56 protein-coding genes, 1 other RNA gene, 3 pseudogenes and 1 riboswitch (1 of these 61 cut by a window edge) are annotated in these 55,426 nt (G+C 65.4%); of the genes and pseudogenes, 25 read left to right on the top strand and 35 right to left on the bottom strand.

The annotated features are described in order from the left end of the window. The 5 genes from tpiA to rlmE form a co-directional block, all read right to left on the bottom strand. Positions 1–98: the start of a triose-phosphate isomerase gene (gene tpiA, locus DK254_RS16175; RefSeq protein WP_109934566.1), read on the bottom strand. Its footprint begins 658 nt before the window's first position; only the first 98 of its 756 coding nucleotides appear in the window; its start codon is at positions 96–98; the stop codon falls past the left edge of the window. 65 nt (positions 99–163) lie between these two features. Then, positions 164–1,504 (bottom strand): phosphoglucosamine mutase, encoded by a 1,341-nt coding sequence (gene glmM / locus DK254_RS16170; RefSeq protein ID WP_109934565.1) that lies wholly within the window; start codon positions 1,502–1,504, stop codon positions 164–166. Beyond that, positions 1,501–2,370 carry a dihydropteroate synthase gene (folP, locus tag DK254_RS16165; protein WP_109934564.1) on the bottom strand — a complete coding sequence of 290 codons (870 nt, stop codon included), beginning with the start codon at positions 2,368–2,370 and terminating at the stop codon, positions 1,501–1,503. The genes glmM and folP overlap by 4 nt, the downstream gene beginning before the upstream one ends. Positions 2,371–2,379: 9 nt before the next feature. Further along, positions 2,380–4,299, bottom strand: a complete 1,920-nt coding sequence (gene ftsH, locus DK254_RS16160; protein ID WP_109934563.1) for an ATP-dependent zinc metalloprotease FtsH — start codon at positions 4,297–4,299, stop codon at positions 2,380–2,382. Between the two features lie 198 nt (positions 4,300–4,497). After that, positions 4,498–5,121 carry a 23S rRNA (uridine(2552)-2'-O)-methyltransferase RlmE gene (gene rlmE / locus DK254_RS16155; RefSeq protein WP_089390230.1) on the bottom strand — a complete coding sequence of 208 codons (624 nt, stop codon included), beginning with the start codon at positions 5,119–5,121 and terminating at the stop codon, positions 4,498–4,500. A 79-nt stretch (positions 5,122–5,200) separates the two neighbouring features. On the opposite strand from rlmE, the gene DK254_RS16150 reads away from it, so the two are divergent. Then, on the top strand, positions 5,201–5,515 hold the full coding sequence (locus DK254_RS16150; RefSeq protein ID WP_109934562.1) for a YhbY family RNA-binding protein: 315 nt from the start codon (positions 5,201–5,203) through the stop codon (positions 5,513–5,515). 52 nt (positions 5,516–5,567) lie between these two features. Here DK254_RS16150 and DK254_RS16145 read toward each other — a convergent pair whose 3' ends face one another. The 9 genes from DK254_RS16145 to grpE form a co-directional block, all read right to left on the bottom strand. After that, on the bottom strand, positions 5,568–5,972 hold the full coding sequence (locus DK254_RS16145) for a DUF4149 domain-containing protein (protein WP_109934692.1): 405 nt from the start codon (positions 5,970–5,972) through the stop codon (positions 5,568–5,570). A gap of 10 nt (positions 5,973–5,982) precedes the next feature. Next, positions 5,983–6,459 carry a transcription elongation factor GreA gene (gene greA / locus DK254_RS16140; RefSeq protein ID WP_089390228.1) on the bottom strand — a complete coding sequence of 159 codons (477 nt, stop codon included), beginning with the start codon at positions 6,457–6,459 and terminating at the stop codon, positions 5,983–5,985. Further along, on the bottom strand, positions 6,456–9,677 hold the full coding sequence (gene carB / locus DK254_RS16135) for a carbamoyl-phosphate synthase large subunit (protein ID WP_109934561.1): 3,222 nt from the start codon (positions 9,675–9,677) through the stop codon (positions 6,456–6,458). Before carB ends, greA begins: the two co-directional genes overlap by 4 nt. A 19-nt stretch (positions 9,678–9,696) precedes the next feature. Further along, a complete protein-coding gene (gene leuE, locus DK254_RS16130; RefSeq protein WP_109934691.1) occupies positions 9,697–10,347 on the bottom strand; it encodes a leucine efflux protein LeuE in 651 nt (216 codons plus the stop codon). Positions 10,348–10,373: 26 nt separating this feature from the next. After that, positions 10,374–11,510 carry a glutamine-hydrolyzing carbamoyl-phosphate synthase small subunit gene (gene carA / locus DK254_RS16125; RefSeq protein WP_109934560.1) on the bottom strand — a complete coding sequence of 379 codons (1,137 nt, stop codon included), beginning with the start codon at positions 11,508–11,510 and terminating at the stop codon, positions 10,374–10,376. 243 nt (positions 11,511–11,753) lie between these two features. Then, positions 11,754–12,560, bottom strand: a complete 807-nt coding sequence (gene dapB, locus DK254_RS16120; RefSeq protein ID WP_009613065.1) for a 4-hydroxy-tetrahydrodipicolinate reductase — start codon at positions 12,558–12,560, stop codon at positions 11,754–11,756. An 80-nt stretch (positions 12,561–12,640) separates the two neighbouring features. Further along, the gene (gene dnaJ, locus DK254_RS16115) at positions 12,641–13,774 is read right to left on the bottom strand and encodes a molecular chaperone DnaJ (RefSeq protein WP_089390224.1); all 1,134 of its coding nucleotides are present in this window, start codon (positions 13,772–13,774) and stop codon (positions 12,641–12,643) included. 122 nt (positions 13,775–13,896) lie between these two features. Beyond that, positions 13,897–15,813: a molecular chaperone DnaK gene (dnaK, locus tag DK254_RS16110; protein WP_109934559.1), complete on the bottom strand. Its 1,917-nt coding sequence runs from the start codon at positions 15,811–15,813 to the stop codon at positions 13,897–13,899. An 89-nt stretch (positions 15,814–15,902) separates the two neighbouring features. Further along, complete coding sequence (gene grpE, locus DK254_RS16105) at positions 15,903–16,466, bottom strand: nucleotide exchange factor GrpE (RefSeq protein WP_109934558.1); 564 nt, start codon at positions 16,464–16,466, stop codon at positions 15,903–15,905. 169 nt (positions 16,467–16,635) lie between these two features. Between grpE and recN the strand changes: the two genes are divergently transcribed. Then, positions 16,636–18,312, top strand: coding sequence for a DNA repair protein RecN (recN, locus tag DK254_RS16095; RefSeq protein WP_109934557.1), 1,677 nt, complete (start codon positions 16,636–16,638; stop codon positions 18,310–18,312). Positions 18,313–18,691: 379 nt separating this feature from the next. Here recN and fur read toward each other — a convergent pair whose 3' ends face one another. Continuing rightward, entirely contained in the window at positions 18,692–19,096 is a 405-nt protein-coding gene (gene fur / locus DK254_RS16090) for a ferric iron uptake transcriptional regulator (protein ID WP_015478949.1), read from the bottom strand. A gap of 96 nt (positions 19,097–19,192) precedes the next feature. Here fur and DK254_RS16085 point away from each other — a divergent pair, with 96 nt between their 5' ends. Next, positions 19,193–19,726, top strand: coding sequence for an outer membrane protein assembly factor BamE (locus tag DK254_RS16085; protein WP_109934556.1), 534 nt, complete (start codon positions 19,193–19,195; stop codon positions 19,724–19,726). A 61-nt stretch (positions 19,727–19,787) separates the two neighbouring features. On the opposite strand, the gene DK254_RS16080 is transcribed toward DK254_RS16085, so the two are convergent. Both DK254_RS16080 and DK254_RS16075 read right to left on the bottom strand, forming a co-directional pair. After that, positions 19,788–20,096 carry an RnfH family protein gene (locus DK254_RS16080; RefSeq protein WP_109934555.1) on the bottom strand — a complete coding sequence of 103 codons (309 nt, stop codon included), beginning with the start codon at positions 20,094–20,096 and terminating at the stop codon, positions 19,788–19,790. Further along, positions 20,089–20,523 carry a type II toxin-antitoxin system RatA family toxin gene (locus tag DK254_RS16075; RefSeq protein ID WP_109934554.1) on the bottom strand — a complete coding sequence of 145 codons (435 nt, stop codon included), beginning with the start codon at positions 20,521–20,523 and terminating at the stop codon, positions 20,089–20,091. Before DK254_RS16075 ends, DK254_RS16080 begins: the two co-directional genes overlap by 8 nt. A gap of 232 nt (positions 20,524–20,755) precedes the next feature. Between DK254_RS16075 and smpB the strand changes: the two genes are divergently transcribed. Further along, positions 20,756–21,235, top strand: a complete 480-nt coding sequence (gene smpB, locus DK254_RS16070; protein ID WP_089390218.1) for an SsrA-binding protein SmpB — start codon at positions 20,756–20,758, stop codon at positions 21,233–21,235. Positions 21,236–21,311: 76 nt separating this feature from the next. Here the strand turns inward: smpB and DK254_RS16065 are convergent, their stop codons facing one another. After that, complete coding sequence (locus DK254_RS16065; RefSeq protein ID WP_109934553.1) at positions 21,312–22,076, bottom strand: FCD domain-containing protein; 765 nt, start codon at positions 22,074–22,076, stop codon at positions 21,312–21,314. Between the two features lie 317 nt (positions 22,077–22,393). On the opposite strand from DK254_RS16065, the gene DK254_RS16060 reads away from it, so the two are divergent. The 12 genes from DK254_RS16060 (at position 22,394) to DK254_RS33835 (ending at position 38,815) form a co-directional block, all read left to right on the top strand. After that, a complete protein-coding gene (locus DK254_RS16060; RefSeq protein WP_109934552.1) occupies positions 22,394–24,073 on the top strand; it encodes a lactate permease LctP family transporter in 1,680 nt (559 codons plus the stop codon). Between the two features lie 69 nt (positions 24,074–24,142). After that, positions 24,143–25,288, top strand: coding sequence for an FMN-dependent L-lactate dehydrogenase LldD (lldD, locus tag DK254_RS16055; RefSeq protein WP_089390215.1), 1,146 nt, complete (start codon positions 24,143–24,145; stop codon positions 25,286–25,288). Between the two features lie 146 nt (positions 25,289–25,434). Then, a complete protein-coding gene (locus tag DK254_RS16050; protein ID WP_109934551.1) occupies positions 25,435–28,260 on the top strand; it encodes an FAD-binding and (Fe-S)-binding domain-containing protein in 2,826 nt (941 codons plus the stop codon). Between the two features lie 534 nt (positions 28,261–28,794). Then, positions 28,795–29,469 carry a response regulator gene (locus DK254_RS16045; protein WP_089390213.1) on the top strand — a complete coding sequence of 225 codons (675 nt, stop codon included), beginning with the start codon at positions 28,795–28,797 and terminating at the stop codon, positions 29,467–29,469. After that, on the top strand, positions 29,466–30,851 hold the full coding sequence (locus DK254_RS16040; protein WP_109934550.1) for a HAMP domain-containing sensor histidine kinase: 1,386 nt from the start codon (positions 29,466–29,468) through the stop codon (positions 30,849–30,851). Before DK254_RS16045 ends, DK254_RS16040 begins: the two co-directional genes overlap by 4 nt. Positions 30,852–30,943: 92 nt before the next feature. Further along, a complete protein-coding gene (locus DK254_RS16035) occupies positions 30,944–31,195 on the top strand; it encodes a hypothetical protein (protein ID WP_009613086.1) in 252 nt (83 codons plus the stop codon). A 139-nt stretch (positions 31,196–31,334) separates the two neighbouring features. Continuing rightward, positions 31,335–34,610, top strand: a complete 3,276-nt coding sequence (locus DK254_RS16030; protein ID WP_109934549.1) for a carboxyl transferase domain-containing protein — start codon at positions 31,335–31,337, stop codon at positions 34,608–34,610. 38 nt (positions 34,611–34,648) lie between these two features. Continuing rightward, positions 34,649–34,819: riboswitch (yybP-ykoY riboswitch) on the top strand. Positions 34,820–34,882: 63 nt separating this feature from the next. Beyond that, entirely contained in the window at positions 34,883–35,893 is a 1,011-nt protein-coding gene (locus tag DK254_RS16025; RefSeq protein ID WP_109934548.1) for a sodium:calcium antiporter, read from the top strand. A gap of 105 nt (positions 35,894–35,998) precedes the next feature. Further along, entirely contained in the window at positions 35,999–36,676 is a 678-nt protein-coding gene (locus tag DK254_RS16020; protein ID WP_109934547.1) for a type 1 glutamine amidotransferase domain-containing protein, read from the top strand. Positions 36,677–36,749: 73 nt separating this feature from the next. Continuing rightward, positions 36,750–37,105: a transfer-messenger RNA gene (gene ssrA, locus DK254_RS16015) on the top strand. A gap of 207 nt (positions 37,106–37,312) precedes the next feature. Continuing rightward, positions 37,313–37,879 (top strand): hypothetical protein, encoded by a 567-nt coding sequence (locus DK254_RS33840; RefSeq protein ID WP_146219604.1) that lies wholly within the window; start codon positions 37,313–37,315, stop codon positions 37,877–37,879. Beyond that, on the top strand, positions 37,880–38,815 hold the full coding sequence (locus DK254_RS33835; protein WP_146219603.1) for a hypothetical protein: 936 nt from the start codon (positions 37,880–37,882) through the stop codon (positions 38,813–38,815). A gap of 25 nt (positions 38,816–38,840) precedes the next feature. Here the strand turns inward: DK254_RS33835 and DK254_RS34800 are convergent. Both DK254_RS34800 and DK254_RS16000 read right to left on the bottom strand, forming a co-directional pair. After that, positions 38,841–39,829 (bottom strand): annotated as a pseudogene (locus DK254_RS34800) (tyrosine-type recombinase/integrase). Then, positions 39,829–40,233: pseudogene (locus DK254_RS16000) on the bottom strand (hypothetical protein); the annotation flags it as partial. The pseudogenes DK254_RS34800 and DK254_RS16000, both read right to left, overlap by 1 nt. Before the next feature lie 240 nt (positions 40,234–40,473). On the opposite strand from DK254_RS16000, the gene DK254_RS15995 reads away from it, so the two are divergent. Together DK254_RS15995 and DK254_RS15990 are read left to right on the top strand one after the other, a co-directional pair. Continuing rightward, complete coding sequence (locus DK254_RS15995; RefSeq protein WP_158546421.1) at positions 40,474–41,367, top strand: RES family NAD+ phosphorylase; 894 nt, start codon at positions 40,474–40,476, stop codon at positions 41,365–41,367. Between the two features lie 391 nt (positions 41,368–41,758). Further along, entirely contained in the window at positions 41,759–42,043 is a 285-nt protein-coding gene (locus tag DK254_RS15990) for a hypothetical protein (RefSeq protein ID WP_146219602.1), read from the top strand. Between the two features lies 1 nt (position 42,044). On the opposite strand, the gene DK254_RS15985 is transcribed toward DK254_RS15990, so the two are convergent. From DK254_RS15985 to DK254_RS34385, 5 genes are all read right to left on the bottom strand, one after another. Further along, positions 42,045–42,368, bottom strand: coding sequence for a hypothetical protein (locus DK254_RS15985; protein ID WP_256595879.1), 324 nt, complete (start codon positions 42,366–42,368; stop codon positions 42,045–42,047). Positions 42,369–42,442: 74 nt separating this feature from the next. Beyond that, positions 42,443–42,697, bottom strand: coding sequence for a hypothetical protein (locus DK254_RS15980; RefSeq protein WP_371921141.1), 255 nt, complete (start codon positions 42,695–42,697; stop codon positions 42,443–42,445). A gap of 9 nt (positions 42,698–42,706) precedes the next feature. Next, complete coding sequence (locus tag DK254_RS15975) at positions 42,707–43,045, bottom strand: cell wall hydrolase (protein ID WP_371921140.1); 339 nt, start codon at positions 43,043–43,045, stop codon at positions 42,707–42,709. Between the two features lie 114 nt (positions 43,046–43,159). Continuing rightward, positions 43,160–43,693, bottom strand: a complete 534-nt coding sequence (locus DK254_RS34390; protein ID WP_177412068.1) for a hypothetical protein — start codon at positions 43,691–43,693, stop codon at positions 43,160–43,162. Further along, on the bottom strand, positions 43,693–44,199 hold the full coding sequence (locus DK254_RS34385; RefSeq protein WP_256595891.1) for a hypothetical protein: 507 nt from the start codon (positions 44,197–44,199) through the stop codon (positions 43,693–43,695). The genes DK254_RS34390 and DK254_RS34385 overlap by 1 nt, the downstream gene beginning before the upstream one ends. On the opposite strand from DK254_RS34385, the pseudogene DK254_RS34795 reads away from it, so the two are divergent. Both DK254_RS34795 and DK254_RS15955 read left to right on the top strand, forming a co-directional pair. Then, positions 44,164–44,400 (top strand): annotated as a pseudogene (locus DK254_RS34795) (site-specific integrase); the annotation flags it as partial. The gene DK254_RS34385 and the pseudogene DK254_RS34795 overlap by 36 nt on opposite strands. A 450-nt stretch (positions 44,401–44,850) precedes the next feature. Continuing rightward, positions 44,851–45,834, top strand: a complete 984-nt coding sequence (locus tag DK254_RS15955; protein ID WP_109934543.1) for a hypothetical protein — start codon at positions 44,851–44,853, stop codon at positions 45,832–45,834. Between the two features lie 92 nt (positions 45,835–45,926). Here the strand turns inward: DK254_RS15955 and DK254_RS34165 are convergent, their stop codons facing one another. Both DK254_RS34165 and DK254_RS15950 read right to left on the bottom strand, forming a co-directional pair. After that, on the bottom strand, positions 45,927–46,091 hold the full coding sequence (locus DK254_RS34165) for a hypothetical protein (RefSeq protein WP_158546420.1): 165 nt from the start codon (positions 46,089–46,091) through the stop codon (positions 45,927–45,929). A 51-nt stretch (positions 46,092–46,142) separates the two neighbouring features. Next, the gene (locus DK254_RS15950; RefSeq protein ID WP_109934542.1) at positions 46,143–46,352 is read right to left on the bottom strand and encodes a hypothetical protein; all 210 of its coding nucleotides are present in this window, start codon (positions 46,350–46,352) and stop codon (positions 46,143–46,145) included. A gap of 153 nt (positions 46,353–46,505) precedes the next feature. On the opposite strand from DK254_RS15950, the gene DK254_RS15945 reads away from it, so the two are divergent. The 5 genes from DK254_RS15945 (at position 46,506) to DK254_RS15925 (ending at position 48,947) form a co-directional block, all read left to right on the top strand. Continuing rightward, complete coding sequence (locus DK254_RS15945; RefSeq protein ID WP_009613099.1) at positions 46,506–46,754, top strand: hypothetical protein; 249 nt, start codon at positions 46,506–46,508, stop codon at positions 46,752–46,754. Positions 46,755–46,805: 51 nt separating this feature from the next. Further along, positions 46,806–47,318: a hypothetical protein gene (locus DK254_RS15940; RefSeq protein WP_109934541.1), complete on the top strand. Its 513-nt coding sequence runs from the start codon at positions 46,806–46,808 to the stop codon at positions 47,316–47,318. A gap of 178 nt (positions 47,319–47,496) precedes the next feature. After that, on the top strand, positions 47,497–47,979 hold the full coding sequence (locus tag DK254_RS33830) for a hypothetical protein (protein ID WP_146219601.1): 483 nt from the start codon (positions 47,497–47,499) through the stop codon (positions 47,977–47,979). An 84-nt stretch (positions 47,980–48,063) separates the two neighbouring features. Further along, positions 48,064–48,408, top strand: a complete 345-nt coding sequence (locus DK254_RS15930; protein WP_109934539.1) for a hypothetical protein — start codon at positions 48,064–48,066, stop codon at positions 48,406–48,408. A 107-nt stretch (positions 48,409–48,515) separates the two neighbouring features. Next, on the top strand, positions 48,516–48,947 hold the full coding sequence (locus DK254_RS15925; RefSeq protein ID WP_109934538.1) for an HMA2 domain-containing protein: 432 nt from the start codon (positions 48,516–48,518) through the stop codon (positions 48,945–48,947). Here the strand turns inward: DK254_RS15925 and DK254_RS15920 are convergent. Genes DK254_RS15920 through DK254_RS15885 form a run of 8 tightly spaced genes read right to left on the bottom strand, consistent with a single transcriptional unit; the run spans position 48,944 to position 55,410 of the window. Then, positions 48,944–49,480 carry a hypothetical protein gene (locus DK254_RS15920; RefSeq protein WP_109934537.1) on the bottom strand — a complete coding sequence of 179 codons (537 nt, stop codon included), beginning with the start codon at positions 49,478–49,480 and terminating at the stop codon, positions 48,944–48,946. The two genes, DK254_RS15925 and DK254_RS15920, sit on opposite strands and share 4 nt — an antisense overlap. Positions 49,481–49,496: 16 nt before the next feature. Next, a complete protein-coding gene (locus tag DK254_RS15915) occupies positions 49,497–49,742 on the bottom strand; it encodes a FeoC-like transcriptional regulator (protein WP_109934536.1) in 246 nt (81 codons plus the stop codon). Beyond that, positions 49,739–52,066 carry a Fe(2+) transporter permease subunit FeoB gene (gene feoB / locus DK254_RS15910; RefSeq protein WP_109934535.1) on the bottom strand — a complete coding sequence of 776 codons (2,328 nt, stop codon included), beginning with the start codon at positions 52,064–52,066 and terminating at the stop codon, positions 49,739–49,741. The genes DK254_RS15915 and feoB overlap by 4 nt, the downstream gene beginning before the upstream one ends. Next, positions 52,063–52,296 carry a FeoA family protein gene (locus DK254_RS15905; RefSeq protein WP_256595878.1) on the bottom strand — a complete coding sequence of 78 codons (234 nt, stop codon included), beginning with the start codon at positions 52,294–52,296 and terminating at the stop codon, positions 52,063–52,065. The genes feoB and DK254_RS15905 overlap by 4 nt, the downstream gene beginning before the upstream one ends. A 21-nt stretch (positions 52,297–52,317) precedes the next feature. After that, entirely contained in the window at positions 52,318–52,551 is a 234-nt protein-coding gene (locus tag DK254_RS15900; RefSeq protein ID WP_109934533.1) for a FeoA family protein, read from the bottom strand. Beyond that, a complete protein-coding gene (locus DK254_RS15895) occupies positions 52,548–54,668 on the bottom strand; it encodes a heavy metal translocating P-type ATPase (protein ID WP_109934532.1) in 2,121 nt (706 codons plus the stop codon). The genes DK254_RS15900 and DK254_RS15895 overlap by 4 nt, the downstream gene beginning before the upstream one ends. Further along, positions 54,668–55,108 carry a YtxH domain-containing protein gene (locus DK254_RS15890; protein ID WP_109934531.1) on the bottom strand — a complete coding sequence of 147 codons (441 nt, stop codon included), beginning with the start codon at positions 55,106–55,108 and terminating at the stop codon, positions 54,668–54,670. The genes DK254_RS15895 and DK254_RS15890 overlap by 1 nt, the downstream gene beginning before the upstream one ends. 2 nt (positions 55,109–55,110) lie before the next feature. Then, positions 55,111–55,410, bottom strand: coding sequence for a hypothetical protein (locus DK254_RS15885; RefSeq protein ID WP_109934530.1), 300 nt, complete (start codon positions 55,408–55,410; stop codon positions 55,111–55,113). Positions 55,411–55,426: the final 16 nt, after the last annotated feature.

Below are 55,426 nucleotides of genomic sequence, written 5' to 3'. Positions count from 1 at the left end.
GTAGGCAGAGCCAGTTGTCGCAAGCCTTTGATCAGCTCCGCAACACTGGAGCGGGTACCGTGCATTTTCCAGTTCCCGGCCACTAAGGGTCGACGCATGCTGTACCTCGCTGAGCAAAGTGGGCGCAGATGTTACTCGACAAAAAGCAGACTGACAAGAGAAATCAAGCACATACCTCGGTAACGACCTTCGCCAGCTGTTCGGCGTAGGCACGCACCCTGCTCTCTTCGTCGCCCTCGACCATAACCCGCACCAGCGGCTCGGTGCCGGACTTGCGCAACAGCACGCGGCCGCGGCCGGCCATGCTTTCGGTGACGCGCGCGCAGGCTTCCTTGACCGCCGGATGCTCGATGGGATCGACGTCCTTGCCCTGGTAGCGCACGTTGATCAGCACCTGCGGGAACTTGCGGATGCCCTGGCGCGCCTCGGCCAGGGTCTGGCCGCGGCTCTTCAGCGCCATCAGCACCTGCAGCGCGGCGATGATGGCATCCCCGGTGGTGGTGTGCTGGGCGCAGACCACGTGGCCGGAGTTCTCGCCACCCAGTTGCCAGCCGCGCCCCAGCATTTCCGCCATCACGTAGCGGTCACCGACCTTGGCGCGGGTGAAGGGGATCTGCAGGTCGGCCAGGGCCAGCTCCAGGCCCAGGTTGCTCATCAGCGTGCCGACCACGCCGCCCTGCAGGCGGTTGCGCTCCTGCATGTCGCGGGCGATCAGGAAGAGGATCTCGTCGCCGTCCACCACCGCGCCGGTGTGGTCGACCATCATCACGCGGTCGCCGTCGCCGTCGAAGGCGATGCCCATGTCGGCCTGCTCGGCGATGACCGCCGCCTGCACCGCGGCGACGTGGGTGGAACCGCAGTTGTCGTTGATGTTCAGGCCGTTGGGCTGCACGCCGATCACCGAGACCTGGGCACCCAGCTCGCGGAACACACTGGGCGCGACCTTGTAGGTGGCGCCGTGGGCGCAGTCGACGACCAGGCGCAGGCCGGAGAAGTCGGTGCTGGTGGGCACGCTGCTCTTGCAGAACTCGATGTAGCGGCCGGCGGCGTCGTTGATCCGCGAGACCTTGCCCAGGCGCGCGGAATCCACCACGGTCATGGGGGTGTCGATGAGCTCCTCGATCATCAGTTCGACTTCGTCCGGCAGCTTGGTGCCCTGGCCGGAGAAGAACTTGATGCCGTTGTCGTCGTGGGGGTTGTGCGAGGCGCTGATGACGATGCCCGCCTCGGCGTGGAAGGTGCGCGTCAGGTAGGCGATGCCCGGGGTCGGCATGGGGCCGAGCAGCATCACGTCGGCGCCGGCGGCCGACAGGCCGGCCTCCAGGGCCGATTCGAACATGTAGCCGGAAATCCGTGTGTCCTTGCCCACCAGCACGCGGCACTTGCCCTGCTGGCGGAAGGCCATGCCCACCGCCCAGCCCAGCTTGAGCACGAAGTCCGGCGTGATCGGCGGCGTGCCGACGCGGCCACGGATGCCATCGGTACCGAAATATTTCCTGCTCATGCTGTCAGTCCTTCTTCCTTAGCTTGTTCCACCGCATCGATCATGCGGACCACATCCACCGTTTCGGCGACGTCGTGCACGCGGATGATCCGCGCACCCTTGGCCACGGCCAACGCCGCCAGCGCCAGGCTGCCATACAGGCGGTCACCGACCTCGCGCCCCAGGGCGCGGCCGATCATGCTCTTGCGCGACACTCCGACCAGCAGCGGGCAGCCCAGTTCCAGCAGACGCTCCATACGCTGGAACAACACCAGGTTGTGCGCCTGGGTCTTGGCGAAGCCGAAGCCGGGGTCGAGCACCAGGCGCTCGCGCGCGATCCCCGCCGCCTCGCAAACGGCGATGCGTTCAGCGAGGAAATCATGCACCTCGGCCAGGATGTCGGGGTAGCGCGGGTCGTTCTGCATGGTGCTCGGCTCGCCGCGCATGTGCATCAGGCACACGGCCAGGCCGGCATCCACCGCGGCATCCAGTGCGCCGTCGCGCTGCAGCGAGCGCACGTCGTTGATCAGCCCGGCGCCCAGGCGCGCGGTCTCGCGCATCACGGCGGGCGTCGAGGTATCGACGGAAATCACCACGTCCAGTTCGCGGGCGATGGCTTCCACCACCGGCGCCACGCGCTCCAGTTCCTCGGTCGGCGACACCAGGCGCGCCCCCGGGCGGGTCGACTCGCCGCCCACGTCGATCAGGCTGGCGCCGGCCTCGACCATCTCGGCGGCATGGCGCAACGCGACGTCGCGCTGGCTGAAGCGGCCGCCATCGGAGAAGGAGTCCGGGGTGACGTTGAGGATACCCATGACATGGGTACGCCCTAAATCAAGAACCCGGTTGCCGCAAGGCAACCGGGTCGGGTACAGCTCGAAACTCATCTAGTGCTCTCAGTGCTCGCCGGCGGGGCCCCCGATGGGGTTTTCCTTGCGGCCACCCTCGTCGCGGCTGGCGCTCGCCGAACCGGAGGAGCCGGAACCGCCGCCCTGCCAGTCGCGCGGCTCACGCGGCACGCGGCCGGCCATGATGTCCTCGATCTGGTCGGCGTCGATGGTTTCGTACTTCATCAGCGCGTCGGCCATCATGTCCAGCTTGTCGCGGTTCTCGTCCAGCAGGCGCTTGGCGGTGCCGTAGCAGTCGTCGATGATGCGCCGCACTTCCTGGTCGATCAGCTTCGCGGTCTCGCCGGAGACGTTGGCATGCTGGCTGCCGGCGCTGCGGCCGAGGAACACCTCGCCCTCCTCTTCGGCGTACATCAGCGGGCCGAGCTTCTCGGACAGGCCCCACTTGGTGACCATGTTCCGCGCCAGTTGGGTGGCACGCATGATGTCGTTGGAGGCGCCGGTGGTGACGCCTTCGAAACCGAGGGTCATCTCTTCCGCGATACGGCCGCCGAACAGCGAGCAGATCTGGCTTTCCAGGGCGCGCTTGGACAGGCTGTAGCGGTCCTCCTCAGGGAGGAACATGGTCACGCCCAGGGCGCGGCCGCGGGGGATGATGGAGACCTTGTAGACCGGGTCGTGCTCCGGCACCAGGCGGCCGACGATGGCGTGGCCGGCCTCGTGGAAGGCGGTGTTCTTCTTCTCTTTCTCGGACATGACCATGGTCTTGCGCTCGGCGCCCATCATGATCTTGTCCTTGGCCAGCTCGAACTCGCGCATGTCGACGATGCGCTTGTTGGAACGGGCGGCGAACAGCGAGGCCTCGTTGACCAGGTTGGCCAGGTCGGCGCCGGAGAAGCCCGGGGTACCGCGGGCGATCACCGCGGCGTCGACGTTTTCGCCCAGCGGGACCTTGCGCATGTGCACCTTGAGGATCTGCTCGCGGCCGCGGATGTCCGGCAGGCCGACCACCACCTGGCGGTCGAAGCGGCCCGGGCGCAGCAGCGCCGGGTCGAGCACGTCCGGACGGTTGGTCGCGGCGATGACGATGATGCCGTCGTTCATCTCGAAGCCGTCCATCTCCACCAGCAGCTGGTTGAGGGTCTGCTCGCGCTCGTCGTGACCGCCGCCCAGGCCGGCGCCACGATGGCGGCCGACAGCGTCGATCTCGTCGATGAAGATGATGCAGGGTGCGTGTTTCTTGGCCTGGTCGAACATGTCACGCACGCGGGAGGCGCCCACGCCGACGAACATCTCGACGAAGTCGGAACCGGAGATGGTGAAGAACGGCACCTTGGCCTCGCCGGCGATGGCCTTGGCGAGCAGGGTCTTGCCGGTACCGGGCGGGCCGACCATCAGCACGCCACGCGGGATACGGCCGCCCAGGCGCTGGAACTTGCCCGGATCGCGGAGGAACTCGACCAGCTCGCTGACCTCTTCCTTGGCCTCGTCGCAGCCGGCGACGTCAGCGAAGGTGGTCTTGACCTGGTCCTCGGACAGCAGGCGCGCCTTGCTCTTGCCGAAGCTCATCGGGCCGCCGCGGCCACCGCCGCCGCCCTGCATCTGGCGCATGAAGAACATGAACACGGCAATGATCACCAGGATCGGGAAGCTGGCGACCAGCAGCTGGGTCCAGATGCTCTGCTGCTCGGGCTGCTTGCCCTCGATGACCACGTTGTTGTTGACCAGGTCGCCGATCAGGCCGTTGTCCTGGATCGCCGGGCGGACGGTCTTGAAGGTGTCCCCGTCCTGGCGCTTGCCAGTGATCACGTAGCCGTCGACGGTAACCCGCTCGACCTTGCCTTCCTTCACCTGCTGGATGAAGTCCGAATAGTTGAGCGTCTGCGGCTCGCTCGGACTGGAGAAGTTGTTCATCACGGTGACCAGCACCGCCGCGATGATCAACCACAGGATCAGGTTCTTTGCCATGTCGTTCAATTGATTACCCTCTGAAGCCGGCTCCGCCCTGGAAACCGCTTCACACGACGGCCAGACTCCTTCCGGCCAAATTACTACACAACCCCTAGCGACGTAGGAGGCGTCTGTAACCCTTTATGAACCCCGGCGCAAGCCGGTACAAGCCCTACTTGCGTGGAGTGGACGGGCAGACGGCCCATTCGTCGCAGTCTAGGCTCCGCGGAAGCCCCGCGCGAGCAGATATTGCTCGCGGGAACGGTCGCGGGAGGACAGCGGCTTGCGCATCTGCACCTTCTCGAAATTCTCGCGGACCATCTTCAGGTAAGCGTCGAAGCCCTCGCCCTGGAAGATCTTGATCAGGAAATCGCCACCCGGGCGCAACACCCGGGTGCACAAATCCAGCGCCAGCTCGCAGAGGAACATGGCCCGGGGCATGTCCACGGCGGGCAGTCCACTCATATTGGGGGCCATATCGGAAATCACAAGGTCCACCGGATTTTCGCCGATGGCCTGGAGCAGCTGGGCGAACACCGCATCCTCGGTGAAGTCGCCCTGGATGAAGGTGACGTCCGGGATGCTGTCCATCGGCAGGATGTCCGAGGCGATCAGCGTGCCCTTGTCGCCGATCACCCGGCTGGTGACCTGCGACCAGCCGCCCGGCGCGGCGCCGAGGTCGACCACGGTCATGCCCGGGCGCAGGATGCGATCCTTCTCCTGGATCTCCAGCAGCTTGTAGCTGGCGCGCGAGCGGTAGCCGTCGCGTTGCGCCATCTTCACGTAAGGATCGTCGAAGTGTTCTTTCAGCCAGCGATGGCTAGTCTTGGAACGGGCCACGTATTACCTCGTCTGAGCGGCACCCGGTCGAACCGTAATTCGGGTAAGATATCCGCCTTTTTTCCCCAGGGGTCTGATTATGGCGCTCACTCAGGAGCAGAAGAAACAGTTCAAATCTATCGGCCACCACCTGAAGCCTGTATTGACCGTTGCCGAAAACGGCCTTACCGAAGGCGTCATGGCCGAGCTTGAGCGTGCGCTCAACGATCACGAACTGATCAAGGTACAGTTCCGCATCACCGAGCGCGACGACCGCCGCGCGCTGATCGACGAACTGTGCAGCAACGGCAGCTGCGAGCTGGTCCAGGCCATCGGCAAGATGGCCCTGGTCTACCGCCGCAATCCCAAGCCGAACCGCAACCTGTCGAACGTCAGCCGCTACAGCGGCCTGTGACAGTGCAGGCCGGGCGCCCAGGCGCCCTGGCCAAGGCCCCGCCGGCCGGCGCTCAGCGCGCCGCGTCCCGCCCCGGCACCGGTTGCAGCACCAGCAGCACGCCGCACAGGGCCAGCACCAGGTAGTTGAACAGCAGCCAGCGCTGGGCATCCGGCGCCAACTGGTTCACCACCAGGTAGCTCGCCACCATCGCCAGCACGGTCAGCAGCAGCTGCCCGCGCATCTCGCGCCAGAGGCTGCCCAGGCCCTGCGCCGTCACCAGCACCAGCGCCTGCAGCAGCGCGCAGAAACCGGCGAAGCCGACCAGCAGCGGCGTCAGCGCATCGGCCACCGACTGCACCAGCAGCGGCGCCAGGCCGACCTTCTGCAGTGCCGGCAGGACCACGAAACGCAACAGCCAGAGGCCGCCGACCCAGAAGGTCTGGGCCAGCAACCAGCTGGCTGCGGCGGCTTTCAGCGGACGCGACTCAGGCGTGGCGGACTTCAACGATCTCGTACTCGACGTCGCCGCCCGGGGTCCTGACCAGCACCGCGTCGCCCTCGGTCTTGCCGATCAGCGCACGGGCGATCGGCGAGTTGACCGAGATCTTGCTGCGCTTGATGTCGGCCTCGTCGTCGCCGACGATCTGGTAGGTCACGGTCTCGTCGGTCTCGACGTTGGCGATGTCCACGGTGGTCCCGAAGATCACCTTCCCGGTATGCGGGATGGTGGTCACGTCGATGATCTGCGCGTTGGACAGCTTGGCCTCGATGTCGCGGATGCGCGCCTCGGACATGCCCTGCTGCTCGCGGGCCGCGTGGTACTCGGCGTTCTCCTTGAGGTCGCCCAGCTCACGCGCCTCGGCGATGGCCTGGGTTATCTGCGGGCGCAGAACGGTCTTCAGGTGTTTCAGTTCTTCTTCCAGGGCGCGGGCGCCCTGGACGGTCATCGGGAATTTGCTCATGCGTTGATTCCTGCATGCAGATCCTGCAGCCGGCGAACGGTCTTCTCGGGACCGAACTTGAGCGCCTCGCAGATCGCCTGCCCCGCCGCGATGGTGGTGGTGCAGTAGATCTTGTGCTGCAGGGCGTTACGACGGATCGAATAGGAGTCGGCGATCGACTGGCGACCTTCGGTGGTGTTGATGATCAGGGTGACTTCGTCGTTCTTGATCATGTCGACCACGTGCGGACGGCCTTCGGTCACCTTGTTCACCCGGCGGACCGGCAGGCCGGCCGCTTCGATCACCTTGGCGGTACCGGCGGTGGCGACCACCTCGAAGCCCAGCGCGACCAGGTCACGGGCGACCTGGACGGCCTGCGGCTTGTCGTCCTCGCGGACGCTGATGAAGGCGCAACCGGCGTTCGGCAGGATTTCGCTGGCGCCCAGCTGGGCCTTGGCGAAAGCCTCGCCGAAGCTGTCGCCCACGCCCATGACCTCGCCGGTGGACTTCATTTCCGGGCCGAGGATGGGGTCGACGCCAGGGAACTTGGCGAACGGGAACACCGCTTCCTTGACGCTATAGTACGGCGGGATCACCTCTTCGGTGAAGCCGACTTCGGCAAGGCTCTTGCCGGCCATGACGCGGGCCGCGATCTTGGCCAGGGACTCGCCGATGCACTTGGAGACGAACGGCACGGTACGCGAGGCGCGCGGGTTCACCTCGATGACGTAGATGTCTTCGCCCTGTACGGCCATCTGCACGTTCATCAGGCCGACCACGCCCAGCTCCAGGGCCATTTTCTTGACCTGCTCGCGGATCTCGTCCTGGATGTGCTTGGGCAGCGAGTACGGCGGCAGCGAGCACGCGGAGTCACCGGAGTGCACGCCGGCCTGCTCGATGTGCTGCATGATGGCGCCGATCACCACGTTCTCGCCGTCGCAGACCGCGTCGATGTCGACTTCGATGGCGCAGTTCAGGAAGCGGTCCAGCAGCACCGGGCTGTCGTTGGAGACCTTCACCGCCTCGCGCATGTAGCGCTTGAGCTCTTCTTCCTGGTAGACGATTTCCATCGCCCGGCCGCCCAGCACGTAGGACGGGCGCACCACCATCGGGTAGCCGATGTTCTTCGACAGGCTCAGGGCCTCGTCTTCGCTGCGCGCGGTGGCGTTGGCCGGCTGGCGCAGGTTCAGGCGCTGGACCATCTGCTGGAAGCGCTCGCGGTCCTCGGCGCGGTCGATGGCGTCGGGGCTGGTGCCGATGATCGGCACGCCGGCTTCTTCCAGGGCGCGGCAGAGTTTCAGCGGGGTCTGGCCGCCGTACTGGACGATCACGCCCTTGGGCTGCTCGACGCGGACGATCTCCAGCACGTCTTCCAGGGTCACCGGCTCGAAGTACAGGCGGTCGGAAGTGTCGTAGTCGGTGGAGACGGTCTCCGGGTTGCAGTTGACCATGATGGTCTCGTAGCCGTCTTCGCGCATCGCCAGCGCGGCGTGCACGCAGCAGTAGTCGAACTCGATGCCCTGGCCGATGCGGTTCGGACCGCCGCCCAGGATCATGATCTTGTCGCGGCCGGACGGGTTGGCCTCGCACTCTTCCTCGTAGGTCGAGTACATGTAGGCGGTGTCGGTGGCGAATTCGGCGGCGCAGGTGTCCACGCGCTTGTAGACCGGCAGCACCTTCAGCTTGTGGCGGTGGTTGCGCAGGTTCTTCTCGGTCACGCCGAGCAGCTTGGCCAGGCGCGCGTCGGAGAAGCCCTTGCGCTTGAGCTTGCGCATCAGGTCGGCGTCGATGCCGGACAGGCCGAGGGTCTTGACCTTCTCTTCTTCCTTGATCAGGTCCTCGATCTGCACCAGGAACCACTCGTCGATCTTGGTCAGGGCGAAGACTTCTTCGATGCTCTTGCCGGCGCGGAAGGCGTCGGCCACGTACCAGATGCGCTCGGCGCCCGGCACGGTCAGCTCGCGGCGCAGGATGCCCTCGGCTTCCGGGTCGGCCAGGTCGAGCTTCGGATCGAAGCCGGCAACGCCCACTTCCAGGCCGCGCAGGGCTTTCTGCACCGACTCCTGGAAGGTACGGCCGATGGCCATGACCTCGCCCACGGACTTCATCTGGGTGGTCAGGCGGGCGTCGGCTTTCGGGAACTTCTCGAAGGCGAAGCGCGGCACCTTGGTCACGACGTAGTCGATGGCCGGCTCGAAGGAGGCCGGGGTACGGCCGCCGGTGATGTCGTTCTGCAGCTCGTCGAGGGTGTAGCCGACGGCCAGCTTGGCGGCGATCTTGGCGATCGGGAAGCCGGTGGCCTTGGAGGCCAGGGCCGAGGAGCGCGACACCCGCGGGTTCATCTCGATCACGACCATGCGCCCGGTGTCCGGGCAGATGCCGAACTGCACGTTGGAACCGCCGGTCTCCACGCCGATCTCGCGCAGCACCGCCAGGGAGGCGTTGCGCATGATCTGGTATTCCTTGTCGGTCAGGGTCTGCGCCGGGGCCACGGTGATGGAGTCACCGGTGTGCACGCCCATGGGGTCGAAGTTCTCGATGGAGCAGACGATGATGCAGTTGTCCTTCTTGTCGCGGACAACCTCCATCTCGTATTCCTTCCAGCCGATCAGCGATTCGTCGATCAGCAGCTCGTTGGTCGGCGACAGGTCCAGGCCGCGGGCGCAGATCTCCTCGAATTCCTCGCGGTTGTAGGCGATGCCGCCACCAGTGCCGCCCATGGTGAAGGATGGACGGATGATACAGGGGAAGCCGACCTGCTCCAGCACGCCGTAGGCTTCTTCCATGCTGTGGGCGATGCCCGAGCGCGGGCAGGCCAGGCCGATGGCCTTCATGGCCTTGTCGAAGCGCGAACGGTCCTCGGCCTTGTCGATGGTGTCGGCGTTGGCGCCGATCATCTCGACGCCGAACTTCTCCAGCACGCCGTGGCGTTCCAGATCCAGCGCGCAGTTCAGCGCGGTCTGGCCGCCCATGGTCGGCAGCAGCGCGTCGGGGCGCTCCTTCTCGATGATCTTGGCCACGGTCTGCCACTTGATCGGCTCGATGTAGGTGGCGTCGGCCATGGCCGGGTCGGTCATGATGGTGGCCGGGTTGGAGTTCACCAGGATGACGCGGAAGCCTTCTTCCTTCAGGGCCTTGCAGGCCTGTGCGCCGGAGTAGTCGAACTCGCACGCCTGGCCGATGACGATGGGGCCGGCACCGAGGATCAGGATGCTCTTGATGTCTGTACGCTTGGGCATGGGACTCTCGTTGCAATATTCAGGAAAGGGTTGCGCTGGCCAGCTTCACGCCGAAGCCGACGAACAGGGCGCCGACGCCACTCGAGGCGCCGGCCGCCAGCCGCTGCCGGCGGCGGAACCAGGCCGCCAGGCGCACACCGGAAAAGATCAGGAAGCTGAGGTAGAGGGCGCTGATGACCTCGAGGATCGTGCCCAGCACCAGGAACGACACGCCGGGGTAGGCATAGCCGGGGTCGACGAACTGGATGAAGAAGGACACGAAGAAGAGGATCGCCTTGGGGTTGGACAGGCTCAGCAGCAGCGCCTTGCGGAACGGCTGGGCGACGTCCACGTCCTTCACCGGGGCGGCCTGTTCCAGCGGCTGGCGCAGCTTCTGCAAGCCGCCGCGGAGCATGCCCAGGCCCAGGTAGAACAGGTAGGCGGCGCCGGCGTACTTCAGGCCGAGGAACAGCATCGGCTCGGCCTTGAGCAGCGAGGCGATGCCCAGCGCCGACAGCAGCATCAGGATGGCATCGCCCAGGAACACCGCGCTGGCCGCCCGGTAGCCGCCGGCGACGCCACGCTGGGCGGCGGTGGCCAGCACGAACAGTGAGTTCGGGCCCGGCAGCAGGACGATGAACAGCGTACCCAGGACGTAGGTCCAGAGGTCGGTGATTCCCAGGGTCGGCATCATCTTCGCTTACCTCTTCGCAGATCTCAGCGACGCTCGGCCATGGCCGAGATGAAACGGTCGAACAGCGGCGCCACGTCGTGCGGGCCGGGGCTGGCTTCCGGGTGGCCCTGGAAGCTGAAGGCCACCTTGTCGGTGCGCTCGATGCCCTGCAGGGTACCGTCGAACAGCGACTTGTGGGTGGCGCGCAGGTTGCCCGGCAGGGTTTCCTCGTCCACCGCGAAGCCGTGGTTCTGGCTGGTGATCATCACCACGCCGGAATCCAGGTCCTGCACCGGGTGGTTGGCACCGTGGTGGCCGTGGCCCATCTTCAGGGTCCTGGCGCCCGAGGCCAGGGCCAGCAACTGGTGGCCGAGGCAGATGCCGAACACCGGGATCTCGGTGTCGAGGAACTCGCGGATGGCCTGGATGGCGTAGTCGCACGGCTCGGGGTCGCCGGGGCCGTTGGAGAGGAAGATGCCGTCCGGGTTCAGCGCCAGCACTTCGCTGGCCGGGGTCTGCGCCGGCACCACGGTCAGGCGGCAGCCGCGGGCGACCAGCATGCGCAGGATGTTCAGCTTGACGCCGAAGTCGTAGGCGACCACGTGGTAGGGCAGCTCGGCGGCGGGAATTTCCGGGTGGCTGTCGGTTTCCAGGTTCCACACGCTGGAGCGCCACTCGTAGAGCTCGGTGGAGGACACCACCTTGGCCAGGTCCATGCCTTTCAGGCCGGGGAAGGAGCGCGCCAGTTCCAGCGCCTTTTCCTCGGTGGCGTCGTCGCCGGCCAGGATACAGCCGTTCTGCGAGCCCTTCTCGCGCAGGATGCGCGTCAGGCGGCGGGTATCGATGCCGGCGATGGCGACGGTACCGTTCTCTTTCAGGTAGTCCGGCAGGGACTGCTTGTCGCGCCAGCTGCTGGCCAGCAGCGGCAGGTCGCGGATGATCAGGCCGGCGGCCCAGACCTTGTTCGACTCGGCGTCTTCCGGGGTGGTCCCGGTGTTGCCGATGTGCGGGTAGGTCAGGGTGACGATCTGTTGGGCATAGGAAGGATCGGTAAGGATTTCCTGGTAGCCGGTCATGGCGGTGTTGAACACCACCTCTCCGACGGTCTGGCCGTCGGCACCGATGGCTTCACCGCGAAAAATGCTGCCGTCGGCAAGTGCAAGTATGGCTGGCTTAGTCAAGAAGACCTCCCGTGAATCAAGCCTGGCTGGGCGTGCGCAGGTTGTAAAAAAGCGGGATGACATCTAGAAGAGGTCATCCCGCTTTTTGTATGGTTCATGCTGCGCTGCTTTTAGTGGACACACTAAATCTGTAGTTTACAGAAACGCGACATATTGGTCCACCTTATGCACGACGTATGGCGCTACCACCGGGTCGGTCCGGACCCCCGCCATGCCGACGCGCAGCATTTCGCCGGCCGGCTCTCAGCGCAGACCGAGCACGTCCTGCATGTCGTACAGGCCGCTGCCCTGCCCTTCCAGCCACAGTGCCGCGCGCACCGCGCCACGGGCGAAGGTCATGCGGCTGGAGGCCTTGTGGGTGATTTCCACGCGCTCGCCCTCGGCGGCGAACAGCACGGTGTGGTCGCCCACCACGTCGCCGGCGCGCACGGTGGCGAAGCCGATGGTCTCGCGCTCGCGCGCGCCGGTCTGGCCCTCGCGACCGTAGACCGCCACCTTCTCCAGGTCGCGCCCCAGGGCGTTGGCCACCACCTCGCCCATGCGCAGGGCGGTTCCGGACGGCGCATCGACCTTGTGCCGGTGGTGGGCCTCGATGATCTCGATGTCCACTTCGTCGCCCAGCACGCGGGCGGCGGTGTCCAACAGCTTCAGGCAGAGATTGACGCCGACGCTGTAGTTGGCGGCGAAGACGATCGGGATGTCCTTCGCGGCCTCGGCCAGCAGGGCCTTCTCTTCCACGGAGAAACCGGTGGTGCCGATGACCATGGCCTTGCCGGCCTTGCGGCAGACTTCCAGGTTCTTCAGCGTCACGGTGGGGTGGGTGAAGTCGATCAGCACGTCGAACTCGTCGACCACCTTCGCCAGGTCGCCCGACAGCGGCACGCCGATGCGGCCCAGGCCGGCCAGCTCGCCGGCGTCGGCGCCCACCAGGGTGCTGTCGGGACGGTCGATGGCGGCGGTCAGGCCGGCACTGCCGTTGGTCTGCTGCACCGCCTCGATCAGGTTCTTGCCCATGCGCCCGGCGGCGCCCATTACGGCTATACGTCGCATAACTGAAAGCTCCAAGCTGCAAGCCGCAAGCTGCAAGCGCCGCCCCTTGAGGCTTACGGCTTGCAGCTTGCGGCTCTACGTCATAGATCGTCGAAGAAGCGCTTCATGCCTTCGAACCAGCCACTGGCGCGGGGCGAGTGGGAGGTGTCGCCCTGCAGGCTGCTGCGGAACTCCTCGAGCAGTTCGCGCTGGCGCTTGTCCAGGTTCACCGGGGTCTCGACCACCACGCGGCACATCAGGTCGCCGGCACCGCCGCCGCGCACCGGGGCCACGCCCTTGCCGCGCAGGCGGAACAGCTTGCCGGTCTGGGTGCCCTCGGGGATCTTCAGCTTCACCCGGCCATCCAGGGTCGGCACTTCCAGCTCACCGCCCAGGGCGGCATCGGCGAAGCTGATCGGCACTTCGCAGTACAGGTGCTTGCCGTCGCGCTGGAAGATGTCGTGCTCGCGCACGTTGACCACCACGTATAGGTCGCCCGCCGGGCCGCCATGGGCCCCGGCCTCGCCCTCGCCGGTGAGGCGGATGCGGTCGCCGGTGTCGACGCCGGCCGGTACCTTGACCGACAGCGTCTTCTGCTCTTCCACGCGGCCCTGGCCGTGGCAGGTGCCACAGGGGTCGCTGATCATCTTGCCGCTGCCGTGGCAGCGCGGGCAGGTCTGCTGCACCGAGAAGAAGCCCTGCTGCATGCGCACCTGGCCGATGCCGCCGCAGGTGGTGCAGGTCACCGGCGAGGTGCCGGGCTTGGCGCCGCTGCCGCTGCAGGTCTTGCAGCCGACCAGGGTCGGCACGCGGATGGTCACGGTGGTGCCGCGGACCGCGTCTTCCAGATCCAGGTCGAGGGTGTAGCGCAGGTCGGCGCCGCGCTGCGGGCCGCCGCGGCCGCCCCGGCCACCGCCGCCACCACCGAAGAAGTCGCTGAAGACGTCGCCGAAGATGTCCGAGAAGCTCGCGCCGCCGAAGCCGGCCCCCGCGCCGCCGCCCATCTGCGGGTCGACGCCGGCATGGCCGTACTGGTCGTAGGCCGCGCGCTTGCTGGCATCGGACAGGATCTCGTACGCCTCGTTGGCCTCCTTGAATTTATCCTCGGCCGCCTTGTCGCCGGGATTGCGGTCCGGGTGGTACTTCATGGCGAGCCGGCGGTAGGCCTTCTTCAGGTCCGCGTCGCTGGCGCCACGCTCGACACCCAGTACCTCATAGAAATCACGTTTGGCCATAAATTCTTTGCACCTTGAAAACCTCTCCCCCAGACACGCCGACGCGGGAGCAAGCCCCCGCGTGACGTTTCATGCGCACCGACACGCTGGTCGGTGCGCCGGAGCGCAAGCTTGCACGAGGCTTACTTGTTCTCCTTGACCTCTTCGAACTCGGCGTCGACCACGTCGTCGCCGGCCTTGTGGTCAGCCTCGCCGGACTGGGCTTCGGCGCCCGGCTGCGGCTGTTCGGCGTACATCTTCTGCGCCAGCGGGGTGGACGCCTGGGACAGCGCGTTCATCTTCGCTTCGATCTCGGCCTTGTCGTCGCCCTTCACGGCGGCTTCCAGGTCGGCCAGCGCCTTCTCGATGGCAGCCTTCTCCTCGGCGGTGGCCTTGTCGCCAGCCTCGGTGACCATCTTGCGAGTCGCGTGGACCAGCGCGTCACCCTGGTTGCGGGCGGCGGCCAGTTCCTCGAACTTGCGGTCTTCCTCGGCGTTGGCCTCGGCGTCACGCACCATCTGCTGGATCTCGTCCTCGGACAGGCCCGAAGAGGCCTTGATCACGATGGACTGCTGCTTGCCGGTGGCCTTGTCCTTCGCGCCCACGTGCAGGATGCCGTTGGCGTCGATGTCGAAGGTCACTTCGATCTGCGGCACGCCGCGCGGGGCCGGCGGAATGTCGGCCAGGTCGAACTTGCCGAGGGACTTGTTCTGCGCGGCCTGCTTGCGCTCGCCCTGCAGCACGTGGATGGTCACGGCGCCCTGGTTGTCGTCGGCGGTGGAGAACACCTGCGACTTCTTGGTCGGGATGGTGGTGTTCTTGTCGATCAGCGCGGTCATCACGCCACCCAGGGTCTCGATGCCCAGGGTCAGCGGGGTGACGTCGAGCAGCAGCACGTCCTTCACGTCACCGGCCAGCACGGCGCCCTGGATGGCGGCACCCATGGCCACGGCTTCGTCCGGGTTGACGTCCTTGCGCGCTTCCTTGCCGAAGAACTCGGCGACGGTCTTCTGCACCAGCGGCATGCGGGTCTGGCCACCGACGAGGATCACTTCGTCGATCTTCGACACATCCAGGCCGGCGTCCTTCAGGGCCACGCGGCAGGGCTCGATGGTGCGGGTCACCAGGTCTTCCACCAGGGACTCCAGCTTGGCGCGCGACACCTTGACGTTCAGGTGTTTCGGGCCGCTGGCGTCAGCGGTGATGTACGGCAGGTTGACGTCGGTCTGCTGGGTCGAGGACAGCTCGATCTTGGCCTTCTCGGCAGCTTCCTTCAGGCGCTGCATGGCCAGCGGGTCGCCCTTGAGGTCCATGCCGGTTTCTTTCTTGAACTCGTCGACGAGGTAGTCGATCAGGCGCAGGTCGAAGTCTTCGCCGCCGAGGAAGGTGTCGCCGTTGGTGGCCAGCACTTCGAACTGGTGCTCGCCGTCGACTTCGGCGATCTCGATCACCGACACGTCGAAGGTACCGCCGCCCAGGTCGTAGACGATGATGGTGTGGTCGCCCTTGGCCTTGTCCAGGCCGTAGGCCAGGGCGGCCGCGGTCGGCTCGTTGATGATGCGCTTGACGTCCAGGCCGGCGATGCGGCCGGCGTCCTTGGTGGCCTGGCGCTGGCTGTCGTTGAAGTAGGCCGGAACGGTGATGACCGCTTCGGTGACCGGCTCGCCCAGGTAGTCCTCGGCGGTCTTCTTCATCTTCTTCAGGACTTCGGCGGAGACCTGCGGCGGGGCCATCTTCTGGCCTTTCGCTTCGACCCAGGCGTCGCCGTTGTCAGCCTTGACGATGCTGTACGGCACCATCTTGATGTCTTTCTGCACGACGTCTTCTTCGAAGCGACGACCGATCAGGCGCTTCACCGCGTACAGGGTGTTCTTCGGGTTGGTGACCGCCTGGCGCTTGGCCGGCTGGCCGACCAGGATCTCGCCATCGTTGGCGTAGCCGATGATCGACGGGGTGGTGCGAGCGCCTTCGGCGTTCTCGATCACCTTGACGCTGCCGTTTTCCAGGATGGAGACGCAGGAGTTGGTGGTCCCCAGGTCGATACCAATGATTTTGCCCATATTCACTCTCCAGAAATTAGATTCCGTGCTGATCCCGCTGCGGACCTTGTGCTCGGTTGATTACCCAGATGGGGACCGGGTGGCGGATTTCAAGCCTTCTCGTCGATCGAAGGCGGGGTTTGCTCGGGTGCCTTGCTGACCACGACCATGGCCGGGCGCAGCAGGCGACCGTTGAGCAGGTAGCCCTTCTGGAACACCTTGACCACGCTGCCGGGCTCCAGGTGCACGCTCTCTTCCATCGCCATCGCCTGATGGTGCTCGGGGTTGAACGGCTCGCCGTGGGGGTCGACCGGCTCCAGGTTGTAGCGCTTGAGGGTGTCGTGGAACATCTTGAGGGTCAGCTCGATGCCTTCGCGCATCGGCTTGATCGCCTCGTCGTCCGGGCTGGACATCTCCAGCGCGCGCTCCAGGGTGTCGACCACCGGCAGCAGGTCGCCGGAGAACTTCTCCAGGGCGAACTTGTGCGCCTTCTCCACGTCCTGCTCGGCGCGGCGACGTACGTTCTGCAGCTCGGCGGCGACGCGCAGGCTCTGGTCCTTGGCCGCGGCCAGCTGTTCCTCGAGGTCCAGCACGCGGGCGTTCAGGTCGTCGCCGGCAACCGGTTCCGGCTGCTCGTTCAGGTGCGAACCCTGAGTCTGTTGCTCGTCAGACATGCCACTCTCCTAAAAAAGAAAAAGCCTTTGAAAACAAAGCGAACCCAATGGCTCGCGGCTCTGCCGGCTATATGGGGGCCATTTGCACGGGTTCAAGGGGGTGCGGTGAATTGCCAGCGGCAAAAAATACTGTATAAATAAACAGACCTTTTCACCGGAGCCGCCTTCCATGCTGGTTCATCTCTCCGTGCACAACTACGCCATCGTCGAGCACCTCGATCTCGAGCTCGCCGCCGGCATGACCGTGATCACCGGCGAGACCGGCGCCGGCAAGTCGATCATGCTCGACGCCCTCGGCCTGGCCCTGGGCGACCGCGCCGACAGCGGCGTGGTGCGCCCCGGCGCGGACAAGGCGGACATCCTCGCCAGCTTCGACGTCGGCGCCATCGCCGAGGCCCGCGACTGGCTCGCCGAGCGCGACCTGGAGCAGGACGGCCCGTGCATCCTGCGCCGGGTGATCACCACCGAGGGCCGCTCGCGCGGCTACATCAACGGCACGCCCTGCACCCTGGGCGACCTCAAGGCCCTGGGCGAGCTGCTGATCGATATCCACAGCCAGCACGAGCACCAGTCGCTGCTCAAGGCCGACACCCACCGCCGCCTGCTCGACGAATACGCCGGCAGCCAGGACCTGGCGCGCCAGGTACAGCTGGCCGCGCAGCGCTGGAAGCAGACGCGCCACGAACTCGACCGCCTGTCGCGCAGCGGCGACGAGCAGCGTGCCCGCCACCAGTTGCTCAGCTACCAGCTGGACGAACTGGAGAACCTGGCCCTGGGCGAGAACGAGCTGGAAGAGCTGGAAGCCGCGCACAAGACCCTGAGCAACGCCGGCGCCCTGCTCGGCGCCTGCCGCCAGGTGGTGGACATGTGCAGCGAAAGCGACGCCGGCAACGTGCTGTCGGTGCTGACCGCCTGCCTCAACCGCCTGACCGCCTTCCAGAGCCAGCCCGCCGCGCTGGCCGAGGCGGTCAACCTGCTGTCCAGCGCGCAGATCCAGGTGGAGGAAGCGGTGGGCGAGCTGAACCGCTTCGTCGACAACTTCGACGCCGACCCCGGCCGCCTGCAGCAACTGGAAGAGCGCATGGACGCCATCTACGGCCTGGCCCGCAAGCACCGCGTGCAGCCCCACGACCTGCAAGCCCTGCAACAGCGCCTGCTGGAAGAACTGGAAGCGCTGAATGCCGACGACGAAGCCGCCGAGCGCCTGGCCGAGGAACTGGCCGCCTACCAGCGGCACTACCAGGAAAAGGCGGCGGAACTGAGCACCCTGCGCCGCCAGGCCGCCCCGCAGTTGGCCGCCTCGGTGGAAACCGAGATGCAACGCCTGGGCATGCCCGGCGGGCGCTTCGCCATCGAACTGGACGACACCCCCGCCGCCGAACCCCAGGCCAATGGCCTGGAGCAGTTGGAATTCCTGGTCAGCGCCAACCCCGGGCAGCCGCTCAAGGGCCTGGCGCGGGTGGCCTCCGGCGGCGAACTGTCGCGCATCAGCCTGGCCATCCAGGTGATCACCGCACAGACCTCGCGCGTTCCCACCCTGGTCTTCGACGAAGTCGACGTCGGCATCGGCGGCCCCACCGCGGAAGTGGTCGGCCAACTGCTACGCCGGCTCGGCGAAGGCGGCCAGGTACTGACCGTCACCCACCTGCCGCAGGTCGCGGCCCAGGGCCACCAGCACCTGTTCGTGCACAAGGAACGCGGCAGCAGCGAAACCCGCACCGCGGTGGCCAACCTGAAGAAGGCCGAACGCATAGAAGAAATCGCCCGCATGCTCGGCGGCGTGGACATGACCAAGGAATCCCTGGCCCACGCCCGCAAGATGGTGGACCGGGCGCTGCACAGCTGACGCACGCCTACACGGGAATGCCGTGGGGCTCGGCCAATCGCGGACGGAGTCCGCTCCTACGCCCGTGCTTCCCTGGAACTGCAGGAGCGGACTCTGTCCGCGATTTCGCGCGCCACAGGGCGTAGGGCGAATAACCGTTCGCGGTTATCCGCCACCGGCCAACGCACCGCTGCCCGATGAAAACGGCGGATAACGCCGTAGGCGTTATACGCCCTACGAGGGCATGGCGTATGGGCAACCTGGAGCGGATCTCATCCGCGAATCGCGCCGAAACCTCCGGCCATCGCGGACAAGGTCCTACGCGCCAATCTCACCTGAAATCCCCCTGAAAATGAAAACGGCGGCCCCAGGGCCGCCGTTTTCCGTTCGTTGCAAGGCTTTATTTCTTCTTGCGTACGTACAGGACCAGGTTGTGGTCCACCAGTTCGAAGCCGCGTTCCCTGACGATCTCCTTCTGGCGCTTCTCGATCTCGCTGTCCATGAACTCGATGACTTCGCCGGTATCCACGCAGACCATGTGGTCGTGGTGGCCACTGTCAGCCAACTCGAACACGGCGTGGCCGCCGTCGAAGTTGTGGCGTACCACCAGGCCGGCTGCCTCGAATTGGGTCAGCACGCGGTACACGGTGGCCAGGCCGACATCCTCGCCGGCCTCCATCAGCGCCTTGTAGACATCCTCGGCGCTCATGTGGCGTTGCTCGGCGGAATCGAGCATCTGCAGGATCTTGACGCGCGGCAGGGTGACTTTCAGGCCGGCCTTGCGCAGTTCGCTATTTTCAACCATGTGTGCTTTCTCGGCGCGGAATGCTTCGCAGCATCCTTCAATGCGGGTATGATCGGGGTTTCGTCGCCCAGCCAAGATAGTGGAAGTCACCCCCCGATGCAAAACACCAAGCTCATGCTGACCAGTCTCGCATTCGCAATGGGACTAGCCGCACTCGCCGGTTGTTCGTTCCCGGGGGTCTACAAGATCGACATCCAGCAAGGCAACGTCGTAACACAAGATATGATAGACCAACTGAAGCCGGGAATGACCCGTCGGCAGGTGCGTTTCATCATGGGCAACCCGCTGATCGTGGATACCTTCCACGCCGACCGCTGGGACTACCTGTACAGCATCCAGCCCGGCGGCGGCCAGCGCCAGCAGGAGCGCGTCAGCCTGATGTTCAACGGCAACGACCAGCTGATCGGCCTGAACGGCGACTTCCGCCCGGGCGTCAGCCGCGACGAGGCCATCCTCGGCAAGGAGTCCACCCCCGCTTCGCCCGAGCAGCCGCAGCAACAGAAGCCGGAGCAGCCCAAGGAAGAGCCGGCCAAGCCGGGCTCGGTGGAAGAACAACTGCAGCGCGAAGTCGACGAGGCCAAGCCGGTCGCCGTGCCCACCCCGGAACCGCTGGAAACCAACCCGCGGTAACAGGTACCCCCCATGAAAAAGCCCGGCATCGACCGGGCTTTTTCATGTCCGCATATTTCCCTCAGGCCTTGCCCGCCTTGGCGCGGGCGGCGCGCTGCTTGCGCACCTCCTTGGGGTCGGCGATCAGCGGCCGGTAGATTTCCACCCGCTCGCCCTCTTCCAGCACCCGGCCGTCCGGGTCGGCGACCGCCTTGCCGAAGATGCCCAGCGGGCTGTTGAGCACGTCCAGCTCGGGGAACTGCGCCGCAATGCCGGACAGCCTCACCGCCTCGCGCACCCGCGTGCCGTAGGGCACGCTCAGGCGCAGCAGGCGCTGGCGCTCGGGCAGCGCGCAGACCACCTCGACGGCGATGCTGCGCCCTTCAGCCATACAGCTGCTTGGCGCGCTGGCAGAAGGCGTCGACCATGGTGTTGGCCGCCTGGGTGAACAGCGGCCCGAGGGTCGCCTTGACCAGGGCGCCGGCGTAGTCGAAGGTCAGGTCCAGGGTGATCTTGCAAGCCTTGTCGCCCAGGGCCTTGAAAGTCCACACACCGTGCAGCTCGGAGAACGGGCCGTCCTCGAGGTTCATCTCGATGCTCTGCCCGGGCACCAGCACGTTGCGCGTGCTGAAGCGCTGCAACAGGTTGCCCTTGGCCACACTGAGCTCGGCGCGCATCGCCGTTTCGCTTGCTTCCAGCACCTTGCTCGCCGAGCACCAGGGCAGGAACTCCGGGTAGCGCGCCACATCGTTGACCAGGTCGTACAGCGCCTTCGCGGGATAGGGCAGCAGGGCCGAACGCTGGATATGCGTGCTCATAGGGGTCTCGCTTCTTCAGTGGAGGGGCGCCAGCGGCTCCAGGGCGATCCGGCGTCCCTCTGTGCAAAAAAACAGCGCGCATTCTCCGAGATTAGCCACGCCCTCTCAAGCGCACATCCCGCCGCACTCGCAAATGCATCCTCGTCGCACACCGACTTCGGTTGCGCAGAATCCAAAGACAGCCATTCCCCCGATGGCGGCGCGGCGAGCGACTCCCTATAATGCGCCGCCTATGGCTAAACAGAAGAAACACCCCCAGGGGACCATCGCGCAGAACAAGAAGGCTCTGCACGACTACTTCATCGAGCAACGCTTCGAGGCGGGCATCGCCCTGGCCGGCTGGGAGGTCAAGAGCCTGCGCGCCGGCAAGGCCCAGCTGGTCGACAGCTACGTCCTGCTCAAGGACGGCGAGGCCTGGCTGCTGGGCAGCCACATCACCCCGCTGACCACCGCCAGCACCCATGTGATCGCCGACCCGGTGCGCACGCGCAAGCTGCTGCTGCACAAGCGCGAGCTGGGCAAGCTGTTCGGCGCGGTGCAGCAGAAGGGCTACGCCTGCGTGGCGCTGTCGATGTACTGGAAGAAGCACCTGATCAAGTGCGAGATCGCCCTGGCCAAGGGCAAGAAGGAATACGACAAGCGCGACACCGAGAAGGAACGCGATTCCAATCGCGAGATCCAGCGCGCGATGCGGCACGGCAAGGAAGACTGAAAGCGGCGGCAGGCGGCAGGCTTCAGGCGGCAGGTAAGAGCCGCTCTTGCCTGTAGCCTGTAGCCTGTAGCCGCTCTTAAACCCCCAACCTGCGCTGCGCCCGCTGCAGGCGTCGTACTTCGTCCTGGGCTTCCTCCAGCACCTCCCGCACATAGGAAATGTGCCGGTGGGAAATGTCCCGCGCCTCTTCCGCGCGGCCTTGCATGATCGCCTCGTACAGCTCGCGGTGCTGGCTCATCAACTGCTCGCGGGTTTCCGCGCGCTGGGCGTACATGCCGCCGATGTTGGTCACCACGTTGTGCTTGAGCAGGTCGAACAGGCCGCGGATGGTGTGCAGCAGCACGGTGTTGTGGCTGGCTTCGGCGATGGCCAGGTGGAAGCTGGCGTCGGCCGCTCCTTCCTCGTCGCTGACCTTGTCGTTGTGCTGGTAGCAGGTCTGCAGCGTCTCGAAGGCGCTGGTCAGGCGCTGGTGGTCCACCTCGGTGGCGCGTAGCGCGGCGTAGTAGGCGCAGGAGCCTTCCAGGGTGTGGCGGAACTCCAGCAGGTCGCGCTGCGCCTCGGGGTTGCTCTCCAGCAGGTGCAGCAACGGGTCACTGAAGGTCGAGCCCAGGGACTGCGCGACATAATTGCCACCGCCCTGGCGGCTGACCAGCAGCCCCTTGGCCACCAGCTTCTGGATCGCCTCGCGCAGCGATGGCCGCGACACGCCGAACTGCTCCGCCAGCAGGCGCTCGGCCGGCAGGCGCTCGCCCGCCTTGAGCGTGCCCTCGAGGATCATCGCCTCGAGGCGCTCGACGATATCGTCCGACAAGCGGCGCTGCCGTACCTGATTGAAAGCCATCTTTTCCCCACCTCTTGGCCCGCCTGGCGGAAGGCCCCGTTCCACAGGCGCGGCAGCCTAACCAGCGGCGCCGGCCACAACAAGCCCGACGATCGCCTGGATCGCCCGGTCCGACAAAAGTTGTAGCCCCGCAAATTGACAGGCTACAGGGATGCTTTTACTCTGAGCGCTCGCTTTTGTAAATTGGTATTACCAATTTTCGGAAGACAACGCCGAGACGGTCGTCCGCCTGCCGCCAGCCACTTCCGGGGCTGACGCAAACCCACGACACGGCGCACCAAGACTCCAATCAAAAAACAATTAGGAGCCAAAACAGCATGCAAACCTGGCAGCAGATCTACACCCCGCTCGGCAGCCTCGGCCTGTCCGCGCTGGTCGCCGTGATCCCGATCGTCTTCTTCTTCCTCGCCCTCGCCGTGTTCCGCCTCAAGGGCCACGTCGCCGGCACCATCACCCTGATCCTCTCCATCGTCGTCGCCATCGCCGCCTACGGCATGCCGGTCGGCAAGGCCCTGGGCGCCGCGGTCTACGGCTTCCTCTACGGTCTCTGGCCGATCGCCTGGATCATCGTCGCGGCGGTGTTCCTGTACAAACTGACGGTGAAGAGCGGGCAGTTCGAGATCATCCGCAGCTCGGTCCTGTCGATCACCTCCGACCAACGCCTGCAGGTGCTGCTGATCGGCTTCTCCTTCGGCGCCTTCCTCGAAGGCGCGGCCGGCTTCGGCGCGCCGGTGGCGATCACCGCCGCCCTGCTCGTCGGCCTGGGCTTCAACCCGCTGTACGCCGCCGGCCTGTGCCTGATCGCCAACACCGCGCCGGTGGCCTTCGGCGCCCTGGGCATCCCGATCATCGTCGCCGGCCAGGTCTCGGGCATCGACGCCTTCAAGATCGGCGCCATGGCCGGCCGCCAGCTGCCGCTGCTGTCTCTGCTGGTCCCCTTCTGGCTGGTGTTCATGATGGATGGCCTGAAGGGCGTGAAGGAAACCTGGCCGGCCGCCCTGGTCGCCGGCGGCAGCTTCGCCGTCAGCCAGTACTTCACCTCCAACTTCATCGGCCCGGAACTGCCGGACATCACCTCCGCGCTCATCAGCCTGGTGTGCCTGACGCTGTTCCTGAAGGTCTGGCAGCCGGCCCACGCCGTGGAAGTGCTGGGCGTTTCCGGTGGCGCCGCCGTTGCCGGCGGTGGCGGCAGCGCCCCGCGCGCCGAACCCTCGCCCTACAGCACCGGCGAGATCATCAAGGCCTGGTCGCCGTTCCTGGTGCTCACCGTGCTGGTCACCATCTGGACGCTGAAGCCGTTCAAGGCCATGTTCCTGCCCGGCGGCGCGCTCTACAGCCTGGTGTTCAACTTCCCGATCCCCGGCCTTGACCAGCTGGTGTTCAAGGGCCCGCCGATCGCCGCGGCCGCCACCGCCCTGCCGGCCGTGTTCAAGTTCGACCCGCTGGCCGCCACCGGCACCGCGATCCTGATCTCCGCGATCGTCTCCATGTTCATCCTGCGCATCGCCGCGAAAACTGGTCTGACCACTTTCAAGGAAACCCTGGTCGAGCTGAAGTGGCCGGTGCTGTCCATCGGCATGGTGCTGGCCTTCGCCTTCGTCACCAACTTCTCCGGCATGTCCACCACCCTGGCCCTGGTACTGGCCGGCACCGGCGCGGCCTTCCCGTTCTTCTCGCCGTTCCTCGGCTGGCTGGGCGTGTTCCTGACCGGTTCGGACACCTCGTCCAACGCGCTGTTCGGCGCCCTGCAGGGCACCACCGCGCACCAGATCGGCGTCAACGACACCCTGCTGGTGGCCGCCAACACCACGGGCGGCGTGACCGGCAAGATGATCTCGCCGCAATCCATCGCCGTGGCCTGCGCTGCCACCGGCATGGTCGGCAAGGAGTCCGACCTGTTCCGCTTCACCCTGAAGCACAGCCTGCTGTTCGCCGCGGTGATCGGCGTGATCACCCTGCTGCAGGCCTATGTCTTCACCGGCATGCTCGTTCACTAAGCTGTACCTGCCGGGCCCCTGCGCTGGGGGCCCGGCCTTCACCGTCCACCCCAACCGGTGCCCTGCCAGATGATCATTTCCGCCTCCACCGACTACCGCGCCGCGGCCCAACGCAAGATTCCGCCCTTCCTGTTCCACTACGCCGACGGCGGCGCCTACGCCGAGCACACGCTGCGCCGCAACGTGGCGGACCTCTCGGACATCGCCCTGCGCCAGCGCGTGCTGAAGAACATGTCCGAGCTGAGCCTGGAAACCCGGCTGTTCAACGAGACCCTGGCGATGCCGGTGGCCCTGGCCCCGGTCGGCCTGACCGGCATGTACGCCCGCCGCGGCGAGGTGCAGGCGGCGCGCGCCGCGGCCTCCAAGGGCGTGCCCTTCACCCTGTCGACCGTCTCGGTGTGCCCGATCGAGGAAGTGGCGCCGGCCATCGACCGGCCCATGTGGTTCCAGCTCTACGTCCTGAAGGACCGCGGCTTCATGAAGAACGCCCTGGAGCGGGCCAAGGCCGCCGGCTGCTCGACCCTGGTGTTCACCGTGGACATGCCGGTGCCCGGCGCCCGCTACCGCGACGCCCACTCCGGCATGAGCGGCCCGAACGCGCCGCTGCGGCGCATGTGGCAGGCCATGACCCACCCGCAGTGGGCGCTGGACGTCGGCCTGCTGGGCCGCCCCCACGACCTGGGCAACATCTCCAGGTACCGCGGCAACCCCACGGGCCTGGCCGACTACATCGGTTGGCTGGGCGCCAACTTCGACCCGTCGATTTCCTGGAAGGACCTGGAGTGGATCCGCGACTTCTGGGAAGGCCCGATGGTGATCAAGGGCATCCTCGACCCGGAAGACGCCAGGGACGCGGTGAAATTCGGCGCCGACGGCATAGTCGTGTCCAACCACGGCGGCCGCCAGCTCGACGGCGTGCTGTCCAGCGCCCGCGCCCTGCCGGCCATCGCCGACGCGGTGAAGGGCGACCTGACCATCCTCGCCGACTCCGGCATCCGCAACGGCCTGGACGTGGTCCGCATGATCGCCCTGGGCGCCGACAGCGTGCTGCTCGGCCGCGCCTTCCTCTACGCCCTGGCGGTGGATGGCGAGGCCGGCGTGCGCAACCTGCTGGAGCTGATCGAGAAGGAAATGCGCGTGGCCATGGTGCTCACCGGCGCCAAGTCGATCAGCGAAATCACCCGCGACTCGCTGGTGCGCGAACTGGGCGCCTGAAGGCGCCCCTGTAGGAGCGAGCTTGCTCGCGAACCTGCCCAGCGCCGAGCCCGCCGGGTTCGCGAGCAAGCTCGCTCCTACGAAATCAAAAGAACACCGATGGGCCGTCCAGCGGTCCACGCTCACCGATGATGACTGGAGCCGCCATGAGCCTGCCCGCCGCGTTCCTCGACACGGTCGAACACCTGATCCCCCGCGAGCGCCGCTTCGACGACCCGCTCTCGACCCTGGCCTTCGGCACCGACGCCAGCTTCTACCGGCTGATCCCCAAGCTGGTGATCCGCGTCGAGAGCGAAGACGAGGTGCGCACCCTGCTGCGCGCCGCCCACGCCCAGCAGGTGGCGGTGACCTTCCGCGCCGCCGGCACCAGTCTCTCGGGCCAGGCGGTCAGCGACTCGGTGCTGCTGGTGCTGGGCGACAACTGGAACGGCCGCGACATCCGTGGCGGCGGCGAGCGGATCCGCCTGCAACCCGGGGTGATCGGCGCCCAGGCCAACGCCTGGCTGGCGCCCTTCGGCCGCAAGATCGGCCCCGACCCGGCGTCGATCAATGCCTGCAAGATCGGCGGCATCGTCGCCAACAACGCCAGCGGCATGTGCTGCGGCACCGCGCAGAACAGCTACAACACCCTGGCCGGCCTGCGCCTGGTGCTGGCCGACGGCAGCCTGCTGGACAGCGAGGACCCGGCCAGCGTCGAGGCCTTCCAGGCCAGCCATGGCGAAATCCTCGAAAGCCTGGCCGAACTGGGCCGGCAGACCCGCGCCAACGCCGAGCTGGCAGCGAAGATCCGCCACAAGTACCGGCTGAAGAACACCACCGGCTTCTCCCTCAACGCCCTGGTGGACTACGACCAGCCGCTGGACATCCTCACCCACCTGATGGTCGGCTCCGAAGGCACCCTGGGCTTCATCAGCGCGGTGACCTACGACACCGTGCCGGACCACCCGCACAAGGCCAGCGCGCTCATCGTCTTCCCCGACGTGGAGACCTGCTGCAAGGCCGTGCCGGTGCTCAAGCAGCAGCCGGTGTCCGCCGTGGAGCTGCTGGACCGCCGCAGCCTGCGCTCGGTGGAGAACATGCAGGGCATGCCGGCGTGGGTGAAGAGCCTGTCCGCCGGCGCCTGCGCGCTGCTCATCGAATCCCGCGCGGCGACGCAGACGCTGCTGCACGAACAGCTGGCGCAGATCATGGCCTCCATCGCCGAATTCCCGGTGGAGAAGCAGGTCGACTTCAGCGAAGACCCGCTGGTCTACAACCAGCTCTGGCGCATCCGCAAGGACACCTTCCCGGCGGTGGGCGCGGTGCGCGAGACCGGCACCACGGTGATCATCGAGGACGTCACCTTCCCCGTCGAACAACTGGCCGAGGGCGTCAACCGGCTGATCGAGCTGTTCGACAGGCACGGCTACGACGAGGCGATCCTCTTCGGCCACGCCCTGGAGGGCAACCTGCACTTCGTCTTCACCCAGGGCTTCGACTCGCCCGAGCAGGTGGCGCGCTACTCGGCCTTCATGGACGACGTGGCGCACCTGGTGGCGGTGGAGTACGGCGGCTCGCTGAAGGCCGAGCACGGCACCGGGCGCAACATGGCGCCCTTCGTCGAGCTGGAATGGGGCCACGACGCCTACCAGCTGATGTGGCAGCTCAAGCGCCTGCTGGATCCCCAGGGCATCCTCAACCCCGGCGTGATCCTCACCGACGACCCGCAGCTGCACCTGAAGAACCTCAAGCCGCTGCCGGCCGCCGACGAGATCGTCGACAAGTGCATCGAATGCGGCTTCTGCGAGCCGGTCTGCCCGTCCAGGGGCCTGACCCTCAGCCCGCGCCAGCGCATCGTCATGTGGCGCGACATCCAGGCTAAACGCCGCAGCGGCGCCGACACCACGCAACTGGAGCGCGACTACCAGTACCAGGGCATCGACACCTGCGCCGCCACCGGTCTGTGCGCCCAGCGCTGCCCGGTGAACATCAACACCGGCGAGCTGGTGAAGAAACTGCGCGGCGAGCAGGCCCGCCACGCCGGCACCGCCACCTGGCTGGCGCGCAACTTCGCCACGGCGATGAAGGGCACGCGCTTCATGCTCCACGCGGCCAACGGCGCGCGCATGCTGCTTGGCGCGCCGCGCCTGGCCAGCCTCAGCGCGTCCATCAGCCACGCCAGCAAGGGCCGCGTACCGCAGTGGACGCCGGCCATGCCGCAGCCAGTGCGCTTCACCGCGCCACAGGCCGCCGCCGACGGCGACAAGCCGCGGGTGGTCTACCTGACCGCCTGCGTATCCCGCGCCATGGGCCCGGCGGCCGGCGACGAGGAGCAGGTGCCGTTGATCGACAAAACCCGCCAATTACTGGAGAAAGCCGGCTACCAGGTGGTGTTCCCGGACAACGCCGACAACCTCTGCTGCGGCCAGCCCTTCGCTTCCAAGGGCTACAAGCAGCAGGCCGACGACAAGCGCGACGAACTGCTCGCCGCGCTGCTGCAGGCCAGCCGCGGCGGGCTCGACCCGATCTACTGCGACACCAGCCCCTGCACCCTGCGCCTGGTCCAGGACCTGGCCGACAGCCGGCTGCAAATCTACGACCCGGTGAAGTTCATCCGCACCCACCTGGTCGACCGCCTGGACTTCCAGCCGCTGGACAAGCCGGTGGCGGTGCACGTCACCTGCAGCACCCAGCACCTGGGCGAAAGCCAGGCGCTGATCGACCTGGTGCGCCGCTGCGCCCGGGAAGTGGTGGTCCCCGAGGGCATCCACTGCTGTGGCTTCGCCGGCGACAAGGGCTTCACCACCCCGGAACTCAACGCCCACTCGCTGCGCAGCCTGAAGGACGCGGTGCAGTACTGCGACGAAGGCGTGTCCACCAGCCGCACCTGCGAGATCGGCCTGAGCGCCCACGGTGGCATCGACTACCACGGGGTGGTCTACCTGGTGGACCGGGTAACCCGACCACGCGCAGAGGCAATGAATCGCGGATAAATCCGCTCCTACCACGCCGGTGGGCATGGCTTCTTGTAGGAGCGAGCTTGCTCGCGAACAGACTCCTCTGCGGGGCTCATTCGCGAGCAAGCTCGCTCCTACGAAGAGCATCCCAGACAGTTGCTCCTACAGGTTGACTCCTACCTATCCGCCCACGCCGAACGGCCCCCTCTCCCTTCAGGGAGAGGGCTGGGGAGAGGGTGCGGAGTCAACCCAAAGCACTGCAGCCGCCGGGTAGTCCCGTTCGCGAGCAAGAGCTAGGCGCCCCCCTCGCTCCTGCGATAGCGCTGCCCCGCGGGCTCCTCGTAGGATGGGTGGAGCGAAGCGATACCCATCGCCATGGCCCCATGGGTTTCGCAAGCTCAACCCATCCTACGAAAAGCGCCTCGGCGCGAAGATACGCAATCGCGCGCAGGAGCCCAGCCCCGCCTTAACCAGGCGTTAAGCCGGCGCTGCCAGCCTCTGCCGCGAAACCGCCGCTGCGGCTATCCTGCTGCGGATGGCCGCGGCGGTACCGCGCGAAAGGGGGCGAACATGAGAATCCTGCTGGCTGAAGACGACCCGCTGCTGGGCGACGGCATCCGCGCCGGGCTGGGCCTGGAAGGCGATACCGTGGACTGGGTGACCGACGGCGTGGCCGCCGACCAGGCCCTGGCCACCGACGAATTCGACCTGCTGGTGCTCGACCTCGGCCTGCCGCGCCGCGACGGCATGGAGGTGCTGCGCGGCCTGCGCCGGCGCGGCGACATGACGCCGGTGCTGATCCTCACCGCCCGCGACAAGGTCGCCGACCGCGTGGCCGGCCTGGACGCCGGCGCCGACGACTACCTGAGCAAGCCCTTCGACCTCGACGAACTGCTGGCCCGCGTGCGCGCCCTCACCCGCCGCCACACCGGCCGCGCCCAGCCGGTGCTGGAACACGGCGAGCTGCGCCTGGACCCGGCCACCCACCAGGTCAGCCTGGGCGGTGAGGCGGTGGAACTGGCCCCACGCGAATACGCCCTGCTGCGCCTGCTGCTGGAACAGCGCGGCAAGGTGCTCTCGCGCACCCGCCTGGTGGAAGCCCTGTACGGCTGGGACGGCGAGCTGGAAAGCAACGCCATCGAAGTCCACGTGCACCACCTGCGGCGCAAGCTGGGCAACGAGCTGATCCGCACCGTGCGCGGCATCGGCTACGGCATCGACCGCCCGGCCAAGGACGCGCCTTGAGCGCCACGCCCGGGCGCACGCGCCGCGCCGGCTCGCTGAGCCGGCGCCTGCTGTTGCTGCTGATCGGCGGCGTGAGCCTGTGCTGGGTGCTGGCCGGCACCCTCACCTACCACCTCGCCTCGCGCCAGGTGGACCGCCTCTACGACGAGGACATGATCGACTTCGGCGAGGCCGCCCTGCGCCTGGTGGACGTCGCCGGCGGCCAGGGCGAGCTGATCGCCCGCAGCCGCAAGGCCATCGAGGGGCTGCCGCTGGTCAGGCGCGAATCCGCCCTGGGCTACAGCCTCTGGTACCAGGGCCAGCCGCTGTTCGCCACGGCGGGCCTGCCCTCCGGCCTGGAGGCCCTGGAGACCGGCTTCTCCGAGATCAGCCACGGCGGCATCACCTGGCGCGTCCTGCAGCTGAGCACCCGCGACGAGAACGCGCGCATCTGGGTGGTGGAGAACCTCCACCACCGCAGCCACACCCTGCACCTGCTGCTGCTCAGCGCGCTCTTCCCGCTGCTGCTGGCCCTGCCGCTGCTGGCCCTGCTGGTGTGGTTCGGCGTCAACAACGGCCTGGCGCCGCTGCGCATCCTCACCGCGCAACTGCACCAGCGCGACGCCCACAGCCTGCAACCCCTGGCGCTCAACCGGGCGCCGGTGGAAGTGCACAGCCTGGTCAACGAACTCAACCTGCTGCTCGAACGCCTGGGTACCGCCATGGAGGCCGAGCGCCGCCTCACCAGCGACGCCGCCCACGAAATCCGCACGCCCCTGGCCAGCCTGCGCACCCACGCCCAGGTGGCGCTGCGCTCCTCCGACCCGGCGGTGCTCGCCCATGGCCTGCAGCAGGTCAGCCGCAGCGTCGAGCGCATCGGCACGCTGATGGAGCAGATCCTCCTGCTGGCGCGCCTGGACAACGAGGAACTGCACGAAACCTTCACCCGCGTCGACCTCGGCCAGCTCAGCGAGGAAACCATCGCCGAGCTGGCCCCCCAGGCCATCGACAAGGGCATCGAGCTGACCCTGGAGAACCAGGGCGCCGAGGTCATGGGCGTGTCGGTGTGGCTGGGCATCATGCTCGGCAACCTGGTGGGGAACGCCCTGCGCTACACCCCAGAGGGCGGCCGCGTGGAAGTGCGCCTGGGCACCGAGGGCACCCAGGTGCAGCTGTGGGTGCTGGACTCCGGCCCCGGCGTGGCCGCCGCCGAGCAGGCCGCCATCTTCACCCGCTTCTACCGCAGCCCCGGCGTCGCCTCCGGCAGCGGCGGCAGCGGCCTGGGCCTGCCCATCGTCAAGCGCGTGGTGGAAATCCACCAGGGCCGCATCAGCCTGCACCCGGGCCTGGACGGCCGCGGCCTGGGCGTGCGGGTGGAACTGCCGTCCGCGCAACTTTCCTGAACCCCGGCACGGCCACCGCAGTCCACCGTACAGGCCCCGCTCGCCTGGCGAGTCGCCGCCTGCGTCATGTTCAGCCGTACAGGTACCGCATCATGAAAACCACCATCCTGTTCATCAGTGCCGCGCTGCTCGCGTCGCCGGTGTTCGCCGCCGACCGCTGCAGCGACAACCTGCAGCGGATCGACGAGAGCATGCAGAGCACCAACAGCAGCGACAGCGTGCAGGAGCAGGCCATGCGTCTTCAGGAGAAAGCTGCCCAGGCCCAGGAACAAGGCAATACCCAGGCCTGCGTCGCCATGACCGAGAAAGCCCTGAAACTGCTGAAGGCCTCGTCCAGCAGCTGACCCGCCCCGTGTTGGGCGCCATGCGTCATAAGCCGGGCTGAGGGCCCGTCATTCGCGAGGCCCCGGTTCGTTCCGGGGCCCCGCTTCATCCCTAAGATGGAGCGATTCCACGCCAGAAGAACGACAAGCGGAATCGCCCATGCCCATCACCTGCCTGCTGATCGCCAACCGTGGCGAGATCGCCATCCGCATCGCCCGCGCCGCCGCCGAACTCGGCATCCGCAGCGTCGCCGTCTTCGCCGAGGACGACGCCGCCTCGCTGCACACCCGCCAGGCCGACCAGGCCGTGCCCCTGCGCGGGCGCGGCGCCGCCGCCTACCTGGACATCGCCCAACTGATCGAAGTGGCCCTGGCCCAGGGTTGCGATGCCGTGCACCCCGGCTATGGCTTCCTTTCCGAGAACGCCGGGTTCGCCCACCGCTGCGAAGCGGCCGGCCTGCGCTTCGTCGGCCCCGACGCCGAAGTCCTGGAACGGTTGGGCGACAAGGCCCGCGCCCGCGAGCTGGCCAGCCAGCACGGCGTGGCCCTGGCCGCCGGCACCAACCGCGCCACCAGCCTGGAGGAAGCCGAGCGCTTCTTCGCCCAGCTGCCCAGCGGCGCCGGCATGATGATCAAGGCCCTGGCCGGCGGCGGCGGGCGCGGCATGCGCGCGGTGCGCCGGCGCGAGGACATCGCCGAAGCCTATGCGCGCTGCCAGTCGGAAGCCCGCGCGGCCTTCGGCAACGACGCGCTCTACGTCGAGCGCCTGGTGGAGCGCGCCCGGCACATCGAGATCCAGGTCATCGGCGACGGCAGTGGCCAGGTGAGCCACCTGTGGGAGCGCGACTGCAGCCTGCAGCGGCGCAACCAGAAGCTGCTGGAAATCGCCCCCAGCCCCGGCCTGCACCCGCGCCTGCGCGGCGCCATCACCAGCGCCGCGGTGCGCCTGGCCGAAGCGGTGCGCTACCGCGGCCTGGGCACCTTCGAATTCCTCCTCGACGAGGACAGCGGCGACTTCCTGTTCATGGAAGCCAACCCGCGCCTGCAGGTGGAACACACCATCACCGAGGCCATCACCGGCATCGACCTGGTCCAGGCCCAGCTGCGCCTCGCCGCCGGCGCCAGCCTGGCCGAGCTGGGTTTGCAACAGGCAGACATCCCCGCCCCGCGCGGCTTCGCCCTGCAACTGCGGATCAACCTCGAAAGCCTGGCCGCCGACGGCACACCGCAACCGGCCAGCGGCGTATTGGCCGCCTACCAGCCGCCCAGCGGCCCCGGCCTGCGGGTGGACGGCTACGGCTACCCCGGCTACCGCACCGGCGCCGGCTACGACTCGCTGCTGGCCAAGCTGATCGTCCAGGCGGCGGATTATCCACAGGCCCTGCGCAAGGCCTACCACGCGCTCTGCGAATTCCGCATCGAAGGCGTTGCCAACAACATCCCGCTGCTGCTCAACCTGCTGCGCCGCCCGGAGCTGGCGGACAACCAGGTGAGCACCCGCTTCATCGAGCAGCACCTGGCGGAGCTGCTGGCCGGCGGCGAGCACCCGCACCGCTGGCTGGGCAGCGCCGGCGGCGAACAGGCCGCGCGCAGCCACGCGGCACCGCCCGGCTGCCTCGCCCTGAACGCCCCCGGCGCCGGCGTGCTGGTCAACCTGCTGGCCGCCCCCGGCGACGCCGTGGCCAGCGGCCAGGTGATCGCCATCGTCGAAGCCATGAAGATGGAATTCGAGGTCAAGGCCAGCGCCAGCGGCATCGTCCATAGCCTGGCCGCCGAGCCGGGCGACAGCCTCGACGAAGGCGCGCCGCTGCTGTTCGTCGAACCGGCGGAAGTGGCCGCGCTGGACGAAGGCCAGGCCGGCGAGCTGGACCTCGAACACATCCGCGCCGACCTCGCCGAAGTGCTCGAACGCCACGCCATCGGCCTCGACGAGCGGCGCCCGGAAGCCATCGCCAAGCGCCACGCGGCGGGCAAGCGCAGCGCCCGGGAAAACCTCGCCGACCTGCTCGACCCCGGCAGCTTCATCGAATACGGCGGCCTGGCCATCGCCGCGCAACGCCGGCGGCGCAGCCTGGAGGAGCTGCAGGCGCTCAGCCCGGCCGACGGCCTGGTCACCGGCCTGGGCAGCGTCAACGCCGCGCAGTTCGGCGAGGAAGCCGCGCGCTGCCTGGCCATCGCCTACGACTACACGGTGTTCGCCGGCACCCAGGGCGTGATGAACCACAAGAAGAGCGACCGCATGCTGCAACTCGCCGAGCAATGGCGCATTCCGCTGGTGCTCTACGCCGAAGGCGGCGGCGGGCGCCCCGGCGACAGCGACTACCTGGGCGTGGCCGGGCTGGACTGCGCCACCTTCATGGGCATGGCGAAACTCTCCGGGCTGGTGCCGCTGGTGGGCGTGGTTTCCGGCCGCTGCTTCGCCGGCAACGCCGCGCTGCTGGGCTGCTGCGACGTGATCATCGCCACCCGCGACAGCAGCATCGGCATGGCGGGCCCGGCGATGATCGAGGGCGGCGGCCTGGGCCGCTACGCCGCCGAGGAAGTCGGGCCGAGCAGCGTGCAGGGCCCCAACGGGGTGATCGACGTGCTGGTGGAGGACGAGGCCGAAGCCACCCGCATCGCCCGCCAGTACCTGTCCTACTTCCAGGGCGAAGTCGCCGACTGGCAGTGCGCGGACCAGCGCCACCTGCGCCACGCCGTGCCGGAGAACCGCCTGCGCGCCTACGACATCCGCCAGGTCATCGCCACCCTGGCCGACGAAGGCTCGGTGCTGGAACTACGCCGGCAGTTCGCCCCGGGCATGATCACCGCGCTGGTGCGCATCGAGGGCAAGCCCTTCGGCCTGATCGCCAACAACCCCGCGCACCTGGGCGGCGCCATCGACGCCGTGGCCGGCGACAAGGCCGCGCGCTTCATGCAACTGTGCGACGCCTTCGACCTGCCGATGCTGTCGCTGTGCGACACCCCCGGCTTCATGGTCGGCCCGGAGGCGGAAAAGCAGGGCACGGTGCGCCACGTCTCGCGCATGTTCGTCACCGCCGCCAGCCTGAGCGTGCCCTTCTTCACCGTGGTGCTGCGCAAGGGCTATGGCCTGGGCGCCATGGCCATGGCCGCCGGCAGCTTCCATGCCTCGCTGTTCACCATCGCCTGGCCCAGCGGCGAGTTCGGCGCCATGGGCCTGGAGGGCGCGGTGCGGCTGGGCTACGCCAAGGAGCTGGCGGCCGTGGAGGACGCCGGGGAACGGCAGAAGCTGTTCGACAAGATGGTCGCTGCGGCCTATCGCCACGGCAAAGGGCTGAACATGGCCAGCTTCCTGGAGATCGACGACGTCATCGACCCGGCCGAGACCCGCCGCTGGCTGCTGCGCGGCCTGGCGTCGACGCCGAAAGCGGCGAAACGCGCCGGCAAGAAGCGCCCTTTGATCGACACATGGTGAAACAAGCCCTTGAGCGCGCCGGGCAATCCGCTAGAATGCCCGGCGTCATTGGGGAGTAGCCGCCCGCCCGGAAACACCGGCGGGGACCACGTCAACATCCTTGGCCGGCAGGCCATGGCGTGGCCAGCGCACAGCCTGGCAAGACCTTTGACCATGCAACCTCCGCAGCGGCCGGGGAGGCGCATGGTCATGGGTACTACACCGGCCGGGAGTTCCACCGTGATGCACCGCCTCCGTCCCGTGTCGCCCTCCACCCGCGAGGAGCGCGCCCCATGCTGACCTTCGTCCTCGAACTGCTCGGCATGTTGCTGCTCATCCTGGTCGCCGCCGAACTCTTCACCAACGCCCTGGAACACCTGGGCGAGCGCCTGGGCATTTCCGAAGGCGTCACCGGCTCGCTGTTCGCCGCCATCGGCACCGCCCTGCCGGAAACCCTGGTACCGCTGCTGGCGCTGGTGGCCGGCACCAGCAACGTGTCGCTCAACGAAGAAGTGGGCGTGGGCGCCATCCTCGGCGCGCCGCTGATGCTCTCCACCCTGTCCACCTGCCTGATGGCCTGCTTCGTCCTCCGCGGCCGTGGCCTGCGCGGGCGCCTGGTGCCCGAGCGCAGCGGCCTGCTGCGCGACCTCAACTTCTTCCTCCTGGCCTTCTGCCTGGCCACGGTGGCGATGTTCGTGCCCTCGCAGTTGCACAGCTACCGCATCGGCCTGAGCGTGCTGCTGGTGCTCACCTACATCGGCTACATCACCCTCACCCTGCGCGCCTCCCGCGAACTGGTGGAGGACGGCCACGGCACCGCGGCGGAAAACCCCATGTGGCTGGCGCGCACCGGCCTGCCGACCAACATCGTCACCATAGTCGCGCAACTGGCCCTGGGCCTGGCCCTGCTGGTGCTCGGCGCCAAGGGCTTCATCCACGGCGTGGAAGGCCTGTCCAGCCTGCTCGGCATCTCCGCCCTGCTGCTCTCGCTGCTGATCATCCCCATCGCCACCGAGTTGCCGGAGAAGGTCAACAGCATCCTCTGGGTGCGCCGCGGCAAGGACACCCTGGCCTTCGGCAACATCACCGGCGCCATGGTCTTCCAGGGCACCCTGCTGCCGGCCATCGGCATCCTGCTGACGCCCTGGCAGCCGCGCATCGAAGTGCTCACCGGCGTACTGGTGACCCTCGGCGCGGCGCTCTGGCTGCGCCTCAACGCCCGCCACGACGGCATCGCCGCCTGGGTGTTGCTGGGCAACGGCGCACTCTACGTCGCCTACCTGGCCATCACCCTCGGCCGCTGAACACCGCGCCGCAGCGTGCAAGCCGCGGCGCAGCGCCTAAACTGACGGTTCCGCCAGGCGCCCGGCCGGCGCCTGCCGTCACACCGCTGCATGCAAGGAGAGGCCATGAAGATCCTGGTAGTGCTCACATCCCACGACCAACTGGGCGACACCGGCAAGAAAACCGGCTTCTGGCTGGAGGAATTCGCCGCGCCCTACTACGTGTTCAAGGACGCCGGCGCCGAGCTGACGCTCGCCTCGCCCAAGGGCGGCCAGCCGCCGCTGGACCCCAAGAGCGACGAGCCCGACGCCCAGACCCCGGCCACCGAGCGCTTCCGCAAGGACCCCGAGGCCCAGGCCGCCCTGGCCAGCACCCGCAGGCTGGCCGAGGTGAACGAAGCCGACTACGACGCCATCTTCTACCCTGGCGGCCACGGCCCCCTGTGGGACCTGGCCGAGGATAGGCACTCCATCGCCCTGATCGAGGCCTTCGCCCACGCCGGCAAGCCGGTGGCCACCGTCTGCCACGCCCCCGGCGTGCTGCGCCACGCCAGGAACGGCGACGGCAAGCCGCTGGTCGAGGGCCGCCACGTCACCGGCTTCTCCAACAGCGAGGAAGAAGCCGTGGGCCTGACCGCCGTGGTGCCCTTCCTGGTGCAGACCGAACTCAAGGCCAAGGGCGGCCGCTACAGCAAGGCCGACGACTGGCAGAGCCACGTGGAAGTGGACCGCCTGCTGATCACCGGGCAGAACCCCGCCTCCAGCGAAGCGGTGGCCGAAGCCGTGCTGAAACTCCTGGGCTGACAGGCACTTGCAGGCCCCCCGGTGGACGCGCCGGGGGCTTTGCCGTACACTGGCCGCGACCTTTACGGGTTTTGGGGCCGATTAGGATTCGACGCCGGTAACAAAACTTGAGGGGCATGCCGAGTAGGTGACAGTTCTCGTAAATCCGCTGCCACAATTCATAGTTGCCAACGACGACAACTACGCTCTGGCCGCCTAAGGGCGCCAGCAGACCCTAGGGGATGCCTGTAAACCCGAAGATTAGGTCTGTCAGATAGAACAGGATCGCCGCCAAGTTCGCTGTAGACGTAACGGCTAAAACTCATACAGCTCGCTCCAAGCGCCCTGCCACTCGGGCCGCGCGGAGTTAACTCAGTAGAGATGGCTAAGCATGTAGAACCGATAGCGGAGAGCTGGCGGACGGGGGTTCAAATCCCCCCGGCTCCACCAAACGCAAGACGATAAGCCCCTGAATTTCCTAGTGAATTTCAGGGGCTTTTTTGTTCTCGCCTTTAAATGTCGAGAAACTGTCGATTCCAGGAACTGAAGCGCATCCTGTCGCATGACCTTCCTAGCACACTCAAAGTGGTGGCATTTGGCCTTACTTTTTGGTTCAGTACGCAGCACAGCGCTTACGGCAAAGAGAAGGAACCTCTTGTGATCCCCGCCCTGAATCAGTCTGGTGTCTTACCTCCGTTCATCCAGGAATTGGGTCCTACCACCTCTGCTGCGATGGCGCCCTACGGCACGTCAATGGCAGCAGTAGCCTCTCGGTTTACGTCAACCCCAGAACGAAAAGCTATTTTCGAAGGTCTACTAAACTTCAGAGAGCAACTACGCCAGGCAGGGCTTGTAGACGGCTTCCAATGGCTTGCAGGAAGCTATCTAGAAGACTGTGAACGACACAGAGGAAGACCGCCAAAGGACGTCGACATCGTGACTTTTGCCAGGCGTCCAACTGGATTTGAAGAAATGACTGCATGGCAGGGATTCGTACAGCAAAACATGCATGTCTTTGACATTAGGCTGGTCAAAGACGCACATAAGTGCGACTCATACCACGTTGACTTGAGCCTTCCAACCGAGGCGATAGTATCCAGCACAAGGTTCTGGTTCGGTCTCTTCTCGCATCAAAGAGATACATACCTCTGGAAAGGAATTTTAGCCGTCCCACTAATTGATGACGACGAAGCAGCTCGCCAAATACTAGCGGGAGGTGAGTAAATGCCTCGCAAACTAACAACAGACTCGCTCAAGGCAGAAGAATCTGGTCTAAAAGCACTTTTAGCTGACGCAGAAAAATACGGCGATATCGTCGGCCAAATTCAGTACAAACAGCGCCTAGAAGAAATATCAAAAGATATAGAGACACTAGAAAGCAATCCGAACCCATTTGCCAGTGTCGCACTATACTTCAGCGGACGCCCTGTAATAGGTTCGAGGGGAATCGCTGCAGAGTTTGCTAGCAAAGCCCTCGGCAACTACCAAGACTTGATTTCTAAAACCTTCGCCAAATCTGAATTAGGCGCTATTGGCGAACGAGGAAAAATTCCGCTTAAGCAAAGCACGGAGTTAATGGTTACAGGCCTAACTCATGGATCTTTCGGATTTGTTCTTGATGAGCTATCCAATCAAGATGAGCTGCACGACACAGCGCTAAAGGAAGTAGTAAGCACCGTTACTGAGTTGCTCTATCGAGTGAGCTCCTCAAATGAGGAGGACTTCGAAAGAGCTGCGGAGGAGCTGGACTCAAGAACCCTTATTACATTAAGAGAGTTCTTCAAAGACCTAGATAGCTCCGAGGCCACCATTCGAATCGTCGAAGACAATACCGACATTACACTTGACGATAGATCAATTCATCGTGGAAGAGTACGTACAGAAGCGACTCAGATCGAGGATTCCCTGGAAAGAATTGAAGGAGTGCTGACTGGGTTTCTTCCAGAGCATAGGAAATTCGAGATTAAGATAAGCTCCGGCGAAACCATTTACGGCACCGCCTCCAAGGAAGCGACTGAGCACTTCATGAAAATAGTCGCTCATGGAAACCCAGTCCTCGGAAGATCGTGCAGGGCCAGCATCTACATCAAACATGTTAAATCCCTAAACAGAGAGCCACGCGAAATTTACCGGCTTATCGAGTTCCATCAACTTGGATAACCAAAAGCCCCGTATTAGGGGCTTTTTATTGCAGTGCAATTACGCATATCGGGCCAAACTTGACTGCGTCCTGAAGATGATCCGGTGATAGATGGGCATAGCGCATTGTCATGGTCAGAGTCGAGTGACCCAGGATTTTCTGCAGCGTCAGGATGTTTCCGCCATTCATCATGAAGTGGCTGGCGAAGGTGTGCCGGAGAGCGTGGCTAGCCTGACCTTGCGGCAGTTGAATCGTGGTTCGCTCCAGGGCGCGGCGGAAGGAGGTGATGCAGGACGTAAACGGGCCATGCGTACGCCAATGCACCCTCACCCGTTCAGCCAACTCTGTTGGAATCGGCACATGGCGTACTTTCCCTGACTTGGTCCCGGCATAGGTCGCCACATTGCCCTGGAGTCGTTGCGGCGGCAGTTTCTCAGCCTCGGACCATCGAGCACCGGTAGCCAGGCAGAGTAGAGTTACCAGTTCGGTATGCGGGTTGTCGCAGCGGGTGCGGATGGAGTCGAGAAGCTCGCCGATCTGCTCAGTCGTCAGCCACGACAGCTCCCGCTCTTGCAGCTTCAACAGCTTCACCCCGGCTAGCGGGTTGTCATAGTCGATCTGGCCCAGGTCCCTCAACTCGTTGAACACAGCACGGACGTAGCCGAGCTCGTTGTTCAGTGTCTTATCCCCTCCTCCAGCCGCCTACGTCGCAAGCTCGCATAGGAGGATGCTTCCAGGGCCGTCGCTACCGGGTCACCCAGTCGAACAGACAATTGCAGCAGCTTGGAGAGTCGCCGAGGTGCGTCACGCAGTGAGTGGCCGTGCAAGTCATACCAGAGTTGCACTAGTTCGGAGAGTCGGCGGCGATCCTTGGGTTTGATGCTCCACGCGGGATTCTCGGTGCACTTCTGCCGTACTGTGGCCTCGAAGCGCTGGGCCTCGCCCTTGGTCTTGAACCGCTTGCGGAAGCGCTTGCCCTTGATCGGCTCGACGTCGACGAACCAGAGGCCATCCGGGAGCTTGGTGATGCTCATCAGACGGCATAGCCTCGCCTCAGGTAACGGTCCGAGATGAGGTCTTTGATGTGCTGCTCGAGGTCGCGACGAGTCCAACCCTTGGCCAGATAGTGGTCTTCGATGACGTGCCAGAATTCCAGTCGGTGGGCGGACTCAATCGCCTTTTTTGCGGGGATGCGCTCCCGTGCGATCAGGCTGATGAACTGGCCCAGGAACATCTCGCAGTTCTTGCCGGAGAAGCCCTGAGCCGTCTTGTGATAGCGCCGGTACTCGACTCGTTCGATCAGCGGGTCGCACTCCACCTGGACCTGCACGTCCTGCATGATCAGCGACCAGAACGGGTCGTACACGGCATCACGGGCGAGCAGCTTGTAAGCCTCGCAGGCGTAGCCGAACAAGCCTTGCAGATGCAGGCAGATACCGGCAGCTTGCTCAATCACAAGCAGAGCAAGCCCGAGCAGAGCAGGAAAAACGCTTCAAATCATCCCAGTGCCAGTTCTGGTGGCAGCAGCATGCCCAAAATCCTTCCGAGCGGGCTGAACAAAAGAAGAAGGAGGCCTGTGGAAATTTATAGCAATGCTGTTTAACTGTTATAAATTTATTATCACCCGAAGAAATTTAAACTTCCCTTTATTTTGTATATGAGGGGCTTTGGAGGAAAAATGCTAGATCAATGCGAATATATTTTCGATCGAGCAATTGGGTCTAGTTCGGGCGCAGAGTTCTGCTACGCAGTTGATCCGCTTTTTGAGAACTACAAGATTTTGACTCTCGGCCTGGGTAGGGGAACTGTATTTTGGCGGGCGCGGACTATTAAGAGCAAGCCTTATGAAAACATAAGTGAGCTTGATTATCCGCCAGTGGAGTTATCAAGCGAAGGGAGACTCAATGACAAGGGCGTTCCTGTTTTTTACGCCGCTACTCGAGAGGAAACAGCTCTTGCCGAGGTGAACGTAGAGGATGGACAGTTAGTGCAGCTAGCTGGCTTCAAAGTCGTACCGGGGAATACTATGCGTCTATCGGTAGTTGGCGAGTATTCAAATGTTGTTAAGAGTGGATATATGCATTTTGCGGGCTTGGATCCAGATAAGACAATACTAAATATTGTTCGAAATCTCCCCCACGCCAAAGCTGTTGCAAAAATATACATAGACCGCTTCTTTGCGCACATACTGGCGGACCCTACTGCATCAGAAAGTAGTTACATTCATAGCAGAGCCCTTGGTCACGTCATACACTCGAAGGCCCAAGCGGACGGGATAGCTTTCCCAAGCGTTAAAGATCGAGGAGGATTTAATATTTGCGTGAAGGCAGAGAACTCTGATCTTCATCTGCGGAATGTCGCCTGCTTGGTTGTTAGGATAAACAAGCGTCGACGCTTTGGGCTAATTGATTATGACTTGATTTCAACGGCTGACAATCTGAATGAAAATGGAGATTTTCAATGGCACTCTCAATCGGAGCCTAAGCAAGTTGCATTCTACGGGATGACCAAAGATGAGTTTGAGGAGGCAAGAGCAAATGCAAAAGGCTTCAGTCCGGGGGGATTGGTTTAATCGGAGATATTGAGCGCTTGGTATTCGCAACCAATCTGTCCTTGACGACGCCAAACTTTCTCCTTGGGTCCGGCTTGGATACGACTAGCGTAGCAAGGTCGTCCGGTGGCGCGCGTCGAAAAAGTGTCGAAATCACTTGCCGCTACTTGCTATCAATGTCCTAGGTGGCCCTGCCGAATGCCCCGACTTCAGAGGTGTTAGCCAATCATGACCAACGACAGCCACACTCCAGAACGGGTTCACCTCCCCGAAACCACCAAACACCCTTTACAAATCAGGCACTTACTCTTAACGCGAAGTGCCTTTTTTGTGCCCAAATGGGCCGTTTTGGCTGGGTAATGCCAGCTTAATGACAGCCTGCCACTGTTGGTGCGAATGGAGAGAGGTGACTATGCGGATCACCAAGAATGGTCGTTTCCATGATGCTGGAACCACAATCATGGCTAATGGCGAGCCGGGGATCGGCCGCATTACGGGTAAGGCTGGGAAGGAGGTTGTTCTACGGATTGCCGGCCAAGATCAGGGGAATAATTACGACTACAGAGTAATTCTATCACTTGACGAATTGATCAATGCTGTGCGCTTTGAGCTTTCTAAGGCCTGTACCTCGATAGAATCAAAGGCTATATACGAGGGAGCGCTATCTACCATCGCCACACTACTTGAGCAGCAGTAACTCACTGGCAGGCTTGTACCGCCGCGCGCAGCTGCGCCTCGTAGCCCATACGCTGCAGCCGCTCGGCCAGTAGCGCCCGGACCTTCACCTGCAGCGTGTCGCCTTTCTGCAAGCTCGCCGTGGCCCAAGTCGGCTCCTGCACCGCCGGCGCCCGGCAGGGCACCGCCACCGGCACTTCTACGCGCACCGTGCGCGACTCAGGCTCGACCTGGCCGGCGCATCCCGCCAGCGCGACCAGAACCGCAACCACCCCGCTCCTAAACCAGAATCCACGCCACGCACGGGCCTTCGCACCATGGGCGCCGATTTCACTCCTACGGCTCATAGGCCCAACTCCTTGTCGATGACCGCCTCTGCCGCTGCGCACTGATCACCCTCGGTGCGCTCCTGCTGCAAGCGCTACGCGGCGGCGAAGTGCTGGCCGGCCTGCTGCTGGACATCGGCCACCGCCTGGGCCGCCTTCGCCTGCCGCTGTTCGGCCTGGTTGGCCAGGCTGGATATGGCGGTGTTCTGGTCGCCGACCAGCATCTCCAAGTTTCCGCGGGCGGAGCAACAGGCGGTCAAGCCCTCGGACGCGGCATAGAGCTGCGGCCGGTAGTACCCGGCGGCCAGCCATACACCCAGGCCGGCCGCCTTCCACGGGAAGTTCTGCATGGTTCGCTCCTACGGGACGTCGCGGAAGAAGACGTGCCGGCCGATGGTGGCCGTGCGCTTCGCCTTCGCCGCCCAGACCAGCGGCTTGGCCATGGTGGTGGCGTAGTAGTGGGTGGCACCGCCAGTCGGATCAGGCTGGCTTTCGCTGATCACCGCCAGCGCGGCCTCCCTGGCGCGCAGGTACTCGCCGGCCGGGATCTGCTTCGCGCCGGACAGGTACGGATAGTTCGAATCGTTCTTGTTCCAGCAGCTGAACTGCCAGGGCGCCTGGCAGACACTGACGATGTCCCGCCCCCACCAGCCAGGTTTCGCCGCACGGTTACGGATCGTCCAGCCGACGGCGACCATGCCGGCCGCCCCCACGCCGCGCGCCTCGCCCTACAGCGTCCGCGCCAGCACATCTACTTCACGGTCTTGGCCCATGGTTTCCTCCGGACATGAAAAAGCCCGCCAGGCGGCGGACTACTTGAACAGGGGCGGTCGCCCCCCCTGTAGGGTTGGTTTTTTGCGCCGAGGGCGCACTAGGCTCTTGACTCGAACAACCAGGCCCAGGAGCCAACCATGACCAAGATAGAAATACTCGGCCACGCCAGCCCCTACGCGCTGAACGGCATGTACTGGAGCATCGCCAGCGCGGAGGTGAAGAGCATCATCACGCTCGACGTTCATTGCCTCAAAAGTGGCACTGTCTGGCATCCGCAATACAAGCGGATTGAAAATCACCCGAGCGCCCCTGATATACCGCGCTATGCCTTCATCGGCTGTGTGTAAGTCATACTGGGGCAGGCTCGGCGCCTGCCCCATCACCTGGCCGTCGACCAGGAAGGCGTTCTGGCCGGCGGCCACCGAGGTGCCGCGGGCGAGCACCCGGGTGCCGGTGCACAGCTCCACCACGCTCGTGCCGGCCGCGGTGTCGACGCTGATCACCTCGCCCACGGTCCTGTACCCGCCCGGCAGCAGGCCGATGAGTTTCTTCCACGGGTTCACGGTGGCCATCAGCTGCCGCTCCCGTAGTGCCGTTCGATCCGCAGCGTCTGCCAGACGCGCGAGGCGCCCACGCCGTCGGCGGTGATGTCGACGCCCAGGCACAGGCCACGCCAGGTGACGTCCGGATCGCGGAACTCCACGATCATCCCCGGTTGCACCAGCCCCGGGGCGTTGTCTCCATCCGCGAACAGCGGGATGCGCCGTGTCTCGATGGCCTGGCTGCCGCCCTTCGACAGCTCGCAGATCCCGCGGGCGCGCGCCACGTCGGTGCCGGTCATCCAGTCCTCCATGACGTCCGCCGCCGGCTCATCGCCGGCCGTGCCGGCGCGGCGCGCCTGAACACTCACTCCGTAGTTGGTGCCGCTGACGTAGACGAAATTCCACTCCGGCTGCGGCGACCACTCGCTGCCCCACTCGGCGACGATCTCCGCCGGCACGATGCAGTCAGGAATCGCGCTGCCCCAGTACCAGGTCGCCTCGCGGTTCGCTATCGGCGGCCGTACCAGACGCGCCACACCTACGCCTCGATGATGCTGTCAGCCGGCGAGCACCCGATGTGGGTCGCTCGGCAGATGGGGCACAGCGACTGGACTATGATTGCCCGGGTATATGGACGCTGGATGCCCACGGCTGAGGAGAGAGCGGGGGATAAGGCCGAACAGATGTTCGCCCGCAATGCAGATCCGCCCATCCGGGAGCCGATCAAAGGCCTTTGACTTGATTAAAGCGAAACCCCATGATGCGCCGCGATCAAAACGCCATTACCAAGGAGAGGAGGCACTGGTGCAAGCAGTCACAGCACAGCTATTCCGCGAACAGCTCCCTGCAAGCTGTCCGCCCAGCGACGTTAAACAGCCTAATTGCCAGGTTCTGTGGCGGATGCTGCGCTCACCTTCCGCTGATGATGCTGATTTCGACTCGCAACGCAAACGCCTCCCCAAGCACCCCTACCCCGATGAATGTGAGGCTCGCTCTGTCTCGTTGGTGACGTCCCTGGCGGCCTGCCGAGCAATCGCCAAGTCTCCGCGGTCAAAATTCACTCATGCTGTCGAAGTCAACTACGACCCAAATGCAGGAATTTGGCACCACGACAAGGAAACGCACGTTCATTTATGGCCATATAGTGAAAAGAACCTTCTTTCTCTCACTGGCCAGGTAGTCCCCCTATGAGCAGCCTAAAGATTTACAAGACGCTCTTGGAGTATGAGGTACCGCTGGTGGTACTGGCCAAGAACGATAAAGCCCAGAACTATCTTGGCGTTAATTATGATGACGGCGAGAGTGGCTACCTATTCTATTTTTCCAGAATAAACCCTGAAAACCTGCACCTATTACTAACAGAAAAAATTGACGTCCACTACGCCGTTACGCGCGCTCACAAAGGAAGATATGAGTTCGCCGAAACATGGGGCGTAATAGGCGAAGAATTCAAGACGATAAAAAGCGAAGAGCTAAACCCTGAACTCCTCCCGAAGCCTGGAATGTTCATTCCGGGGCACGCCCCTGTAAGTTCCGATAGCGCAACACGAATTGTTGACATTGATGGCAGATGGGAAGTAAGTGATCTCAAGAAGTTCTCTGACCTTGTTCAGGACTGCTACGCATTTGGTTATGCCCTTCTTAGTGAGACTGGCGCAACATCACGCAGCATCGAAAGACTTTTCCACAAGTATCCATGGAGAGGGGGGTTCAGTGCAGTCAACTTCTTCCGATCGCTTTACAAAGGCATTCCTCGCCAAGATCGAGCAGATATCAAAAGCATAACCTATGCCTCACCAGGTCAGATCAAGTTCATTGTAAACGCGACTGTTGCCGAATCAATTCGCGACCTAATAGTTGACTTAAACACTGACTCAAGCATGGCCACTGAATCGTACCGATATGTTCAGCGTATGCTTCAAGATCGCGGCTGGACTGGAAAAGCGGAAGAAGATTTAGAACTGGACGAGCAGGACAAAGCAGAACTACAAGCGTTGTTAGCTACGGGATGCAACGGTTTTGGTCTCAAAGGCCACGAGGATCACATCATCGGGCTTGCAAGTGGAGATCTTCTCGCTTCGGTGAAAATCATTCTGGCCTATTACCGCCGTCTGAAGCTGCTCGCAGATTATGTTTCTACTGGTAAAGCTCAGAACGTATTTCATGCGTAAATGACAGTTTTATGCCAGCCTCTTCACTGAAAGCCAAGTAGCTACTGGCTTAGATGCGGGTTCAAATCCCCCCGGCCCACCAAACAGACAGATCAGGCACTTGGCGGTTCTCGCAAGTGCCTTTTTTGTGCCTGCGATTTTTGCTCTGGCTGCTCCGTCGACGACATCTCATCCAACAGGACCTTGGCTTTGGCCTCAGCTCGGGCCTGAGCTTGCGGCGACATCTTAGCCTTGAGCTCAGAAAACTTTCTGGACATCAGAACCTCCTTCCAAGCCACTCTCTGGCAGGCGCCGAATAGCGTAGCTCGCTAGTCAACACTCTCGCTTGACTGGCAAACCTTGTCGTTGAAGCGTTTGGCGTTCAGCCGCCTCAAGTCGACCAAGCGAATGCCGGCGATAGTCCGACTCGGCAGCGCGCCAGCCTCGATCCACTCGGCTACCACTCCGATAGGCAAAACGCACATCCGGCCAAAGGCTTCGATAGTGCACAAGTTGAGATGCAGATCTGGTCGGGTCATGACCCCTCCTCAATAGCTTTCACACCCATAACCTTTGCTGCACTATGGCGGCTTATGGACGGCTAATTTCATGAACTATGTTCATGCACATAGTCAAAATACCTTTCAGGTCTATTCCTTGTACATAGTCCAAAACAATCAGTTACCAATTGAATGAGCATCACCGAGAGAGCACTTCGACTGATAAGCCAGAGCAACCTGAGTGAACTGACGCGCGCTGGCGACACGGACTACAACCGCTGGGTCAGCATCAAGCGCGGAAGAGCGCGGGTTGGCGCCGATGAGGTGGAGATCCTCGGCAAGGTCTACCCACACTACCGCTGGTGGTTGAGCACCGGCGAGGTGCTGCCGGAGATCGGGCAGACAAGCCCTGATCACGACCAGGCCAACCCTGCGGGCTAGGGATATCCACAAGGTTCGATCACAGGAAGTGCGGCAAGGAACGCGGCAGGTATGGCAAAGCGCGAAATCGACGAGCAACTGAAAAGCCTCAGCCTCGACATGGACGAGGAAATAGACGATCGCAACGAACGTCTTGGCCGCAGGCTGGCCCCTACCCACCGCGCCCATCAGCCGATGGACCCCAGCCACGCCATCATCCTGGCCGCCTTCATCATTGTCGGTGGTATCTGGGGCGGAAAGCTGTTTTACGACTACATCCAGGAGCAGCGCATCAAGGCCGCGCTCAATGACGCAGGGCTCTACCTGCAGCAAGCCATGCGCCAGGCCGAACGGGACTCGCAAAGAACCCAGGCCGAGTTGCGCCGACGAATAGCGCAGGAAGAAGAAGCGCTGCGACAGCAGAAAGCCGAGCAACTTGCCCAGGCCCAATCGGAACAAGCCAGGGTGGCGCAGGAGAAACGCTTCGCGTCAGCGCAGTGTCAATTCTGGTGGCAGCAGCATGAGCAGCACCCAACCGAGAGAACTGCGCAGAAAAAGGCTGAGGCGTGCACAGGTCGGAATTAAAAGCGGACGTACCCCAACATCGAGTTCGGTCAACATGAATCGGCCGCCCTCATCTTCCGCTTTCTCACTCTTCCCGACCAAAGTATCCGGACCGATACCAAGCCGCTAACAAACCACGCTAAAGGTTTCCCTGCGAAGGCCGCCATGCCGGGTATCCATCACGATCCGGAGCCTTCCGATGTCCAGCATCTCGTCCGTCAGCAACATGAATCTCCGCTTCACCACCTCATCCAGTTCATCCACCGCCACTTCGTCGACGAGTGACGACAGCAGCACTGCTTCTAGTGCAACGAGTTCGTCCCAAACCAATGCAAGCAGTTCGGCGCAAGGTGCTGGCGGAGCCGGTGGCGCGGGAGGCGCTGGAGGAAGCGGCAGCAGTTCCAGCAGCACCTCCGACAGCACGCTGGAGAAACTCAAGGAGGCTGTGGAACAGGCGCAGAAGGAACTGCAGGAAGCCGAACAGGAACTTGCCAAGATCAGCGAGAGCGGTGGCAACCAGACCGAGGAAGAAAAGCAAGCCCGCCAGGTGCAGGAGCAAGCCGCCCGGGCGCGTGTCGCGACCGCCAGTGCAGCGGTAGCAAGCGCCTATGCCGCCTACTCCGAGGCATTGACGGAATCTGGCAGCAGCACTAGTGGGACCGGGGTGAACACCACGGCTTGAAACGAAAAAGGGGATGGTTCTGAATTACACGCTGCGTTCTATCCCCAGGCAGCGTAAAGCTGCGCTCTGCCACGAGGCAAAGCAATGGAAATGCTCTGCGTCCTCATCCTGCTTTCGACGAGCTACTGGTACTTCAAGACTGCGCCAGCCAACACGCCATTGACCCTGCGGCTGGTCTCATCCGCCCATGGAGCAAGTGCACTAGTGCTGCTTCTGCTCGCGTTCGCCGTTGGGTTCGGCGGTTGGCATGGTGAGATCGGTGGGCGGCTGTTCGCCTGGCTCCAATTGATTCCCCTGGCCCTGATAGCCTCGTCCTTCTGGCTGTTCCGCGGCCCCAGGTCGCTCCATTGGCTGCAGTTGCTCAATATCCCGGCCACCCTGTGGCTAGCCCTGATCGGGAACATGCTGGTCACTGGGAAATGGCTGTAACAGGCCGGGGCTGAGGGTCTAGAAGCTCCCACCCGACCACCGGCCACTCTGCCCCGGAATACAAATCGCTATGATGCGGCTTCCAATCAGCCTCTCGTCCGCCCCCCATGACCAACATCGTTTCCTCCCTGCCCGGCCGTATCCGCGTTCGGGACGCCCGGCTGCGCAATGCCGAACGCCTGCGCAGGCTGCGTGACACGCTGGCCGCGCTCGATGGTGTGCTTTCCTGCGAGGCCAATGCGAAGTCGGGTTCGCTGCTTTTGCATTTCACCCCGGCGCAGGTCGAGCTCGCCGCTTTCGAAACGCAGGTCGACGCGCTGGTCGACGCCGAACTGGCCGCCCCGCTGCAGGCCGCCGGCCGGCGGCCGCTGAAGATGCGCGTCAACCGCTATGCCAAGCTGGGGATGATCGCCGGGCTGGGCAGTTCGCTGGCGTTGGTGGGCATGGGTTCCAAGCGCGGGCATGCGGCTTGTGGCGCGGTGTTCGTCGCTTGCCTCGGGGTGCACCTGAGCACGCACCGCCGGCACATCCTGCGCTAGGCGTCCTCGAACGCCTGCGCCTGCAGGCTGACCAGGGCGACCAGTTGCCTGGCCAGCCTCACGGCCTCTTCCTGGTCGCCCTCGGGCAGGTAGACCTCCATGCCGAGGTAGAGGAATTTCGGGTTGTCCCAGATGCGCCGAGGGATCACCGTGGCGACCGCCTCGCCCAGCGGCACCACTTCGATGCCCCGGCCGGCCAGCCCTTCCCGGGCCAGGGCTTCCCCCAGCACCTGGCAGAAGCGCGGATGGCCGCAGTAGAGGTCCACGCTCGGGCCGTCGCGGTCGTGGCCGCTGTGCAGGTCGATCAGCACCCGGTAGCGGCCGCTCGCCAGCGGCAGCAGTTGCTCGTACAGGGCGGCATGCAGGAGTTCGTGGTGGAAGCGCTGGTCCGCCCGCGGGTGGCGCCCGGACAGGCCGTCGGGTATGCGCTGCACGTCCGCTTGGTCGGGCGCCACGCCTTCGGCGACGCGTTCGCCGAAGGCCAGTTCCTCGCGGTGGATGCCGATGACCAGCAGCGCCGGCGGCCGCTTCATGGCCCCGTGCCCCGTGTCACGACGCATTGCCGGGCGTGGCCGCGACCCATTCGTAGACGACGATGGTGGCCGGGTCGCACTTGCAGCAGGTGCCCCCGCCGCAGGACGTGCCACTGGGCAGGCGCCGCACGCGGCCCTTGCGTTCGAGCACCGCGAGCATGCCTTCGAGGGCCTCGGGCGTGGTGTCCAGGTGGTGCTGCATGTCGTGCAGGCTGACCCGCCCGTGCAGCTTCAGGTAGTCACTCAGTTGCGACAGGATCATGGCGAGCCCCCTCCGGAGGACGAGAGCGGCAGGCCGGCCGCCACCCGTGGCGCGCGCTGGCCGGCGATGCGCAGGGAAGCGAAGGCGGCGGCGAAGGCGAGCAACACGCCGGTGCACCAGGCCAGCGAACCCAATGGGTGCGCCGCCCAGTTCGCCAACTGGTAGAACAGCACCGCCACGCCATAGGCCAGGCCGGTGGTCCAGCCCACCACGAAGAGCATCCAGCGGGTGCCGGCCTCCTGGTACACGGCGGCCATGGCGGCCGTGCAGGGCGAGTAGAGCAGGACGAACAGCAGGTAGGCGAAGGCCGCCGAGGCGCTGGCAAAGCGGGTGACCATGGCGCCGAAGATGCTGCTCGACACCTCGTTGGCGGCGGCGACCGCGTCCTGGTCGCCCAGGTCGGCCTCCAGGCCCAGAGGATCGGTCCAGCGCCCGAAGGCCTCGGCCAGGTTGGCCGGCACGGTGGCGAAGGCGTCGACGATGCCGCCGGCCAGGTCGAAGGGCTTGTCCTCCTCCGCCTCCCCCTGCCCGGCCAGCGCGCCATAGGTGGCGTTGAGCGTGCCCACCACCGCTTCCTTGGCCAGGATGCCAGTGATGATGCCCACCGCCGCCGGCCAGTTCTCCTCGGTCACGCCCATGGGGCTGAAGGCCGGCGCTATGCCCCGGCCCACCTCGGCCAGCACCGAGTGGTCGGGCGCCACGCTGGCGAAGCTGCCGTCGGTGCCGGTGGAGTTCAGCATGTTCAGCACCAGCACGGTGGGCACTATGATGCGCCCGGCCTTGATCACGAAGCCCTTGAGCCGCGACCAGGTATGCAGCAGCACGCCCTTGACCGTGGGGATGTGGTACGGCGGCAGCTCCATGATGAAGGGCGTGGCCTCGCCCTCCAGCAGGCTGTGCTTGAGCAGCAGGCCGGTCAGCACGGCGGCGCCGATGCCGATCAGGTACAGGCCGAACACCACGTTCTGGCCGTGCTCCGGGAAGAACGCCGCGGCGAACAGCACGTACACCGGCAGCCGCGCCCCGCAGGACATGAACGGCGCCATGGCGATGGTCAGCAGGCGGTCGCGGCGGTGCTCCAGGGTGCGTGTGGCCATGACCGCCGGCACGGTGCAGCCGAAGCCGACGATCATCGGCACGAAGGACTTGCCGGGCAGCCCGACCCAGCGCATGAAGCGGTCCATGACGAAGGCCGCGCGGGCCATGTAGCCCGAGTCTTCGAGCACGGAGAGGAACAGGAAGAGGAAACCGATCACCGGGATGAAGGTCGCCACCGTCTGCACGCCGGCGCCGATGCCCTTGGTCAGCAGCGCCACCAGCCAGTCGGGGGTGCCGAAGGCGTCGAGCAGCCGGCCGAGGCCGTCGACGAAGAACAGCGCGCCGAGCTGGTCGAACAGGTCGATGAAGGAACTGCCGATGTTGATGGTGAACATGAACATCAGGTACATCATCGCGAAGAAGATCGGGATGCCCAGCATGCGGTTGAGCACCACGCGGTCGATGCGGTCGGTCAGGTCGCGGCTGGTGCGGCCGAGGCGCGTCAGGGCCTCGCGGGTGATGGCGTTGGCCAGCCCGTAGCGGGCGTCCGCCACCAGTATGTCGATGTCGTCGCCCAGTTCCTCCGCCAGCCGCGACGCCGCCTCCGCCGCCCGGGGCCCGGCAATGGCGCGGGCCAGGTCGTCGCCCTCCAGCAGGCGCACCGCCAGCCAGCGCGGCGCCATGCCCGTGCCCGCCTCGGCCAGTTCCGGCAGCAGCTTGTCGATGGCCTGCTCCAGGGCGGCGTCGTAGGTCACCGCCACGGCGGGCCGGCGAGCCTGGCGCAGGGCCTCGCGCAGCGCCACCTTCAGTTCGTCGATGCCGGTGCCTTCCGAGGCCACCACGGGCACCACCGGGCAGCCCAGGCGTTCGGCGAGCTTGCCGGCGTCCACCCGCATGGCCTTTTCCTCGGCCACGTCGACCATGTTCAGCACCACCACCAGCGGCACCTGCATCTCGGCCAGTTGCAGCGTCAGGTAGAGGTTGCGCTCGAGGTTGGAGGCATCGACGATGTTGACCACCAGGCCGGCCTCGTTGGCGTGCACGTAGTCGCGGGCGATCTTCTCGTCCAGCGACACTTCCTGGTCGACCACGTCCAGGGAATAGGTGCCGGGCAGGTCGACCACCTCGTAGCGCTCGCCTTCGAAGCGGTACTCGCCGACCTTGCGCTCCACCGTCACCCCCGGCCAGTTGCCGACGCGCTGGCGCGAACCGGTGAGGGCGTTGAACACCGTGGTCTTGCCGCAATTGGGGTTGCCCACCAGGGCGATGACGCGGTGCTCGCTCATGGCAGCCGCTCCACCATCAGCGCATCGGCCTCGGCCTTGCGCAGCGACAGGGAGAAGCCGCGCACACGGATCTCCACCGGGTCGCCCATCGGCGCCACCCGCGTCACCGACAGCTCGGCGCCGGGGGTCAGCCCCATGGACAGCAGCTTGCGCCGGTAGGCGCTGCCGCCCTGGTTGAAGCCGGTCACCCTGGCCCGGTCACCTACCGCCAGTTCCTTGAGCATTGCCATGGCATGCCTCCCGGTGCGCCATCAGACGGGGCACACCATGATTCTGTGAGCCACTCCGGCACCCAGGGCGAAACGCGTCTCGCCCCGGGATACCACCAGACCGCCGCCCTGGCTCTGCCGCACGGTGATCTCGCTGCCGACGTTCAGCCCCATCTCGGTCAGCCGCCGGGCCATGCCCGGCCCGCCGAGCAGCGCGACTATGCGCACCCTGGCGTTTTCCCCGGCCATGCTCAGCGGCAGCGCGTCCGTGCTCATGGGGCCTCCTGCGGGCGCGGCTGGCCCGGCATCCCGGCGCCGGCCAGGGCGCGCAGGAGGATGCCGATGGTGCAGCCGTTGTGCAGCATCGAGGCCGAGACCGGGCTCAGCAGGCCCAGCGCGGCGGCGCCGAGGATGCTGGAGTTGAGCCCGGCGATGAGCTTGAAGTTGCTGTTGATCAGGTCGCGCGCGGCCATGGCGATGGCCCTGGCGTCGGCCACGCCGGCGATGCCGTCTTCCAGCAGGGCGATGTCCGAGGCCAGGCGGGCGATGTCCGAGCCCTGGCGCATGGAGATGCCGACGTGGGCGCCGCTGAGCGCCGGCGCGTCGTTGATGCCGTCGCCAACGAAGGCGATGCGCGCGCCCTGCTCGGCCAGCGCCTGGATCGCCGCGGCCTTCTCGTCCGGCAGCAGCCCGGCGCGGAAGCCGTCCAGGCCCAGTTCGTCGGCCAGCGCCTGGGCGCGTTCGGGGTGGTCGCCGGTGAGCATGACGATGCGCCGGGCGCCCAGCTCGCGCAGGCGGGCGATGGTGGCGGCGCTGTCCGGGTGGACGCTGTCGAGCATGCCCAGCACGCCGAGCAGTTCGCCGCCGTAGCCGATGTAGAGCAGCGTCTTGCCTTCCCGGCGCAGGCGCTCGATGTCCCGTGCGTAGGCCGCGGTGGCAATGCCCTCGTCCTCTTCGACGAAGTGCCGCGAGCCGACCACGATGCGCTTGCCGTCGATGACGCTGGCCACGCCGTGGGCGACGATGAACTCCACCTCGCCGTGGTTGAAGTGCTGCCGGTGCGGCAGGTGGCTGGCCGCCTCGACCACCGCCATGGCCATGGGGTGGTAGTAGTGTTCTTCCACCGAGGCGGCGATGTTGATCACGTCCTCCGCGCTGTAGCCGGCGCTGCACACCAGCGAGTCGGTGACGCGCAGGGCGCCGGTGGTCAGGGTGCCGGTCTTGTCGAAGACGAAGGTGTCCGCCTCGGCCAGGCGATCCAGCGCATTGGCGCCCTTGACCAGCACGCCGTGGCGGCCGGCCTGGTACATGGAGGCCTTGAAGGCCACCGGGGTGGCCAGCTTGAGGGCGCAGGAATAGTCGGCCTGCAGCACCGCCGAGGCGCGCTGCAGGCTGCCCGACAGCAGCCAGGTGCCGCCGGCCAGGCCGAGCACCATGGGCACCAGGCGGTCGGCCAGGCGCGAGGCCTCCAGCTGGGTGGCGCTCTTCACCGCCAGGGATTGCTCGACGAAGCTGGCGATGCGCGCCGCGGCGGCGTGGCGGCCGACCTTCTCCGCGTAGATGCGCAGGCGCCCCTCCTCCACCAGCGTGCCCGAGAGCACGATGTCGCCGCGGTGGCGCACCACCGGCACGCTCTCGCCGGTCATGGTCGCCTGGTTGACCAGTGCTTCGCCGCCCAGCACGGTGCCATCGACAGGAATCACCGTGCCGGTGGCGACGATCACCGTGTCGCCGAAGGCCACCTCGCGGGCATCGATCAGTTGCTCGACGCCGTCACGCTCCACCCAGACTTCGTTGCTGGCCGGGCGCAGCAGGCTCTTGAGCAGGTTGTCCGAATGGCGCTCGATGGAGCGCTCCAGGTAGTCGCCCAGCGCCAGTAGGAAGGTGGTGATGTTGACGGTGAGGAAGTCGCGGCGGCCGATGGAAATGGCCACCGCCAGCGCCTCCAGCACGTGGGAGGTGATGCCCCGCTGCACCAGCTCCGCCAGGGCCTTGCCGAACAGCGGCAGCGATACCGCCATGGACAGCGGCCCCTGCAGCTCGGGCTGCAGGCGGCGGTCGGCCAGCAGCGCCGCGCCGGTGGTCAGCACCCCGGCCGGCGACTCGTCGCCACGGCCGCCGGCCCGCCCCGCGGCCAGCGGCAGGTCCGGGTACTCCAGGGCGAGGATGTCCTGGCGCAGGCGCTCGGCGTCGGTCAGCGCACCCTCGTATTCGACCACCAGGGCCTGGATCGCCGGGTTGACCCGCACCTTGCGCACCCCGCGCAGGGACTCGACGGCCCACTCGATGCGCTGCAGTTCGCCGCGCCTGCCCTTCTGGCAGCGGTAGCGATAACGCGCCCGCCCGGCGCTACCGTGCACCAGGTCGAGGCCGGCGAACCAGGGGCCCGGCATCACTTGTCACCGTGCTGCTGCGCACCCATCTCGGCCTTGAGGTCGGCCATCTGCTCCTTGAACTCCTCCAGGCCGCCGGCCAGGCTCGCATAGAGCTTCACCGCGGACTTCATCAGCTTGCCGCGCAGTTCCTCGTCGCTCATCACCCAGGCCGCCGCGCCGCCGACCAGCAGGCCGAGGAGGAACTGCTCGGTGTGCCGCGAACGCAGGAAGGTCGGCAGCCCCTGGAGGATGCCGGCATCCATCCCGCCGGCCAGGCCGAACAGCCCGGCCGCTTCCTGCATGCCCGGCGCGCCGCCCATCATCTGCGCTGGCGGCATCTGCCAGCCGGGCGGGTTCTGCGGCGCATAGCCGTAAGCACCGTAACCGTTGCCGGCGTAGGCGTCGTCCCCGTAACCATATCCGGCGGCCTGCTGCCGCCGCTTGCCCTTCTTAGCCATGCTCAGTTCTCCTGGCGGGGCCGTGCCCCGTCGTGCAGCCAACGTTCCACAAGCATCACGCCCACCGCCCCGGCCATGCCGGCGAACAGCGCCCGGGCGTATTCCTGCCGTTGCAGCGCCCGCGCCGCGAGGGTGCCGGCGCACAGCGCGGTGCCGCCCTGCAGGGCATGGCGCGCCACCCGCCGCAGGTCCGGCTGCCCGGCCGCATCCTGGAAGGCGGACAGGCAGGCGCTGGTGACGAAACCCTTGGCGAAATTGGCGTCATCCCAGGCCGCCTGACGAAGTGCCGGATAGGCTTTCATGCTCCAGGCTCCGTGG

Source organism: Pseudomonas sp. RW407 (assembly GCF_003176655.1).
Taxonomy (GTDB): Bacteria; Pseudomonadota; Gammaproteobacteria; order Pseudomonadales; family Pseudomonadaceae; genus Pseudomonas; species Pseudomonas delhiensis.
The sequence above is the reverse complement of the archived record's forward strand: the minus strand, read 5'-3'. Positions and strand labels throughout refer to the sequence as shown.

Bases quoted from the DNA above. Each gene is read 5' to 3' on its own strand.
- glmM (WP_109934565.1), bottom strand. From the start codon at position 1,504: ATGAGCAGGAAATATTTCGGTACCGATGGCATCCGTGGCCGCGTCGGC.
- folP (WP_109934564.1), bottom strand. From the start codon at position 2,370: ATGAGTTTCGAGCTGTACCCGACCCGGTTGCCTTGCGGCAACCGGGTT.
- ftsH (WP_109934563.1), bottom strand. From the start codon at position 4,299: ATGGCAAAGAACCTGATCCTGTGGTTGATCATCGCGGCGGTGCTGGTC.
- DK254_RS16150 (WP_109934562.1), top strand. From the start codon at position 5,201: ATGGCGCTCACTCAGGAGCAGAAGAAACAGTTCAAATCTATCGGCCAC.
- greA (WP_089390228.1), bottom strand. From the start codon at position 6,459: ATGAGCAAATTCCCGATGACCGTCCAGGGCGCCCGCGCCCTGGAAGAA.
- carB (WP_109934561.1), bottom strand. From the start codon at position 9,677: ATGCCCAAGCGTACAGACATCAAGAGCATCCTGATCCTCGGTGCCGGC.
- leuE (WP_109934691.1), bottom strand. From the start codon at position 10,347: ATGCCGACCCTGGGAATCACCGACCTCTGGACCTACGTCCTGGGTACG.
- dapB (WP_009613065.1), bottom strand. From the start codon at position 12,560: ATGCGACGTATAGCCGTAATGGGCGCCGCCGGGCGCATGGGCAAGAAC.
- dnaJ (WP_089390224.1), bottom strand. From the start codon at position 13,774: ATGGCCAAACGTGATTTCTATGAGGTACTGGGTGTCGAGCGTGGCGCC.
- dnaK (WP_109934559.1), bottom strand. From the start codon at position 15,813: ATGGGCAAAATCATTGGTATCGACCTGGGGACCACCAACTCCTGCGTC.
- grpE (WP_109934558.1), bottom strand. From the start codon at position 16,466: ATGTCTGACGAGCAACAGACTCAGGGTTCGCACCTGAACGAGCAGCCG.
- recN (WP_109934557.1), top strand. From the start codon at position 16,636: ATGCTGGTTCATCTCTCCGTGCACAACTACGCCATCGTCGAGCACCTC.
- fur (WP_015478949.1), bottom strand. From the start codon at position 19,096: ATGGTTGAAAATAGCGAACTGCGCAAGGCCGGCCTGAAAGTCACCCTG.
- DK254_RS16085 (WP_109934556.1), top strand. From the start codon at position 19,193: ATGCAAAACACCAAGCTCATGCTGACCAGTCTCGCATTCGCAATGGGA.
- DK254_RS16080 (WP_109934555.1), bottom strand. From the start codon at position 20,096: ATGGCTGAAGGGCGCAGCATCGCCGTCGAGGTGGTCTGCGCGCTGCCC.
- DK254_RS16075 (WP_109934554.1), bottom strand. From the start codon at position 20,523: ATGAGCACGCATATCCAGCGTTCGGCCCTGCTGCCCTATCCCGCGAAG.
- smpB (WP_089390218.1), top strand. From the start codon at position 20,756: ATGGCTAAACAGAAGAAACACCCCCAGGGGACCATCGCGCAGAACAAG.
- DK254_RS16065 (WP_109934553.1), bottom strand. From the start codon at position 22,076: ATGGCTTTCAATCAGGTACGGCAGCGCCGCTTGTCGGACGATATCGTC.
- DK254_RS16060 (WP_109934552.1), top strand. From the start codon at position 22,394: ATGCAAACCTGGCAGCAGATCTACACCCCGCTCGGCAGCCTCGGCCTG.
- lldD (WP_089390215.1), top strand. From the start codon at position 24,143: ATGATCATTTCCGCCTCCACCGACTACCGCGCCGCGGCCCAACGCAAG.
- DK254_RS16050 (WP_109934551.1), top strand. From the start codon at position 25,435: ATGAGCCTGCCCGCCGCGTTCCTCGACACGGTCGAACACCTGATCCCC.
- DK254_RS16045 (WP_089390213.1), top strand. From the start codon at position 28,795: ATGAGAATCCTGCTGGCTGAAGACGACCCGCTGCTGGGCGACGGCATC.
- DK254_RS16035 (WP_009613086.1), top strand. From the start codon at position 30,944: ATGAAAACCACCATCCTGTTCATCAGTGCCGCGCTGCTCGCGTCGCCG.
- DK254_RS16030 (WP_109934549.1), top strand. From the start codon at position 31,335: ATGCCCATCACCTGCCTGCTGATCGCCAACCGTGGCGAGATCGCCATC.
- DK254_RS16025 (WP_109934548.1), top strand. From the start codon at position 34,883: ATGCTGACCTTCGTCCTCGAACTGCTCGGCATGTTGCTGCTCATCCTG.
- DK254_RS16020 (WP_109934547.1), top strand. From the start codon at position 35,999: ATGAAGATCCTGGTAGTGCTCACATCCCACGACCAACTGGGCGACACC.
- DK254_RS33835 (WP_146219603.1), top strand. From the start codon at position 37,880: ATGCCTCGCAAACTAACAACAGACTCGCTCAAGGCAGAAGAATCTGGT.
- DK254_RS15995 (WP_158546421.1), top strand. From the start codon at position 40,474: ATGCTAGATCAATGCGAATATATTTTCGATCGAGCAATTGGGTCTAGT.
- DK254_RS15990 (WP_146219602.1), top strand. From the start codon at position 41,759: ATGCGGATCACCAAGAATGGTCGTTTCCATGATGCTGGAACCACAATC.
- DK254_RS15985 (WP_256595879.1), bottom strand. From the start codon at position 42,368: ATGAGCCGTAGGAGTGAAATCGGCGCCCATGGTGCGAAGGCCCGTGCG.
- DK254_RS15980 (WP_371921141.1), bottom strand. From the start codon at position 42,697: ATGCAGAACTTCCCGTGGAAGGCGGCCGGCCTGGGTGTATGGCTGGCC.
- DK254_RS15975 (WP_371921140.1), bottom strand. From the start codon at position 43,045: ATGGTCGCCGTCGGCTGGACGATCCGTAACCGTGCGGCGAAACCTGGC.
- DK254_RS34390 (WP_177412068.1), bottom strand. From the start codon at position 43,693: ATGGCCACCGTGAACCCGTGGAAGAAACTCATCGGCCTGCTGCCGGGC.
- DK254_RS15955 (WP_109934543.1), top strand. From the start codon at position 44,851: ATGAGCAGCCTAAAGATTTACAAGACGCTCTTGGAGTATGAGGTACCG.
- DK254_RS34165 (WP_158546420.1), bottom strand. From the start codon at position 46,091: ATGTCCAGAAAGTTTTCTGAGCTCAAGGCTAAGATGTCGCCGCAAGCT.
- DK254_RS15950 (WP_109934542.1), bottom strand. From the start codon at position 46,352: ATGACCCGACCAGATCTGCATCTCAACTTGTGCACTATCGAAGCCTTT.
- DK254_RS15945 (WP_009613099.1), top strand. From the start codon at position 46,506: ATGAGCATCACCGAGAGAGCACTTCGACTGATAAGCCAGAGCAACCTG.
- DK254_RS15940 (WP_109934541.1), top strand. From the start codon at position 46,806: ATGGCAAAGCGCGAAATCGACGAGCAACTGAAAAGCCTCAGCCTCGAC.
- DK254_RS33830 (WP_146219601.1), top strand. From the start codon at position 47,497: ATGTCCAGCATCTCGTCCGTCAGCAACATGAATCTCCGCTTCACCACC.
- DK254_RS15930 (WP_109934539.1), top strand. From the start codon at position 48,064: ATGGAAATGCTCTGCGTCCTCATCCTGCTTTCGACGAGCTACTGGTAC.
- DK254_RS15925 (WP_109934538.1), top strand. From the start codon at position 48,516: ATGACCAACATCGTTTCCTCCCTGCCCGGCCGTATCCGCGTTCGGGAC.
- DK254_RS15920 (WP_109934537.1), bottom strand. From the start codon at position 49,480: ATGAAGCGGCCGCCGGCGCTGCTGGTCATCGGCATCCACCGCGAGGAA.
- DK254_RS15915 (WP_109934536.1), bottom strand. From the start codon at position 49,742: ATGATCCTGTCGCAACTGAGTGACTACCTGAAGCTGCACGGGCGGGTC.
- feoB (WP_109934535.1), bottom strand. From the start codon at position 52,066: ATGAGCGAGCACCGCGTCATCGCCCTGGTGGGCAACCCCAATTGCGGC.
- DK254_RS15905 (WP_256595878.1), bottom strand. From the start codon at position 52,296: ATGGCAATGCTCAAGGAACTGGCGGTAGGTGACCGGGCCAGGGTGACC.
- DK254_RS15900 (WP_109934533.1), bottom strand. From the start codon at position 52,551: ATGAGCACGGACGCGCTGCCGCTGAGCATGGCCGGGGAAAACGCCAGG.
- DK254_RS15895 (WP_109934532.1), bottom strand. From the start codon at position 54,668: ATGCCGGGCCCCTGGTTCGCCGGCCTCGACCTGGTGCACGGTAGCGCC.
- DK254_RS15890 (WP_109934531.1), bottom strand. From the start codon at position 55,108: ATGGCTAAGAAGGGCAAGCGGCGGCAGCAGGCCGCCGGATATGGTTAC.
- DK254_RS15885 (WP_109934530.1), bottom strand. From the start codon at position 55,410: ATGAAAGCCTATCCGGCACTTCGTCAGGCGGCCTGGGATGACGCCAAT.